The organism is Sphingomonas sp. Leaf412 (assembly GCF_001425405.1).
Lineage (GTDB): Bacteria > Pseudomonadota > Alphaproteobacteria > Sphingomonadales > Sphingomonadaceae > Sphingomonas.
Map to the genome: position 1 here is coordinate 1,202,642 of NZ_LMQP01000003.1, position 55,719 is coordinate 1,258,360.

Genomic DNA, 55,719 nt, shown 5'->3' on the forward strand with positions numbered 1-55,719 from the left:
CTCCCCGTTCCGGGGAGGAATTATCGGCAACCGCGCCACGCGGTCGGCTTCTTCCAGCGTCTCGGGCGCGAAGCGGTCGGGGATGCCGAACTGGTGGATCGCGATCAGCGAGAAGCTCTTCGGCGCGAACGGATCGCCCAGCCGCTGCACCACGCGCGCGGTGATCCGCGGCGGGCGGCCGGTTTTCTCGGCCATGACCAGCTCGCCGGCCATCGCCTCGCCCGCGTCGGACACGGCATATTCGCGCCGCTCCTTCTTCTCCACGCTCTGGAGCCAGAGGCGATCCCCCTCCCCGCGCAGGACGCCGATCATCTGCTCGCTCGTCGCGCGCAGCACCTTCATCGGGTGCGCGATCCAGCCGTTCCCGGCTTCCTCGGTCCGCGCGAGCACGCGTTCCCCGATGCCCAGCGCGCCGCGCTTGCGCTCCCGCACGCGCAGGCGCGGGACCGGCGCCTCGCTCTCCCAGCGTTCGGGCACGGCCCACACGTTGCCGCCCTCGTCGACATCGACGATGCGCAGGACCGTCACCTTCGGCACGCCCCCCATCTGGTGGAAGGCGCGGCCGGGGGCGGAGTCGATCAGCCCCTCGTCCGCCATGTCCTTCAACAGCGCCTTCAGCGCGATCTTCTCCTGCGCCGTCAGGCCGAAGGCGCGCGCGATCTCGCGCTTTCCCGCGGGAGCGTCGCTGGTCCGGATGAAGTCCATGATCTGCTCGCGCGTGGGCAAGCCGCTTTTGGGTCTTTTGGGCACAGGGGGCAGATAGGGTGTCGCGGGCGCCGCGTCATCCACTCAACTGGGATGCGCCGCCGCCTCTTCCTCCGCGATGCGGACCGACCGGTCGGCGCGGGCGGTATCGATACGGGCCAGGACCAGTCCCGCGATCCGTTCCGCCAGCCATCCGGTCGCCGCGCCGGCGGCGACATCGGTCAGGTAATGCGCCCCGCGCGGCACCTGCAACGCGCCTGCCACGCCCGCCAGGGTCCGCGCCGCGCCGCTTGTGCCGGGCAGTTCGTGCGCGACCGCCTGCGCCACCGCGACCGCACCGGCGGTGTGTCCGCTGGGAAAGGCGTTCTTGCTCCCGTCCTTCGTGCCACTGCCCTTGGACAGCTTCGCGCTGCCGCCCGCCGCGGCGGGCCGCGTGCGGTCGACCGCGCCCTTCATGACCGTCTTCAGCCCCGTCGCGACGATATGGCTCGCCACCATCCGCGCGCCCGTCCGCACGATCGCGGGGCGGCGCAGCACCGCGCCGATCGCCAGCGTGGCGAGCGACAGCGCCAGCAGCGGCGGTTCATCCGCCGCCTTCGCGGTCGGCTCCACCAGCTTCACCGCCGGATGGTCGCGCAGCGCGACCACGGGGGCCAGCGCGCGATGCTCCTTGCGCGCGGCCTTCTTCGTCTTCGCGCCCGTCATCCCTCGTCCCCCGGTTCGCCCTGCACCTGTCCATGGGCGAGCAAGGTGAAGAGCCCCGCACCGCCGATAAGGTTCCCCGCCACCGCGGGCATAATCTCCGCGAACAGCGCGTCCGTCCACGGCAACATCCCCTCCCACGCCAGCACCCACGCCTTCGCCGATCCGACGACCGAATGCGCGAACCCCGCCGCACCGACCAGCCAGGTGATCGCCACGATGACCAGAAACGCCTGTTCGCGCCCGTTGGGCAGGACCCACGCGACGCTGGCGATCAGGAAACCCGCGGGGATCGCGATCAGGAAGGTGTGCATCGCATCCTTCGCCAGCATCGATTCGGCCAGCGCGGGCAACGCCTCGCGCACCTCCGGCGCCACCAGCCCCAGGTGCAGGAGCGCACCGGTGGTCAGCAATGTACCGAGGAGGTTGGCGACCAGCACCAGCCCCCACAGGCGCATCGTCCGCCGCGCCCCCTGCCACGACGGCCGGTGCGCCAGCGGCAGCATCGCGGTGACGGTGCTTTCCGTGAAGAACTGCATCCGCCCCAGCACGACGATCAGGAAGCCGATCGGATAGCCGAGCGCGACGATCAGCGGTCGGACGGGCGTGTCGGGCAGCGCGGCATGCAGGATCGCCATCGCCACCAGCGACGCGTTGATCGCGATCCCCGCCGCGAAGCCCGACCACAGCAGCGACGCCGCGGATCGCGCCAGTTCCTTCTCGCCCTCCTCGCGCACCGCGCGATGCACGTCCTTCGCGTCCGCGGCCTTCAGATCGTCGATGTCGTCGGGGGAGGTTCGTTCCATCGACGTGCAACGGGCGGCGCGTCGTTTCGCTCCCGTGACGGCCGCGATCCTATGGCGCGATCGCCGCGGTATAGGCGCCGAACGGCTCGGTCTGGATCAGGCGGCCCGATTGCCACACCTGCACGCCGCCGCCGCCCTTCGCGACGTCGACCGACGCGAACACGCGATAGACGAACCCGCCGTTGCGGAATTCGTACACCCGTCGCCCGCCGCGCTGGTCGACCAGCCGCCCGTTGTCCATCGTCAGCGACGCGCGCGTGTCGCGACCGCCGAAATCCTGCGCGATCCGCGGCAGGTTGGTGTCGTAATCGTAGCTGCGATAGCGATAGCCGGTACGCGGCGTCGCCGTCACCTGCACCGATCGCTTCAGGGTGGCGCCCAGCACGCGCGTCTGCGGCGCGAAGCGGCAGTTCATCGTGTCGTCGCGATACGTGACCGACGTGACCGTCGGCGTCGTCGCGCCCGGATTCACCACGCCCGGGCTGACCGTGTGGATATTCCCGACCGCGCGACCGTCCGCGGCCAGCAACGGGAAATACACCTGGCTCATCCCCGCATCGCCCTCCCCGATCCGCACCGGCGCCGACGCGGTGGCGAGCCCCGGTTTCGCCAGCGCGGTCAGCATGGCGCGACGCCGGGCGTCGGGCGCGCTGACGACCAGCACCCGGTCGCGATCGATCCCGTCGCACACGAACAGCGCGGGCTGCCACGTCCCGCCGCCGCGCAGCATGGATATCGAGCCCGGCTGGTCCAGCTGTGCCGCCGCCGGACCCGCCAGTCCCGCCAGCCCCGCCACCGTCACCCCTGCCAGCCACCGCATGCGTCGATCCTCCGTTCCGTTTCGCGTGGCGAGCGGTTAATCGGCGCGACATGAACGATCCCACAACGATCCGCCGCCTGTACGGCCGGCGGCAAGGTCACGCGTTGCGCGCCGGGCAGGCCGCTTTGGTGGAGGAGCTGCTGCCGCGCCTGTCGCTCCCCGTAGACGGCCCGCTGGACGCCGCGACCCTGTTCGGCGACGACCGCCCGCTCCACCTGGAAATCGGCTTCGGCGCGGGCGAGCATCTCGCCGCGCAGGCCGCGGCGCATCCCCACGCGGGGTTCATCGGATGCGAGCCGTTCCTGAACGGCGTCGTCGGCGCGCTGGGGCATGTCCGCGACGGCGGACTGTCGAACGTCCGCCTGCACATGGGCGACGCGCTGGAGGTGGTGGAGCGATTGCCCGACGAATCGCTGGAACGGGTGTACCTCCTCCATCCTGATCCCTGGCCCAAGGCGCGCCATGCCAAGCGACGGATGATGAACCACGGCCCGCTGGACCTGATCGCGCGGAAGCTGAAGCCGGGCGGGGAATTCCGCCTCGGGACCGACGACCCCACCTATTGCCGCTGGTCGATGATGGTGATGAACCAGCGCCGCGACTTCGCCTGGCAGGCCGCGACCCCGGCGGATTTCCTGACCCGTCCCGCCGACTGGCCGGAAACGCGTTACGAACGCAAGGCGCGGCGGCAGGGACATGAAGTCTGGTATTTCAGGTACGTGCAACGACCGTCGTAAAGCGCGCGCGCGATCGCCCCGAAATTATCCACAGCGGATATTTACACTTCGACGATCGTCGCATGACGACGCCGCGGCACGACGGCATGAAGCGCGCCATGATGGAGCGGAACACCGGAGATTCGGCGGCGGCGGCGTTGGTCGCGGCACATGGGACGATGGCGCGGCAGAAGGTCGTCGACCACATCATGGCCGCGATCCGCGCGCACGACCTGACCGCGGCGAAGCGCTGGGACGAGATCGGCCGGATGGTGGACCAGCGGCTGGCGGCCTAGCCACGATCAGGAACAGTCGCGGGCGCCGGTCGTTCTCGAGGTCGGACCGAAATGAAAAACCGGAAGGCTTTCCATGCCCTACGTCAAGACCCGCGACGGCACCGACATCTACGTCAAGGACTGGGGCTCCGGCCGCCCCGTCGTCCTGATCCACGGATGGCCGCTGTCGTCGGACAGCTGGGATCCGCAGGCGATGGCACTGGCCGACGCGGGCTTCCGCGCCATCGCCTACGACCGCCGCGGCTTCGGCCGGTCGGGGCAGCCGTGGTCGGGCTATGACTACGACACCCTCACCGACGATCTGGCCGACGTCATGGAAGCCACGGGCGCGAACGACGCGACGCTCGTCGGCTTCTCGATGGGCGGCGGAGAGGTCGCGCGCTACATGAGCCGTCATGGCGGCAGGGGTGTCGTGTCTGCCGCGCTAATCGGCTCGGTCGTGCCGTACATGCTGAAGACGGACGACAATCCCGACGGTGTGCCCGAGGAAACCTTGGGCGAGATCGCGGACGGTATCCGCAAGGACCGGCCGAAATTCTTCGCCGATTTCTTCAAGGACTTCTTCGGCGTCGGCTACGTCACCAGCCCGGTCAGCCAGGAGACGCTCGACTGGGCATGGCGCCTGGCGATGCAGGCGGGCCTGAGGCCCACGCTCGCCTGTGCCGACAGCTTCGGCCACACCGATTTCCGCCCCGACCTTCCCGCCTTCCGCGTGCCGACGCTGGTACTCCACGGGACGGGCGACAAGACCGTGCCGATCGACCCCACCGGGCGCGCCGCCGCGGCGGGCATCGCGCAGTCGCAGCTGGTGGAATATGACGGCGCGCCGCACGGCCTGTTCGCGACCGAAAGCGACCGCCTGACCGACGACCTGCTGGCGTTCCTGGGAAAATAGGTCGGCGGCTACGGGCGCCCGTCACCCCGGACCTGTTCCGGGGTGACGGTACCGCTCGCCCCTGACGGACGGCGACCGCCGTCACCTGAGCGGCACGATCACCTCATCGGGATGCGTGACGTTCAGTTCCTTGCGCACCAGTTCGTCCACCATGTCCGGGTTCGCATGACGCGGGTCGAGCAACGCGACGCGGTTCTTCAACGTCTCGCGCTTGGCCGACAGGACGTTCAGCTGCCGGTCGCGTTGCGCGATCTGCCGCTTATAGTCGCCCAGCGCGAAGATGCCGTTCGGCCCCATCACGGCATAGGCGCCGAAGAACAGCATCACCCCCACCGCCGCCGCGGGCACGAGCGCGCGGCGGAGCTGGGACTGGATGCGTTGCGGATGGCGGCGCTTGGTCACGCGATCATGTTCGCGCGCGGGCCGAAGAAACGCAAGTGCGATCAACGACTACGAAGCACGTCGCGCCCGGCGTAGCGCGCCACGTCGCCCAGTTCCTCCTCGATCCGGATCAGCTGGTTGTACTTCGCCAGCCGGTCCGACCGCGCCAGGCTGCCCGTCTTGATCTGGCCGCAATTCGTCGCGACCGCCAGGTCGGCGATCGTCGCATCCTCGGTCTCGCCAGAACGGTGCGACATCACCGCGGTATAGCCCGCGCGCTCGGCGATGCGGATCGCGTCCAGCGTTTCGGACAGCGTGCCGATCTGATTCACCTTCACCAGCAGCGAATTGGCCAGCCCGCGCCCGATGCCGTCGCGCAACCGCTTCGGGTTGGTCACGAACAGGTCGTCGCCGACCAGCTGCACCTTGTGCCCGACCGCATCGGTCAGCGCCTTCCACCCGTCGAAATCGTCCTCCGCCATCCCGTCCTCGATCGACAGGATCGGATAGCGCGCGACGAGATCGGCCAGATATTGCGCCATCGCCTGCGGCTCCAGCGTCAGGTTCTCGCCCGAGATGACGTATTTGCCGTCCTTGAAGAATTCCGTCGCGGCGCAGTCCAGCGCCAGCATGACGTCGTCGCCCGGGGAATAGCCTGCCTTCTCGACCGCGCGCATGATGAAATCCAGCGCGTCGGTCGTGCTGGCCAGGTTCGGCGCGAACCCGCCCTCGTCCCCGACCGCGGTCGCCAGCCCCTGATCGTGCAGCGCCTTCTTCAGCGTGTGGAAGATTTCCGAACCGCAGCGCACCGCCTCCGCCAGCGTCGGCGCGCCGACGGGCATGACCATGAATTCCTGGAAATCGATGGGGTTGTCCGCATGTTCTCCGCCGTTGATGATGTTCATCATCGGCACCGGCAGGACATGCGCGCCCACGCCGCCGACATAGCGGTACAGCGGCAGGCCGCGCGCATCCGCCGCCGCCTTCGCCACCGCGAGGCTGACGCCCAAAATCGCATTCGCGCCCAGCCGCCCCTTGTTCTCGCTGCCGTCCAGCGCGATCATCGCGTGATCGATCTCGATCTGGTCCTCCGCGTCCATGCCGACGATCGCATCCGCGATCTCGTCGTTGACCGCATCGACCGCCGTATCGACGCCCTTCCCGCCCCATTTCGCCTTGTCGCCGTCGCGCTTTTCGACCGCCTCGTGCGCCCCGGTCGACGCGCCAGAGGGGACCGCCGCGCGCCCGAAGCTGCCGTCCTCCAGCAGCACGTCGACCTCGACGGTGGGGTTGCCGCGGCTGTCGATGATGCGCCGGCCGTGCAGGTCGATGATTGCGGTCACGTAACGGTCCCCTTATCTGGGCTGGATGTCGGATCGCCCGCGGCCTTAACGCGGGCCGGCCGATGCTGCAACGCGATGGAACCGGCGCGTGTCGCCCGCGGTTCTTCGCCCGATCAAGGAGCACGACATGGCCGACCAGCATGACAGTTTCAAACCGATGACCGACGCGGACATCGTCCCCGCCAGCCCGTCCGCGCATACCGACGGCCCCACGGCCGCGTCCGCGAAGCAGACCGTGCTGGATCGCACCGGCGACGTACGCGCGCAGGCGACGGACAAGGCGCGCGTCTATGCCGAGGACGGCAAGGCGAAGGCGACCAGCGCGCTGGGACAGCTGTCGCAGATGCTGACCGACGCCGCGGCGCAGGTGGACGAGAAACTGGGCGAGCAATACGGCCAGTACGCCCGTGCCGCGGCGGACAAGGTGCAGGGCTATTCCACCGCTTTGGACGGAAAGAGCGTCGACGAACTGGTGGAGGATGCCCGCGCACTGGTGAAGAAGAGCCCGGCGGTCGCGGTCGGCGCGGCGGCGGCGATCGGCTTCGTCGTGGCGCGGTTGCTGACCGCCGGCGTCGACCAGCGCGACGCCTGATCCGCATGGACCTGCGCGATCCCGTGCTGAAGGACGACAGCCTGCCCGCGCTCGTCGCGCGGCTGACGGGCGACGCGCGCGAGATGGCGGCGGCCGAACTCGCGTTGGCGAAGGCGCGGGTGGCCAACGTCACCACGCGGTACAAGGCCGCGGTCGCCTTCTTCGCCGTGGCGGGCGTGCTGGCGCTGGCGGCGCTGATCGCGCTGCTCGTCGGCCTGATCCTGTCGCTGGCGACGGTGATCGGGCCGGGGCTCGCCACGCTCGTCGTGGTGGGCGTGGTGCTGATCCTCGCGACCGTCCTGGGCCTGATCGGCAAGGCCCGGCTGACCCGAAAGGACGCCGCATGACCGACCTCGAATCCGCCGAGGCGCGCGCCGCGCTGGCGCGCGAACGGCTGGGCAGCACGGTCGAGACGCTTCAGGCGCAACTCGACCCGCAGGTGCTGATCCGCAAGGCGAAGAGCGGCGTGGTCGAGGGCGGCGAGCGTGCCGTCACCGCCTCCGTCGCCGCGGCGAAGCGCAATCCCGCCGCGCTGGCGGGCGGCGTCGCGCTCATCGCCGCCTTCTTCGGCCGCCATCGCATCGCCGCCACCGCACGGCGCCTGACGAACGACAAATCGACTCCCGGAAGGAAACCCCGATGACCGCGACCAAGGAACAGACGAAGAGCAAGACCCGCACCGCCGCACGCCAGGCGAGCGACGCGATCGAGTCCAACCCGCTGGGCGTGCTCGTCGGCGGGCTGGCGGTCGGCGCGCTGGTCGGCGCCGCACTGCCGCGCAGCCGGCGCGAGAAGGAACTGCTGGCTCCCGTCGGCAAGCGCATCGGCGCGACCGCGGTGGCGGCGCTCGCCGCGGCGAAGGAAACCGGCCGGGTCGAACTCGGCAACATCGGCCTGACGAAGGGCGCGGCGAAGGATCAGGCCAAGGGCCTGCTCGCAAACGTCGCGAAGGCGGCGGGCGCGGCGGGCAAGGCCGCGATCGACGCGGGCCGCGAAAAGGCGAAGCGCAAGTGAGGTGCACGCGGGCGGTTCAAACCGCCCGCGTCCTCGGCTAAGGGCGGGCGCATGAGCAAGCTTCACCTCGTCTTCGGCGGCCGCGTCAGCGACCCGCGCACCCTCGACTTCGCCGACCTCAAGTCGATCGACATCGTCGGCGTCTTCCCCGATTACGCCAGCGCCGAAAAGGCGTGGCGCGCCGCGGCGCAGCGGACGGTGGACGATGCCGAGATGAAATATGTGGTGGTGCACATGCACCGCCTGCTCGAACCCGACCTGCTGGCGCGCAAGCCGGACTGACGATCAGAACAATTCGTCGAGCGCGCGATGGAGATCGCGCCTCGGCTCGGCCAGCCGGTCGATCCCCAGCGCGGCAAGGAACGCGTCCTGCGCGTCGGACCCGAAGCCGCCGATGTCGCGCCAGCCGATGAAGATATCGCGATACGGATCGCCGACCCCCAGCAGACCGACATCGATGCAACCGGCGATGTCGCCGTCATCGCCGACGATGACGTTGCCGAGGGAGAAGTCGCCGTGGACGACCACCCGACCTTCGGCATGGCACGCCAGCTCCTCGACCCTGGCCAGAACGCGCGCAGCGCTCCAGTCCGCATGCTCATCGTCGAAATCCCCGGTATCGACCAATCCGTCCGCCACCCGTCGCCGAACGACCGGAAGCCATGACGCGACGCTCGAATCGAACGGGCAGTCCCGGACCGGAAGGGCGTGAAGGCGCGTGAGGAACGCGGCGAGCGATCCCGGCACCGCGGTCGCGCGCGCGCGATCGGCCTTGATATGATCCCCGGCCGACATGCCCCGCAGCGCGCTCGTCAGCAGCCACGCCCGGTCGCCCTCCCCGACCGCGGCGATCACGCGCGGCACGGGGATGCGGCCGTCCGACCAGCGAAGCCGCGCAGCCTCGTCCGCGACGAGGCCGGCGACCCTTCCCCTGCCCGTCTTCAGGAAAAGATCCTCGCCCGCGCGGAAAACCGTCGCGCCGGACTGTCCGTCGGTCACTGCCACGAGCCGCCGATCGCCGATCGCATCGGCGATCGCGGCCGGTGGCCGCATCGTCAGATGAACTCGATCTTCGACACCACGTAATAGCGGTCGCCCGCGGGCACCGACACCTCGACCTCGTCGTCGACGCTGCGGCCGATCAACGCGCGACCGATGGGGGAATTGTACGAGATCCGTCCCGTCTTCGCATCCGCCTCGGTCTGGCCGACGATCTGGTAGCGGACCGGCTTATCGTCCTCGTCCAGCAACGTCACCGTCGCGCCGAACACCACCTTGTCGCCCGACATGTCCAGCGGGTCGATGATCTGCGCCCGGGACAATTTGTCCTCGATATCCGCGATCGACGCCTCGACCTGCCCCTGCCGCTCCTTGGCGGCGTGATATTCCGCGTTTTCCGACAGGTCGCCATGCGCGCGCGCTTCCTCGATCGCGTCCACGATCGTCGGGCGTTCGATCTTCAGCCGTTTCAGGTCCGCGGTCAGCCGGTCATAGCCTTCCTGGAGCATCGGCATCTTCTCGACGGTCGCCATGGCGCCACTTCCTTCAATAAATACCCCATCGTCGAGCGACCCTCCCTGCCGGGTCGCCCGCACACACCTCGTGACTGTCGGGGATCAGTTGTGCGGCTGCGAATAATAGGACTGGAGCGGTCGCACTTCAAGGTTGTGCAGCGCGGACGCCCGGATCGCCTTCGCCGCCTCGATGCTGGCCGAGGCGGTCGTGAAATACGGGATGCGCCCGTTCACCGCCGAGGCGCGGATCGGCTGCGAATCCTTCAGGCTCTGCCAGCCTTCGGTGGTGTTGAAGATCAGGTCGATGCCGCCGTCCTTGATCCGGTCGACGATATGCGGCCGCCCCTGCGCCACCTTGTTGACCTTCTCCACCGGCAGGCCCGCGCGCTCCAGGTGATCCGCCGTCCCGCCCGTGGCGACGATCGTGAAACCGGCCTCGACCAGGTCGCGCGCCGCGCCGACGATCAGCGCCTTGTCCCCGTCCTTGACGCTGACGAACACCGCACCCTCACTCGGCAGGACGGTGCCCGCGCCGAGCTGCGCCTTGGCGAAGGCGGTGGTGAAATCGGGATCGATTCCCATGACTTCGCCGGTGGACTTCATCTCGGGAGACAGGACCGGATCGATGCCGGGGAAGCGATTGAAGGGGAATACCGCCTCCTTCACCGCGAAATAGTCGATCGCGCGGTCGATCGCGGGCAGGTCGCGCAGCTTCTCCCCCGCCATCACGCGCGCCGCGATCTTCGCGATCGGCGCGCCGATGGCCTTGGCGACGAAGGGCACGGTGCGGCTGGCGCGCGGATTGACCTCGATCAGGTAGACCAGCCCGTCCTTCACCGCGAACTGGATGTTCATCAGGCCCTTCACCGACAGGCCATGCGCCAAGACCGTCGTCTGCCGCTCGATCTCCGCGATGATGTCGGCGGACAGCGAATAGGGCGGGATCGAACAGGCGCTGTCGCCCGAATGGACCCCCGCTTCCTCGATATGCTGGAGCACGCCCGCGACCACCACATCGTCGCCGTCGCAGATCGCGTCGACGTCGACCTCGATCGCGTCGCGCAGATATTGGTCGATCAGGACGGGGGAATCGCCCGATACCTGCACCGCGGTCTGGATATAATCCTCCAGCTGCTGGTCGCTGTCGACGATCTCCATCGCGCGGCCGCCCAGCACGTAACTGGGGCGCATCAGCACGGGATAGCCGATGCGATTGGCGACGTTCAGCGCTTCCTCGCGGCTGCGCGCGATGCCGTTCGACGGCTGGAGCAGCTTCAGCTTGTTGACCAGCGCGGCGAAGCGCTCGCGATCCTCCGCCAGGTCGATCGCATCCGGGCTGGTGCCCAGGATCGGGATCCCCGCCGCCTCCAGCGCGCGCGCCAGGTTCAGCGGCGTCTGTCCGCCGAACTGCACGATCACGCCGACCAGCTCGCCTTTCGACGCCTCGACATGCAGGATCTCCAGCACGTCCTCCGCGGTCAGCGGTTCGAAATACAGGCGGTCGCTGGTGTCGTAATCGGTCGAGACGGTTTCGGGATTGCAATTGACCATGATCGTCTCGAACCCCGCGTCCGCCAGCGCGAAGCACGCGTGGCAGCAGCAATAATCGAACTCGATCCCCTGCCCGATCCGGTTCGGCCCGCCGCCCAGGATCACGACCTTGCGCCGGTCCGACGGCTGGCTCTCGCACTCGGGCTCGCCGAAGCTGGGCGCCTCGTAGGTGGAATACATGTACGGCGTCTTCGCATCGAATTCCGCGGCGCAGGTGTCGATGCGCTTGAAGACCGGACGCACGCCCAGTTTCAGGCGGTGCTCGCGCACCTCCTCCTCGGTCACGCCGCCGGTCATCGCCTTCACCGCCTCGTGGATCAGCCCGCTCCCACGCGCGATGCCGCGGCTCATGCCGCGCAGGTTCGCGGACTGGAGCGCAAGCCACGCGAGGCGCTTGTCGCTGAACCCCATCGCCTTCAACCGGCGCATCCCCGCCGCCTCGATCGGCAGGCCGTCCTTCATCACCTCGGCCTCCGCCGCGACGATCTCGGCGATCCGTTCGAGGAACCACGGATCGTATTTCGCGATCGCATTCACTTCCGCGACGGTAAAGCCCTCCCGCAACGCCTGCGCCGCGACGAGCAGCCGGTCGGGCGTCGGCGCAGCGAGCGCCGCCTCGATCTCCGCGCGCGGCGCGCCGATCAGGCGGTCGACATGGTTGAAGCCGCTCAGCCCGGTTTCCAGCCCGCGCAGGGCCTTCTGCATCGATTCGTGGATGTTGCGGCCGATCGCCATGACCTCGCCGACGCTCTTCATCGCGGTGCCCAGCAGCGCCTCCGCACCCTTGAACTTCTCGAACGCGAAGCGCGGGATCTTCGTCACGACATAGTCGATCGTCGGCTCGAACGACGCCGGGGTCGCGCCGGTGATGTCGTTGACGATCTCGTCCAGCGTATACCCGACCGCCAGCTTCGCCGCGACCTTCGCGATCGGGAAGCCCGTCGCCTTCGACGCTAGCGCCGAGGACCGCGACACGCGCGGGTTCATCTCGATCACGATCAGCCGGCCGTCCTTCGGATTCACCGCGAACTGTACGTTCGAACCGCCGGTTTCAACGCCGATTTCCCGCAACACCGCGATCGATGCGTTACGCATGATCTGATATTCCTTGTCGGTCAGCGTCAGCGCGGGCGCGACGGTGATCGAATCGCCGGTGTGGACGCCCATCGGGTCGATATTCTCGATCGAGCAGATGATGATGGCATTGTCCGCACGGTCGCGGACCACCTCCATCTCATATTCCTTCCACCCGAGCAGCGATTCCTCGATCAGCACCTCCGTCGTCGGCGACAGGTCCAGCCCCTTGCGGACGATCTCCAGGAATTCCTCGCGGTTATAGGCGATACCTCCGCCCGATCCGCCCATCGTGAAGCTGGGCCGGATGATCGCGGGCAGGCCGACCTTGGCCAGCCCCTCCAGCGCCTCCGCTTCCGTATGCGCGATCGCGGAGCGCGCGCTTTCCAGCCCGATCCGGTCCATCGCGTCGCGAAACTTCAGCCGGTCCTCCGCCATGTCGATCGCGTCGGCATCCGCACCGATCATCTGCACGCCGAACTTCTCCATCGTGCCGTCGCGGAACAGCGCGAGCGCGGTGTTCAGCGCGGTCTGCCCGCCCATCGTCGGCAGGACCGCGTCGGGGCGCTCCTTCTCGATGATCTTCGCCACCACTTCCGGCGTGATCGGCTCGACATAGGTCGCGTCGGCGAGCTCGGGATCGGTCATGATCGTCGCGGGATTGCTGTTGACGAGGACGATGCGATAGCCCTCCTCGCGCAACGCCTTGATCGCCTGCGTGCCCGAATAATCGAATTCGCACGCCTGACCGATGACGATCGGGCCGGCGCCGATGACGAGGATGGAGGAGATGTCGGTGCGTTTGGGCATTGTTTCCTACGCAATCAGTGCATACGATGATTGCATTGCAATCACCGGAGGATGGGCGATGGCGAGCGTGACGATCCGTAACCTGCCCGACGACGTGAAACAGGACCTGCGCGAGCGCGCGGCGCGCAACGGGCGGTCGCTGGAGGACGAGGCCCGCCGCGCGTTGATCGCGCTGGTGCGGCCGGACGCGGAAGTGCCGCGCAAGAGCATGTTCGAGATGCTGTACGAAATGAGCCGGCCCGGGATCGACCTGCCCATCCCCCCGCGCAGCCGGGCGCGCATCCCGACGTTCGACGACGAATGATCCTCGTCGATACGAACGTCTGGAGCGAGGCCTTCCGTCCGCGGCCGGACGAGGGCGTTCGCGCCTGGGCGGCGGCGAATGCCGACGGGATGTGGCTCTCCACGATCGTGATCGGCGAGCTGCTTTCCGGCGTTGCACTGATGCCTCACGGAAAGAGGCGCGAGGCGATCACGGCCGGTTACGACGAGTTGATCGCGAGTTACGGGACACGCATCGCGGCGTTCGATCTCGACGCCGCGCGGCGTTACGGGGAGGTGCTTGCTTTTCTTGAAGCGGCCGGACGCAATCCCGGCACCGCCGATGCGCAAATCGCGGCGACCGCGCTTGCCCGAGGGATGGCGTTGGCGACACGAAACATACGGGATTTCAAGGGACTGGGCCTGACGTTGATCGATCCCTGGCAGGGTTGACCGCGCCTTCACCGCGTCATCCCGACAAACCGCTCGAACAGGTAGAAACTGTCCTGCGGTCCCGGCGACGCCTCCGGATGGTACTGCACCGAGAACGCCCGCCCGCCGTCGACCTCAAGCCCCGCGTTCGAGCCGTCGAACAGCGACACGTGCGTCTCCGTCACCCCCGCGGGCAGCGTCTCGCGCTCGACCGCGAAGCCGTGGTTCATGCTCGTGATCTCGACCGCGCCATCGGACAATCTCTTGACCGGGTGGTTGGCGCCGCGGTGGCCCTGGAACATCTTCGTCGTCTTCGCGCCGACCGCCAGCGCGAGCAACTGGTGGCCGAGGCAGATGCCGAACAGCGGCAGCTTCGTGTCGAGCAACTGCCGGATCACCGGCACCGCATACTCGCCGGTCGCGGCGGGGTCGCCGGGGCCGTTGGACAGGAAGATGCCGTCGGGGAACAGCGCCATCACCTCGTCGAAGGTCGCGGTCGCGGGGACGACCGACACCTTTGCACCGGCCTGAACGAGGTTGCGGAAGATGTTGAACTTGCTGCCATAATCGATCGCTACGATATGGGGGCGTTGCGCTTGCCCCTCGACTTCGCTCAGGGCGAACGGCGGTTGGCCGTCCTCTGCCGTCTTACCGCTCGTGCTGAGCGAGGTCGAAGCACCCTCGCCGCGATATCCGAACCCGAGCCGCCACACGCCGCCGTCCCAGCTGCCGTGCGTCTCGCGCGTCACCGACTTGGCGAGGTCCATGCCCTCCAGCCCCGGCCAGCCCTTCGCCATCGCCAGCAGGACGTCGAGATCGAACTCCCCCGTCGGCGAATGCGCCACCACGCCGGTGGGCGCGCCACCCACCCGGATACGCCGCGTCAGCGCTCGCGTGTCGATGCCCGCCAGCCCGATGCGCGCATGCCGGCGCATCCAGCCGTCGAGGTTCTCCACCGCGCGGAAGCTGCTGGGCGCGGTGGGGTCCTCGCGCACGATCATGCCCAGCGCGTGGGGGGCGTCGGCCTCCACGTCGTCGGGGTTCGCGCCGACGTTGCCGATATGCGGGAAGGTGAAGGTCACGATCTGCCCCGCGAAGGACGGGTCGGTCATGATCTCCTGATAGCCGGTCATGGCGGTGTGGAAGCACACCTCGCCCACCGCCTGGCCCTCCGCGCCGAATCCGCGCCCCCACGCCACATCCCCGTTGGCCAGGACGAGGACGCCGGTGGCACCTTCCGGTTTGGACGCAGGCGTGGTGACAGGCTCGGCCATGACGGGCAGGCGCTCCTTGAGGTTATCGGCGATGTCGCTAAGCCCCGCCCGCTAGAGAGGCACGTGCCTCGCGTCAACCGAATGAGGGACGAAACGATGATCCGGGACGATATCAAGGCCGCGCAGATCGCCGCCATGAAGGCGGGCGACAAGGAAACGCGCAACGCGGTTTCGCTGATCCAGGCCGCGATCAAGAACCGCGATATCGAGGCGCGCACCGGCGCGGCGCCCGCGCCCGGAACCCCTGGCGACGATTCGCTGGTGGTGGAGGTGTTGCAGAAGATGGTGAAGCAGCGCCGCGAGTCGATCGACATGTACCGCAAGGGCGGGCGCGAGGAACTGGCCGCTGCGGAGGAGGCGGAGGTCGCGACGATCGAACGCTTCCTGCCCGCGCAACTGGACGAGGCCGCGACGACGGCGGCGATCCAGGCGATCAAGGCCGAACTGGGTGCGACGGGCATGAAGGACATGGGCCGCGTGATGGCGGAACTGAAGGCGCGGCACGGCAGCCAGCTGGACATGAGCAAGGCGAGCGACTGGGTGAAGGCGGCGCTGGCCTGACAAAACTCCCCTCCCGCGAGCGGGGGGGGAGTTAGAACAACATTGCCCCCGCCGTACCCGTCGGGCAGAAGGCGTGTTATACTCCGGCCGTGAGTCTCACCCCCGCCTTCCTCGACGAGCTTCGCGCGCGCACCTCGCTGTCCGCGCTGGTGGGCAAGAGCGTGAAGCTGACCAAGGCGGGGCGCGAGCACAAGGGGTGCTGCCCGTTCCATGACGAGAAGACGCCAAGCTTCTACGTCAACGACGACAAGGGCTTCTATCACTGCTTCGGCTGCTCGGCACACGGCGACGCGATCCGCTGGATGACCGAGCAGCGCGGCCTGCCCTTCATCGATGCGGTGAAGGAGCTGGCCGCCGCCGCCGGGATGGACATGCCCGCGCTGGACCGCCGCGCCGCGGAGAAGGCGGAAAAGGCGAATGGCCTGCACGAGGCGATGGCGGAGGCGGCGACGTGGTTCGCCGCGCAGATGCAGGGCCTGTCGGGTGCGGAGGCGCGCGCGCTGGCGGAGCGGCGCGGGCTGACCGCGGCGACGATCCGCGATTTCGGCATCGGCTTCGCGCCCGACGCGCGCAACCGGCTGAAGACCGCGCTGCCCGACTACACGCCCGCGCAGCTGATCGAGGCGGGGCTGCTCATCCAGGTCGAGGGCAAGGAGCCGTACGACCGCTTCCGCGGCCGGTTGATGATCCCGATCCGCGACGTGCGCGGGCGGACCATCGCGTTCGGCGGGCGCGTGATCGGCGACGGCGAGCCGAAATACCTGAACTCCCCCGACACGCCGTTGTTCGACAAGGGCCGGACGCTCTACAATCTCGACCGCGCCGCCGCCCCGGCGCGAAAGGCCGATCGCGTGCTGGTGGTCGAGGGCTATATGGACGTCATCGCGCTGGCGCAGGCGGGCATCGCGGAGGTCGTCGCCCCGCTCGGCACCGCGCTGACCGAGCATCAGCTGGAACGACTGTGGCGGATGGTGGACGTGCCGACGCTGTGCTTCGACGGCGACGCCGCGGGGCAGAAGGCCGCGTTGCGCGCCGCCCACCGCGCGCTGCCGCTGCTGACGCCGGGCAAGAGCCTGTCGTTCGTGACGATGCCCGAGGGGCAGGACCCCGACGACGTCGTGCGCCGCGGCGGCGCGGGTGCGTTCGAGGCGCTGGCGCGTGCGCCGGAGGCATTGGTCGACCGGTTGTGGAAGGCCGAGCTGGCAGCCGAACCGCTGGTGACGCCGGAGCAGCGCGCCGGCCTGCGCGCGCGGCTGCGCGAGCTGGCCAATACCATCAAGGACAATGAAGTCCGGCTGGAATATGTCGCCGCCTTCAACACGCGCCTGTGGGACTTCTCCCACCCCGAACGCCCGAGCCAGTCGTTCCGTACCTTCAACAAGGGTGGCAAGGGATACGTCCCCTATCAGCCGCCGTCGGAACGCGTGCTGGCGATCTCGAAGGCCGGGATCGACCAGGTCACGATCATCCCCGCGCTCATCCGCGGGCTGATCCGCTATCCCGACCTCCTGCGCCCGCTGGCCGAGACGCTGGTCCGCATCCCGATCGCCTCGATCCGGCTGCGGCAGGTACGCGAGGTGCTGCTCGACGCCGCGCTCCACCACGACGCCCTTGAAACGGCGCACGTGCTGACCATCTTGCGACAGGACGCACTCGAACCCGTCGTGGCCAAGCTGGAGGAGGTGACGCTTGCCTTTTCCTTCCTCGCCCATAAAGCCGAGCCGGAACAGGCCCGTCGCGATCTGGCATTGGTGGCGGAGAAGCTGGACGTCGGTCCTGCGATCGACGTCGAGATCGAAGAGGCGCGGGAACGATATTCGGCTGACTGGAACCAGCCCGATTTCGACGAATATGTCCGCTTGCTGAAGGCGAAGCAGCGGATGGACGAGGTTTTCATGGACGCGCTGCTGCCGGAAGAAGAGCCGGCGGCGTGAGCGATTGAAGGACGATTATGGCGAAGACGAACGGTGGCGGGATGGAAGACGGCGCGGACACGGCCGATGCCCCGCTGATCGACCTCAATGACGCGAACGTCAAGAAGCTGATCGCCCGTGCGAAGAAGCGCGGCTACATCACCTACGACCAGCTGAACGAGGCGCTGCCGCAGGACCAGATGACGTCCGACCAGCTCGAGGACGTGATGTCCGCGCTGAACGAGATGGGCGTTAACATCGTCGAGAACGAGGAAGCGGGCGAGGACGGCGAGCCGGAGGAGCGCGCCGACGACGACGAGGCGGAGGCCGTCGACGGCGAGGCCGAGGGCGCCGCGCCGGTCGTCGAGAAGAAGAAGGAAACGATCGACCGCACCGACGACCCGGTGCGCATGTACCTGCGCGAGATGGGCGCGGTGGAGCTTCTCAGCCGCGAGGGCGAGATCGCCATCGCCAAGCGGATCGAGGCGGGTCGCGACACGATGATCCTGGGCCTGTGCGAGAGCCCGATCACCTTCAACGCCATCATCGATTGGTCCACCGCGCTCAACGAGGGCACGATGCAGCTGCGCGAGATCGTCGATCTCGACGCGATGCTGAACAAGGGCCCGTCGGCGGAGCAGGTCGAGGGCGCCGAGGCGGACGACAGCGGCGAGATCAGCGAGAAGACCGCGGGCGCCAGCCTGAAGGAGGAGGAGGAGCCGGAGGAGGCCCCCGTCGACGAGGACGACGAGCTGACCGAGCGTCGCGCGCCGCGTCCCAGCGACGACGAGGAGGAGGACAACACCCTCAGCCTGGCGCAGATGGAGGAGACGCTCAAGCCCGTCGCGCTGGAGAAGTTCGCCAACATCACCGCGATCTATCGCAAGTTCAGCAAGATGCAGGAAAACCGCCTGGGCTCGATGGCCACGGGCGGAGAGTTGTCCACAGGTGACGAGCGTAAGTATCAGAAACTGCGCGAGGAACTGACCGCAGAGGTGGAAAGCGTCCAGTTCCACCAGGCGAAGATCGAATATCTCGTCGACCAGCTATACAGCTACAACCGCCGCCTGACCGCGCTGGGCGGGCAGATGCTGCGGCTGGCGGAGCGGCACAAGGTCAACCGCAAGGATTTCCTTGACCGCTACATGGGGCATGAACTGGACGAGAGCTTCATCGCAACCGTCACCGGCCTCGACAAGAAATGGACCGCCTTCGCCACCAACGAAGTCGACGCGGTTGACCGCATCCGTACCGAAATCAGCGAGATCAGCCAGCAGACCGGCATGGCGCTGGCCGAGTTCCGCCGCATCGTGAACATGGTGCAGAAGGGCGAGCGCGAGGCGCGGATCGCGAAGAAGGAGATGGTGGAGGCGAACCTGCGCCTCGTCATCTCGATCGCGAAGAAATACACGAACCGCGGGTTGCAGTTCCTCGATCTGATCCAGGAGGGCAACATCGGCCTGATGAAGGCGGTCGACAAGTTCGAGTATCGCCGCGGCTACAAGTTCAGCACCTACGCCACGTGGTGGATCCGGCAGGCGATCACGCGCAGCATCGCGGACCAGGCGCGCACGATCCGCATCCCGGTCCACATGATCGAGACGATCAACAAGCTGGTCCGCACCAGCCGCCAGTTCCTGCACGAGCAGGGCCGCGAACCGACCCCGGAGGAGATGGCCGAACGGCTGTCGATGCCGCTGGAGAAGGTGCGCAAGGTGATGAAGATCGCCAAGGAGCCGATCAGCCTCGAAACGCCGATCGGCGACGAGGAGGATTCGCACCTGGGCGATTTCATCGAGGACAAGAATGCGGTCATTCCGGTCGATGCCGCGATCCAGGCGAACCTGAAGGAGACGGTCACGCGCGTCCTGGCGTCGCTGACCCCGCGCGAAGAGCGCGTTCTGCGGATGCGGTTCGGGATCGGCATGAACACCGATCACACGCTGGAGGAAGTCGGCCAGCAGTTCAGCGTAACCCGCGAACGCATCCGCCAGATCGAGGCGAAGGCGCTGCGCAAGCTGAAGCACCCGTCGCGCAGCCGGAAGATGCGGTCCTTCCTCGACCAATAAGGGCCCCGTGCTCCCGCGAAAGCGGTAGCCCGGAGCCACCAGCGACAACGTCCGTCGTCCAGCCTGGCCCCGGGTTCCCGTCTTCGCGGGACGACACGTTATTTGTGGTTGCTGTACGGCGGCACGCTCGGCGCCAACGGATCGGCCCGCACCCACAGCGCCACCCCCGCCCCCAGCACCAGCAACACCGCCGCGACCGCCAGCGCCCGCCGCCGCGCGATGCGCCCGGCCAATGGCGCCAGCACCAGCGCGACCGGCAGCAGCGGAAGCACCGCGGCGATCGGCGTCTTCGGCCCCACCGCCTGCATCAGGAAGAAGCCGAAGCCGAGCAGATATCCGGTGACCAGCGCCGCCGCGACGATCGCCGCTGCCCGCCACCGCACCCCCGCGGCGACACCGCCCAGCAGCAACGGCACGACCAGAACATAGGATGCCGTCGGCGCGACCGCCTGCACCACGACCGCCAGCACCGCGACCGGCGCCGCCATCCCCGCCACGAACCCCGCCGACACGCCGCGGCGCAGGAACAGGCCCGCGGTCGCGCCCAGCGCCGCGCCGCACGCCAGCAGCGCCTGAGCCTGCAACCGCGGGATCGCGGCCAGCCGGTCGTAGTAATTGACCCGCCCGTCCGCCCCGGACAGCAGGTTCAGCGCGAACAGCAGGATCGCGGCGACCACGGCCAGCGCCACGATCGCCCCCGCCCCGCGCGCGACGGCGCCCGGATCGCGCCGCGCCGCTGCGGCGTACCCCGCCACGCCCAGCAGCAGCAGCACCCATCCGACCGCGGGCGGATACTGCACCAGCCACAGGCCGTAGGCGTCGAAGAACGTCCGATCGCCTGCCGACCGGCGCGGCAACGACGGCGCCGCCAGCAGCGCGCGGGTCAGGTCCAGCGCCTGCCCGCCCATGTCCTGCACCGCCCCGGTATCGACGATATCGGGCGTCGACAGCGGCGAGTGATAATAGGCCGCCCGCCCGATGAAGGCGAAATTGTAGCCCGGCCACCCGCCCTGCCGTGCGGGGGTGAAATCGGTGCTGTTGGGCAGGCTCTGATACACCAGCGCAGACAGCGACGTCGCCACCGGCCCGCCGACCGCCCGCCCGAACGATCGCATCGCCGCGTCGTTGCCGCGCCCGGTCTCGAACATCGCGGCGCGCCCGCCCCCGCCCCGCGCTTCGAGGTTGATGACCACGCCCACCCGCGCCCGCGCCGGATGGCCGCCAAAGAACGCGCGCGCGCCCTCCAGTCCCGGTTCCTCTCCATCGGTCAGCAACAGCATCAGGTCGCGTCCCGGCACGCCCGCCGCGCGGACGGCGCGCGCGACCTCGATCGCCGCCGCGACCCCGCCGGCGTCGTCCGCCGCGCCGGGGGATCCCCACACGGTGTCGAAATGCGCCATCAGCAGCACCGCGGGCGCCGTCCGGTCGCGCCCGGGCAGCGTCGCCAGGATGCTCGTCACCGTCGGCGCGGGCGCGGGCGTGCCCCGCCAGCGGTCCAGCACCGCCTTCCCCTTGGCGCTCAACCGCGACGGCAGCGGTACCGTCTCCAGGCCGATCGCCCGCAATCGCGCGATCAGGTAGCCGCGCACCCGTTCGTTCTCCGCGCTGCCGGTCGGATGCGGGGCGCGGGCGATCGCGCGCACGTCGCGCATCGCGCGCATCGCCGAAAACGCGCCGGCGGGGGCGTCGGCCGGGGCCGGTGCGGGCGGGGTCGTCGCGACGATCGCCAGGACGACCGCCACCGCCAGCGCGACCAGCATCGCCCACCACCCGCGCATCGGCCGTCTCCTCGGCGAAAGGGTGGAAGCGCACCGCAACCCGGTCAAGCCCGCGGTAACCCCGCCTTTACGCGGCACCCGCTATTCGCCGCGCTCTCGCGGCGGAACGTGGCGTACAGGCGATGGAGAACGACATGGAAGCGGCAACGATCACGGTCGCGCGATCCGCGCCCGCGATGCACGCGCTGGTGGCGGCGGACGGCACCGCGGCGTCGCAGCATGCGCGCGCGCTTCTCGACCCCGCCGCCCCCTTGCGCGACGTGGCGGATGCGGTCCACGCCCTGTGCATCCTCCACGGCGCCTTTCCCGGACTGGTCGAACATGCGCGCGATGCGTGCGACGCGGCGGATCACCGCGCCTGGCTGGACCATGCGGTCGACGCGATGGCGATCGAACGCGCGCTGCTCGCCCGGCTCGCCGCCGCGATCGGGCCGCAGCCGTCAACGCCCGGACAGGCGGCGTCGGAGGCCGCGATCATCGGGCAGCGCCACGCGCTCGACATGCTGGCCCGCTCGGATCGTCGCGGCTGCGCGTTGGGCACCGCGCTCGCGTTCGTGCTCGACTGGTCGGCGGTCCGGCGCGTGATCGACAACGGCGCGGCGCGGACCGGCCTGCCCGCCACCACGCGCTTCGCCGCCACGATCGCCGCGACGCACGCCTTCCTCGACGATCTCGCCCCCGCTTTGCCCGTGCAGCGCGCGATGACGTTCGGCGCGCAGCAGACGCTCGCACAGCATCGTGGCCTGTGGCACCTGCTGGAGGCGCGGGCGTCCGCCCGGTCGACGCGCTGACGGCCCGCTTGCGCGCCCGACGCGAATGACGCTATCGCCCTACCCGGTTTTCTTTTCGAACGGGATCGGCACATGCAGCGCTTCGAGGGTACGCAAAGCTACGTCGCGACCGACGACCTGAAGGTCGCGGTCAACGCCGCGGTCACGCTGCGTCGTCCGCTGCTGGTGAAGGGTGAACCGGGCACCGGAAAGACCGTGCTGGCGTACGAGATCGCGAAGGCCACCGGCGCGCCGCTGATCGAATGGAACGTGAAGTCCACGACGAAGGCGCAGCAGGGCCTGTACGAATATGACGCCGTCGCCCGGCTGCGCGACGGACAATTGGGCGACGAACGCGTCCACGACATCTCCAACTACATCCGTCGCGGCAAATTGTGGGAAGCGTTCACCGCGCCGGAGGTGCCGGTCCTGCTGATCGACGAGATCGACAAGGCGGATATCGAATTCCCCAACGATCTGTTGCAGGAACTCGATGGCATGGAATTCCATGTGTACGAGACGAAGGAGACGGTTCGCGCGGCGGAGCGGCCGATCGTCGTCATCACGTCGAACAACGAGAAGGAACTGCCCGACGCGTTCCTTCGCCGGTGCTTCTTCCACTACATCAAGTTCCCGGACCGCGACACGATGCAGGCGATCGTCGACGTCCACTTCCCCGGTATCCAGAAGATCCTGGTGAACAAGGCGATGGACATCTTCTACGACGTCCGCGACGTGCCCGGCCTGAAGAAGAAGCCGTCGACCAGCGAATTGCTCGACTGGCTGAAGCTGCTGCTGCACGAGGACATGCCGCTCGAGGTGTTGCAGAACCGCGATCCGACGAAGGCGATCCCGCCGCTCCACGGCGCATTGTTGAAGAACGAGCAGGACGTGATGCTGTTCGAACGCCTGGCCTTCATGGCGAAGCGGCAGGCGCACAAGGGCTGATATTGGGCTTCAGTCGTACCCCGCTCGCTGCTACAGCCTGAAAATAAAGCTTTACGGGGCGGATAATGATCGAAAGCGGGTCGCGCACGCCGGGCGTGTCGGCGGAGGATTTCAATCTTCCGCCCGGCACGGCGTTGCGCATCGAAGTGCCCGCGCCGGCGCTGCGCCCCTTCCTGACGCATTATTTCGTGCTCGATTCGGAACGCGCCCTCCACGACGGCGTGGTCAACTGGGCGCTGCCGACGTGGCCGACGATCCGCCTCATCATGACCGACGCGCCGATGACGCTGCGGCTGGGCAGCCGGACCTACGATCCCATCCCCTCCGTCGCATTGTACGGCTTCACCAGCCGGGCGCGGCAGGTCACGACGCATGGCGGGGTCACGATCGGCGTCGGCATCTCCCCGCTGGGCTGGGCCCGGATGCTCGATGTCCCGGCGGAACGCCTGCGCGATCAGGTCGTGCCGCTGTCCGACCTGATGCCGCAACTGCGGGTCGAGGCGCTTCGCCGCGCGCTGAAGGCCAGCGACCAGGCGGCGGACGTCGCGCCCATCCTCGACGCCTTCTTCCACCCCTTCCTCACGAATCCCTTGCCCGCGGAGCCCGCGATCGCGGCGCTGATGCGGCTCATCACGGACGAGGAGGTCCACGACATCCGCACCGCCAGCCAGAGGACGGGGATGAGCCCGGCCAGCCTGCGACGGCTAGCGGTGCGGTATTTCGGGTTTCCGCCCAAGACGTTGCTGGTGCAGGAACGCTTCATCCGCTCGCTGCGCCGCATGTTGCTGGCGGACGAGAAGCCCGATTATTCCGTCATCGCGCAGACCTATTTCGACAAGTCGCATTTCCTCCGCGACGCCGATCGCTTCCTCGGCATGACGCCACGCCGCTTCATGATGCGCGACAATCGCTACATGCTGGCGGTGATGCGCGCGCATGCCATCGTCGCCCGCGCGGCGCGGGAGGACGCCGCGACGCGCGCGCCGCCCGACAACCATCCGTTCACGCTGGCGGTGTAGGACGCGCCGATGACCCGCATCGCCGCCTTCCTGTCGCTCGCGCTCGTCGGCGCCCCGGCTTTTGGCGCCTCGCTGCTCGATTACGTGGGGCAATGCGTCCCCTTCGCGCGCGCGGCATCGGGGATCGCGATCTACGGCGATGCCTGGACATGGTGGGGCCAGGCCGAGGGGCGATACCGCCGCGGCGACGTGCCCAGGGTCGGCGCGGTCATCGTCTTCGCGCGCTCCCCGCAGCTGCGCCTCGGCCATGTCGCGGTCGTCAGCCGCGTCGTCGAGTCGCGGACGGTCATGCTGACCCACGCCAACTGGTCGCGGCGCAACGGCGCGCGGGGCCATGCGGAACAGGACGTGACGCTGCACGATGTGTCCCCCGGCAACGACTGGAGCCGGGTGAAGGTATGGTATCGCGACAGCAACGGGCTGGGCGGCTCGATCTATCCCGTCGAAGGTTTCATCTATGCCGACGGCAAGCCGGCCGCCGGACTGTCCGGGCGCGATCCCGACGATGTCGGCGCGCTGATCGACGCCTACGTACCCGGGGCCGCCGCGGTCCGCTGACCATACTCGATCCTCGACTCGGGGCCTTCGGCGCGGCAAGATGCGCGCATGTTCCTTCATTTCCTCGACGAGCTTCGCGTCGCCGGCATCCCCGCCAGCCTCAAGGAGCATCTCATCCTGCTGGAGGCCCTTCAGGCCGACGTCATCGACCGCTCGCCGGAGGAATTCTATTTCCTCAGCCGCGCGGTGTTCGTGAAGGACGAGGGCCTGCTCGACCGCTTCGACCAGGTGTTCGCCAAGGTGTTCAAGGGGCTGGAGACCAGCTTCGCGCAGGAGGGCGCGGAGATCCCCGCCGACTGGCTGAAGGCGGTGGCGGAGAAGTTCCTGAGCCCCGAGGAGATGGAGGCGATCAAGTCCCTGGGGTCGTGGGACGAAATCATGGACACGCTGAAGAAGCGGCTGGAGGAGCAGCAGAAGCGGCACCAGGGCGGCAACAAATGGGTCGGCACCGGCGGCACCAGTCCGTTCGGCAATTCCGGCTACAATCCCGAAGGCGTGCGGATCGGCGGCGAATCGAAGGAGAAGCGCGCAATCAAGGTGTGGGACCAGCGCGAGTTCCGGAACCTCGACAACACGAAGGAGCTTGGCACCCGCAACATCAAGATCGCGCTGCGCCGCCTGCGCAAGTTCGCGCGTGAGGGCGCGCAGGACGAGCTGGATATCGACGCCACGATCGACGGGACCGCGCGGCAGGGCTGGCTCGACGTCCACATGCGCGCGGAACGGCGCAATGCGGTGAAGCTGCTGCTGTTCCTCGACGTCGGCGGGTCGATGGATCCGTTCGTGAAGCTGTGCGAGGAATTGTTCTCCGCCGCGACGACCGAGTTCAAGAACCTGGAATTCTTCTACTTCCACAATTGCCCGTACGAAGGCGTGTGGAAGGACAACAAGCGCCGGTTCCAGGAACGGACCCCGATGTGGGACGTGCTCCACAAGTTCGGGCACGACTACAAGCTGGTGTTCGTCGGCGACGCGGCGATGAGCCCGTACGAGATCACGCATCCCGGCGGGTCGGTGGAGCATTTCAACGAGGAATCGGGCGCGGTGTGGCTGCACCGGATGACGACCACCTATCCCGCCGCGGTGTGGTTGAACCCCGTGGCGGAGGCGCAATGGGGCTATTCGCAGTCGACGAAGATCATCCGCGAGCTGATGACCGACCGGATGTACCCGCTGACGCTGGCCGGGCTGGACGCGGGGATGCGGGAGCTGACGCGGAAGCGATAGGCGCGGCAGGCGGGCTCGGGGTGGGCGTCGGGACGATCACCGGGGGGTCGGTAGCCTGACCGTCTTCCAGAGCCATGGCGGCGCGACCCTTACATCTTTCGCTCCTGCGGCACGATGGATGCCGGGACGAGCCCGGCATGACGGTGGTTGGGGCGATGGCGTTGGCGTGTCGAGATGGCCGGCTCGGGTTGGTATGCGTCCGTCGCAATCCCTCACCCGTCACCCCGGGTTTGTTCCGTGGTCCATCATGCCGCGTGTCCGACGCCTCTCGCTCCTGCGGCAAGGTGGATGCCGGGACGTGCCCGGCATGACGGGGGTTTGACCCTGTCCTGATACGCGAAACGAGCCGCTCGTCACCCGTCACCCCGGGCTTGTCCCGGGGTCCACGGTTGGTCGCACATGACTATCCGTTGTCGGCGCGGCACGGTGGATGCCGGGACCGGCCCGGCATGACGGGGGGACTATTCCCCGCCCTCCCCCGCGGTCATCAGCTTCGTCAGCGGGCGGACGTTCTGTTCCACGATGGGCAGCGCCTCGATCGTCTTCGCCCCGGTGTCGACGTTCAGCGTCTCGAACCGTCGCGCGCTCGTCAGGACCTGGCTTTCGAGGCTGCCGACGAAGCTGTTGTACGCCCCCGTCGCGGTCGCCAGGTTCTTGCCCAGTTTCTGCACATGGTCGCCCATCGTCGCCAGGCGGGCGTAGAGTTCCTTGCCCAATGTCGCGATCTCCTGCGCCTGTGCCGCCAGTTTCTCCTGCCGCCAGACCGCCGACACGGTCCGCGCGATCGCGATCAGGTTCGTGGGCGTCGCCAGCAGGACGCGCCGCTCGAACGCATCCTCCCAGAGCTTGTGGTCGAATTCCAGCGCGGCGGTCAGGAAATGTTCCCCCGGCACGAACATGATGACGTAATCGGGGGCGTCGTCGAACTGCGCCCAATAGGCCTTGGCCCCCAGCGCCGAGACGTGCGCGCGCATCGATTGCGCGTGCGCGGCGAGGCCCAGTTGCCGCTCGCCCTCATCCACCGCGCCGAACGCATCCTGATAGGCGTTGAGCGACACCTTGGCGTCGATGATGAGCGACTTGCCCCCGGGCACGCGCACGATCGCATCGGGGCGCAGCCGTCCGCCGTCCTCGCCCGCGACCGATACCTCCATGCGGAAATCGGTATGTTCGGCCAGCCCGCACGTCTCCAGCACGTTGCGCAGCTGCTGCTCGCCCCAGCGCCCGCGTGCCTTGGGCGCGTTGCGCAGCGCGTTGACCAGCTTCGCCGCCTCGCCCGACACGCGTTCCTGCCCCAGCCGCATCGCGTCGATCTGTCCGTGCAACTGGCCGAAGGCATCGCGCCGCTCCGCCTCGATCTTCTGCACACCCTCTTCGTAGCGGTGGAGGCGGTCGTGGACCGGCTGGAGCAGCGCCTTCAGCCCCTGCCCCGCGCTCTCCTCGGACTGGCGGAACCGCGCCTCCGCCCGATCCAGGAACGCCTTCTGCGCCTCGCCCAGCGTCGCCTGCGCCACGTCCTTGAAACGGCGCTCCATGTCGTCAGCGGTCGCCTTCAGGTCCGCGATCCGCTGCGCCGCGGCGCGCCCCTCCGCCTCCAGCGTGGCGATGTGCCGTTGCGCGGCGGCGCGCTCGTCCCGCGCCGCGGTCAGCTCGGTGCGCAGCCCGTCCACCGCCTTCGCACGTTCCTCCGCCGCGGCCAGGTCCGCGATCGCGCGGCGGAACTGCGTAGCCTCCGCATCCCGCTCCGCCCGCGCCGCCGCGACCGCGCGCTGCGCGATCAGCCAGCCGGCGACCGCCCCGACGACGAGGGCGAGGAGGGCATAGGGAAGAGCATCGGCCATGACGCGAACATAGGCGGAACGACGCCGCCGTGGCAAGCCGTCAGCCGCGGCGCAGCTTGTCCAGCTTCTTCATCAGCATCCCGCGTTTCAGGCGCGAGATATGGTCGATGAACAGCACGCCGTTCAGGTGATCGATCTCATGCTGCATGCACGTCGCCATCAGGCCGTCCATGTCCTCCTCGTGCCGCTCGCCTGCGGTATCCAGCCACGCCACGCGGCAGCGTGCGGGCCGGGTCACCTCGGCATATTGCTCCGGGATCGACAGGCAGCCTTCGTTGTAGGTCGACGATTCCTCGCTGACCGACACGAGTTCGGGATTGATGAACGCGCGCGGATCGCGGACCGCCTCGGGCGCGGGTTCCTCCTCCTCCGTCTCGCGGTCCTGAAGGTCGATGACGACGATCCGCTGGAGGATGCCGACCTGGATCGCGGCCAGCCCGATGCCGTGCGCGTCGTACATCGTGTCGAACATGTCGGCGACGATGCCGCGCACCTCGTCGGTGATCGCGGGCACGGGCGCGCACGTCTGGCGCAGGACGGGGTCGGGAACCTCGACGATGGGAAGGATAGCCATAAAGCGCGTCCCTACGCCACGGGACGCCGCGCCCGCAAGGCTTGGGCCAGCGTCCCTTCGTCGAGATAGTCGAGCTCCCCCCCGACGGGCAGGCCGTGCGCCAGCTGCGTCAGCCGCACCGGGAATTTCTCCAGCCGCTCCGCGACGTAATGCGCGGTCGTCTGCCCCTCCAGCGTGGCGTTCATCGCCAGCACCACCTCGTCCACGCCCCCCGCCGCGATGCGCGCCACCAGCGGCTCGATCGCCAGATCCTCCGGCCGCACGCCCTCCAGCGCGGACAGCCGCCCGCCGAGCACGTGGAAGCGCCCCGGGAACAGGCGCGAGCGTTCCAGCGCCCACAGGTCGCTGACGTCCTCCACCACGCACAATGCGCGCGCGTCGCGGCGCGGATCGGCGCACACCGCGCACGGGTCGGTCGTGTCGACGTTCCCGCACACGCCGCAGGTCGTCAGCCGCTCCTCCACCGCCACCAGCGCGGCGCGCAACGGCGCCAGCGCGCCCTCCCGCTTCTTGACCAGGTGGAGCACCGCCCGCCGCGCCGACCGCGGCCCGAACCCCGGAAGCCGCGCCAGCGCGCTCGTCAGCGCCTCGATTTCCGGGGATGCCATATAGGAACATATGGCGATCCCCCGACCGTCACGCCAGCGAAAGCTGGCGTCTCCCGCACGGCGCGATACCCCGGCTTTCGCTGGGGTGGCGTAGCGGCTAGGAGCCGTGCCCATGCGGATCACCTTCATGGGAACCCCCGACTTCGCCGTGCCCACGCTCGACGCGCTGGTCGCCGCGGGGCACGACGTGGTGGCGGCCTATACCCAGCCGCCGCGACCCGGCGGGCGGCGCGGGCGCGAACTCGTGCCGTCGCCGGTGCAGCGACGCGCGGAAGAACATGGCATCCCGGTCCGGTCGCCCGCGTCGCTGAAGGAAGCGGAAGCGCAGGCCGCGTTCGCCGCGCTCGACGCCGATATCGCGGTCGTCGCCGCCTATGGCCTGATCCTGCCGCGCGCGATCCTCGACGCACCGCTCCACGGCTGCCTCAACGTCCACGGCTCGCTGCTGCCGCGCTGGCGTGGTGCGGCGCCGATCCAGCGCGCGATCCTGGCGGGTGATGCGGAAACGGGGGTCGGGATCATGCAGATGGAGGCGGGGCTGGATACCGGCCCCGTGCGGCTGGAGGGCCGTACGCCGATCGGCGACAAGACGACCGGCGACTTGACCGCCGAACTGGCGGACATGGGCGCCGCGCTGATGGTGCGGGTCCTTTCCGACATGAACGCGCATCCCTTCAGGCCGCAGCCCGACGACGGCATCACCTATGCCGCGAAGGTCGACAAGGTGGAGGCACGGATCGACTGGACCCGAAGCGCGCTCGACATCGAGCGGCTGGTCCGCGCGATGAACCCCGCCCCCGGCGCGTGGTTCGAGGTCGGTGGCGAGCGCGTGAAGCTGCTCGCGGCGGAGGTCCTCCCCTTCACCTTCCCGGGCGGCGAGGGCACGACCGTCGACGACCGGATGACGATCGCGTGCGGCGACGGTGCGATCCGCCCGATCACGCTCCAGCGAGCGGGCCGCGGCGCGATGCCGCTGGACGACTTCCTGCGCGGACAGGCGGTGGCGTCGGGCACCGACCTGTCGTGACGCGCTTCGCGCTGACGGTCGAATATGACGGCCGCCCCTTCGTCGGGTGGCAACGGCAGGCGGTGGGCGACAGCGTGCAGCAGGTGATCGAGGACGCCGCCTTCGCGGTCACGGGCGAACGGACCGCGGTCCACGCCGCGGGCCGCACCGACGCGGGCGTCCACGCGATCGCGATGCGCGCGCATCTCGACATCGCGAAGCCGATCGCGCCGTTCCGGCTGGGCGAGGCGCTGAACGCCCGCCTGCGCCCCGCACCCGTCGCGATCCTCGAGTGCGCGGCGGTGGCGGACGACTGGCACGCGCGGTTTTCCTGTATCGGTCGCGCGTACGAATATCGCATCGTCAACCGCCGCGCGCCGTTGAGCTTCGAAAAGGGGCTGGCGTGGCAGATCCCCCAGCCGCTCGACGCCGCGGCGATGCACGATGCGGCGCAGGCGCTGGTGGGGCTGCACGACTTCACGACCTTCCGCTCCGCGCATTGCCAGTCGGCCAGCCCGGTCAAGACGCTGGACCGGATCGCGGTGGAGCGCGACGGCGATCTGGTCGCGGTGACGGTCGCGGCGCGGTCGTTCCTGCATCATCAGGTCCGCTCGATGGTCGGCTGCCTCGCGCTGGTCGGCATGGGCCGCTGGACCAGGGGCGACGTCGCCGACGCGCTGGCCGCGGCGGACCGCGCGCGGCTAGGCCTGAACGCGCCGCCCGACGGACTGTTCTTCGTCGAGGCGCGCTATCCGTGATCCGTCACCCCGACGAAAGCCGGGGTCTCCCGTTACAGGATACGCCGGCGGCCCGTCATCCCGGCTGTCGCCGGGATGACGATCATCGCGAGAATCGCGCCGCCAGTTCCACATGGGTCGACCAGCGGAACTGCCCCACCGGCTGCACCCAGTCGAGCCGATAGCCCCCTTCGCACAACATCTTCGCATCGCGTGCGAAGCTGCTGGGATTGCACGAGACATAGGCGATGCGCGGCACGGCGCACGCGGCCAGCGCCTCCGCCTGCTCGCGCGCGCCCGCGCGCGGCGGGTCCAGCACGATCGCGTCGAACCGGTCCAGCTCCGCCACGGTCAGCGGCCGGCGATACAGGTCGCGGTGATCCGCGAACACCGCCCGCTGCGCCCGCCCCGCCCCGGCCTTCAGCGCGAGGATCGCGTCGCGATTGCCCTCCGCGGCATAGACCCGCCCGGGGAGCGCCAGTGCAAAGGTGCCGAGCCCCGAGAACAGGTCGGCGGCGACGCGCGTGTCGCCCACCGCCTCCCGGACCGCCGCGACCAGCGCCGCCTCCCCCTCGCGCGTCGCCTGTAGGAACGCGCCGGGCGGCAAGGGCACCGGCACCTGCCCCAGCGTCATTGTCGCCGCATCCGGCTCCCACCGCGTTTCCGCGCCATATCCCTCATCGAACGCGATCCGCGCCACGCCGTGTCCTTGCGCGAAGGCGGTAATCGCCTCGTGCGCGGCCAGCCCCTCGGGCGCGACGCCGGTCACCAGCACGTCGACTCCCTGGTCCGCGATCGTCAGTTGCAGGTCCAGCCGCCGCTTGGCGCGAAAGGACAACAGCAATCGCTTCAGCGGCCGGAGCAGCGCGAACAGCTCGGGCGCCAGCACATGGCACTCGGTCAGATCGACCAGCTGGTGGCTCTTCTCGATACTGAAGCCCAGCCGGCCCGCGGGATCGAAATGGAGCGACGCGCGCCGCCGGGTCCGCGGGGGCGACAGCGACGGCACGCGCACCTCGGTTTCCAGCCCCTGCGCGGCCAGCGCGTAGGAGATGCGATCGCCCAGGAAATCGGACCAGCTGGCATCGTCCAGATGCTGCAACTGGCACCCGCCGCATTCGGGGAAGTGGCGGCACGGCGGGGTCGCGTGATGCGGTCCCGGCGTGACGAAGCCGTCGTCGGTGACGGTGTCGCCCGGTGCGGCGAAGGCGATGTGCCGCCCGTCGTCGGTGACCCCCTCGCCCCGTCCGGCGACGCGCAGGACGATGTTCATGCCGCGTCCCCGACACCGGACAGCGCCGCGGCAAGATCGTCGGCGATGAAGGCGGCGCCCAGCCGCCGCGCCGCGGCGCCGTGCATCCATACGCCGCGCGCGGCGGCGTCCACCGGCGCGATCCCCGTGGCCAGCGCCGCCGCGATCGCGCCTGCCAGCACGTCGCCCGTTCCCGCGGTGGACAGCCACCCGCTCGCTTCGGTCGCGACCAGCACGCGCCCGTCGGCTCCCGCGACGACGGTGTCGGCGCCCTTGAACACCACGGTCGCGCCGCTGCGCGCGGCGGCGACGCGCGCCGCCTCGATCTTCGATCCCGGAAAGGCGCCGAACAACGCCGCGAACTCCCCGGCATGGGGCGTCAGGATCATCGTCCCGCCGCGCGCCTTCAATCGCTCCGGCGTCACCAGGTGCAGCGCATCACCGTCGATCACCAGCGGCCGGTCAGTCGCCAGCACGCGATCGAGCAGCACGCGCATGTCCTCGTCGCGCCCCAGCCCCGGCCCGACGACCAGCGCGCCGATCCGCGCATCGCCCAGCGCGGCGTCGTCCAGCGGTCGGCGGACCAGGGCGTGCGGCGCGCCCGGCATGCTGGCGCCCAGCAGCGTGACGTACCCCGCGCCCGCATGCATCGCCGCGGTCGCGGCCAGATGCGCCGCGCCCGCCATCCGTCCCTTCACGATCGCGACCATGCCGCGGGTGAACTTGTGCCGCTCCGGCCCGGGCGCCGCGACGCGTGACGGCCCCAGCACGGCGGTACGGGAGCGGGTCGCGATCCCGATGTCCAGCACGCGCACCGCCCCGCATCGCGCCGCGCCCGGTTGCAGCACATGCGCGGGCTTCGCCGCGCCCAGCGCCAGCGTGATGTCGAACGGCGGCGCGCCCAGGATCGCGCCGTCGTCGGTCGACAGCCCGCTCGGCAGGTCGAGCGCGATCGACAGCTGCGCCGCATCGACCAGCCGCGCCAGCGCCGCGGCGTCCCGGTCGTCCAGCGGACGCGAGACGCCGGTCCCGAACAAGGCATCGAGCAGCACCGGCGCCGCCACCGCCTCCGCCAGTTCCTCGACCGGCCCGGACCATCCCGCGCGCGCGGCCGCCGCGGCGTCGGAGCGCGGCGCGCCGTGCGCCGCCACGCGCACCGTCCGCCCCAGCGCCGCCAGCCGCGCCGCCGCGACATAGCCGTCGCCGCCGTTGTTGCCCGGCCCGCACAGCACCAGCACCTCGTGATGCGCGGCCAGCCGGTGCACCGCCGTCGCCACCGCCGCACCGGCGCGCGCCATCAGCGCCGCGTCCGTTTCCCCGCTCGCGATTTCCGCCGCGCGCATGTCCGCCGCCGTCAGGATCGGCATGCCCTCGATCCGGGTCACGTCTTGGGCCTCACCGTCGCCGGCAGGCGGTAGACGTCGTCGCCGATCGCGACCTCGATCTCGGTCGGATCCACGATCGTCACCTTCGCCGCTTCCGCCCCGTCCGCCGCGACGACGCCGCGGCCGTCCTTCGTCACCAGCAGGCGGCGGAATCCGCCGTCGGGGTGCCGCACCGTCAGCAACAGGCCGCGCGCCTCCTGCGTCCGGTCGACCGCACACACGCGCTCCAGCGTGGCCGCGCCAGCGGGCGCGCATTTTACGCGCCCGTCATCCGCCGCCGCCGCGCTCTGCTGCGCCTCGACCTTCGCCAGAACCTGCGTATCCGCAGGCCGGTCGCCGCATGCCGACAGCAGGAGGATCGGAACGACCCCTGCCAGCGTGGCCGGCATCAACCGGGGACGCCGGGCGTCAGATATCCGCATACACATGGCGCTCCGCCTTCGCGCCGGGGTGGGTGACCGCACCGGCCCAGGCAGGACCGACGTTCTGGGCGTAGCGCCACAGCGATCCCGAGCCGTAGCCGTTGTCGCGCGGGCGCCAGTCGGCGCGTCGCGCCGCCAGCACGTCGTCGGCGACCAGCAGGTCGATCGTCCCCGCCTCGGCATCGATGCGGATCGTGTCGCCGTCCGCGACCAGCGCGATCGGTCCCCCCTCGGCCGCCTCCGGTCCGACATGCCCGATGCAGAATCCCCGCGTCGCGCCCGAGAAGCGCCCGTCGGTGATGAGCGCGACCTTCTCGCCCATGCCCAGCCCGTACAGCGCCGCGGTGGTGGACAGCATCTCGCGCATCCCCGGCCCGCCCTTCGGCCCCTCGTAGCGGATCACGACGACCTCGCCCTCGCGGATGCTGCGCGCCTCGACCGCGGCGAAGGCGTCCTCCTCGCAATCGAAGCAGCGGGCCGGCCCCTCGAACTGCAACCGGTGCATTCCCGCGACCTTCACGATCGCCCCGTCGGGCGCCAGGGTGCCGCGCAGGCCGACGACGCCGCCGGTGGGCGTGATCGGCGCCTTGGCGTCGTAGATCACCTTCTGGTCCGGGTTCCACGTCACCTGGTCGATATTCTCGCCCAGCGTGCGCCCGGTGACGGTCAGGCAGTCGCCGTGGAGCAAACCCTCCGCCAGCAACGTCTTCATCAGCATGTAGACGCCCCCGGCCTCGTACATGTCCTTCGCGACGTACTTTCCGCCGGGCTTCAGGTCCGCGCAATAGGGCGTGGTCCTGAACACCTCCGCCACGTCGAACAGGTCGAAATCGATCCCGCACTCGCTCGCCATCGCGGGCAGGTGCAGCGCGCCGTTGGTCGATCCGCCGGTCGCGGCGACGATCCGCGCCGCATTCTCGAACGCCGCGCGCGTGCAGATGTCGCGCGGGCGGATATTCCTGGCGAGCAATTCCATCACCTGCGCCCCCGCCGCGACCGCGATCTGTTCGCGCGACGTGTAAGGTGCGGGCACCATGTTGCTGTTCGGCAACGACAAACCGATCGCTTCGCCGACGCACGCCATGGTGTTTGCGGTATATTGCCCGCCGCACGCGCCGTGGCCCGGGCACGCGACCTTCTCCAGCGCGTGGACCTCCGCGATCGGGCAGGCGCCCGCGGCATATTTGCCGACGACCTCGAACACGTCGACGACGGTCACGTCGCGGTCCTGGTAGCGGCCGGGCAGGATCGACCCGCCGTAGACGAAGATGCTGGGGATGTTCAGCCGCAGCATCGCCATCATCATGCCCGGCAGCGACTTGTCGCATCCCGCGAAGCCGATCAGCGCGTCGTAGCAATGGCCGCGGACCGACAGTTCGACCGAATCGGCGATCACCTCGCGGCTGACGAGGCTGGCCTTCATGCCCTGATGCCCCATCGCGATGCCGTCGGTGACGGTGATGGTGTTGAACCGCCGCGGCATCCCCCCGCCCTGCTCCACGCCGCGCCGGGCCGCGTCGGCCTGCGCGTCCAGCGTCGTGTTGCACGGCGCGCTGTCGTTACCGGCGGAGGCGAGTCCGACGAACGGCCGCGCGATCTCCTCCTCGGTCAGCCCCATCGCATAATAATAGCTGCGATGCGGCGCACGCTCGGGACCCACCGACACGTGGCGGCTGGGCAGGCGGGACTTGTCGAAAACATGGGTCATGGCGCGCACGCCTATGTCGCGGGAAAGGGGCGCGGCGCAAGGATATTAGCGCGACCTGCGCACCGCCGGTTACGCCAGCTGGTCGAGCGCGGCCTTCACCCCGTCCATCGTGAACGGCTTCGACAGGCGCGGCCGGTCGCGATGTTCCGGCGTGATCTCGTCGCCCGATCCGCCGGTCGCGAAGACGAAGGGGATGTCCTTCGCCGCCAGCGCATCCGCCACCGCGAAGCTCTTCTCCCCGCCGCGCAGGTTCACGTCCAGGATCGCGGCGTCGACGTTGCCCGCCTCCACGATCGCCACCGCCGCCGCCACGCTGTCCGCCGTACCGGCCAGTCCCTGGTCCAGCGCGTCGAGGAAATCTTCCAGCATCATCGCGATCAGCGGTTCGTCTTCGACCAGGAGTACGCGCATCGTCATGGTCTTCGCCATAACGGGTGTTTACGGCCGCGCAACTATCTCGATCAGGATCATCCGCCGATCCCGGTCAATTGCGCCGCCTCCGGGCCCTCCTCGCGCGACAGGACGTCGCGCACCGCTTCGGCCAGCTGCTGGACCGAAAACGGCTTGGGCAGGAACGACACGTTGTCGAGATCGATCGACCGGCGCAGCTGTTCCTCGGCATAGCCTGACATGAACAGGATCGGGATTCCCGGCAGCTGCCGGCGCAGGTGCGTCGCCAGCGTCGGGCCGTCCATCACCGGCATCATGACGTCGCTGACCACCATCCGTGGCCGTTCGACGCCGTCGATCAGCTCCAGCGCCGCCTCGCCGTTCTCCGCCGACAGGACCGTATAGCCCTGCCGCGACAGCGCGCGCTCCGCGACGGCGCGGACCATGTCCTCGTCCTCGACCAGCAGGATCGTGCCCGACCCCCACAATTCGGTCGTGCGCAGGCGGTTCACGCTGGCCAGCGGCGTCGCCACCGCATCGTCCCCCGTGGCGTTGTGGACGGGAAGGTAGACGGTGAACGTCGCGCCCTGCCCCGGCCGGGAATCGGCGAAGATGTAGCCGCCCGATTGCTTGACGATGCCGTACACCGTCGACAGGCCGAGGCCCGTGCCCTTCCCCACTTCCTTGGTCGTGAAGAACGGTTCGAATATCTTGTGCTGCACTTCCAGCGGGATGCCCGTGCCGGTGTCGGTCACCTCCAGCGCGGTATAATCGCCCACGGGCATGATGTCGCCGCGGCGCCGCACTTCCGCGATCGGCACGGTGCGGGTCTGGATCGTCAGGCGGTGCGCCGCGCCGCTGCTCTTGCTCAGCATCGCGTCGCGCGCATTGACCGCCAGGTTCACGACCACCTGCTCCAGCTGGCCCGGATCGGCGCGGACCGATCCCTGGTCGCGCCCGTGCTTCACCTCCAGCCGTACCGTCTCGCCCATCAGGCGGCGCAGCAGGGTCGATACCTCGCTGACCACGTCGGGCAACTGCAAGACCTGCGGGCGCAGCGTCTGCTGGCGGGAGAAGGCCAGCAACTGCCGCGTCAGCGATGCGGCGCGGTTGGAATTGGCGCGGATCTGCTGGATGTCGTCATAATCGCTGTCGCCCGGGGAATGGCGCATCAGCATCAGGTCGCAATGGCCGATGATCGCGGTCAGGATATTGTTGAAATCGTGCGCGACGCCGCCCGCCAGCTGCCCCACCGCCTGCATCTTCGTCGCCTGCGCGACCTCGCGCTTCAGGCGGTTCTCCTCGTTGTTGTCCTTCAGGCTCAGCAGCACCGCCGCATCGCCCAGCCCGCGCGCCGCCGCGATCGACAGGACGACCGGCTCGTCGGGATGGTCCTTCAGCCGGACCGCGAAATCCATCGACCGCGCGCCCCCACCCGCGAACTTGCGGATCGCATCGGCCACCACGCCCTTGTCCTCGCGCACGACCAGGTCGCCGGGGTAGAGCGGCGGACTGGTCATGTCGACGGAGGCGGCGCGGGCGAACGCCGTGTTCATCTGGACGAACCGCCCCTCGCGATCCACCAGTGCGACGCCGAACGGCATCAGCATCACCAGTGTTTCGACATCGGCCGACGCGCCCGGTGCCAGGCCCGCCTCCGCATCCACCATCGCCACCAGGATCGGCCCGTCGGCACGGTCGGTCAACGGCAGCTGGAGCAATCGCATCGGCGTCGCGCTCGGCCCCTCCGCCACGAAACGGACCAGCCGGTCGGCGTCGCCCGCCAGATATTGCGCCAGGTCCTGACCCGTCATGTCGGTGTCGACCTGCCCGGTCGCGCGCGCGCGCAGGACGGGATTGGCGGCAAGGACGTGGCCCGCGGGATCGATCACCCCCGCCATGATCCCCGCCACCCCGGCGCGGATGCCCAGCGCGCCGCCGATCGCATCGACCAGCCGGTCGGGGGCGGCGCTCGCCTCCCCCTCCACGACGCGCCATACCAGGCAATCGCCCTCCGTCCCCGCGCGCGTGATGGCGATCGACAGCGGCCGCCCGGCGGAGAACAGCCCGTCGCACGCCGCCGCCCCGTCGCGCCACGCCGCACGCCCCGCGCTCGCCAGCCGGTCGGCACCGTCGCCGTCCAGCGGCAGGGAGGGCGGCGTGGCGAACCCCGCGAACAGGCCGGAATAACGTTCGTTGGCGCAGACCAGCCGCCCGCCGCGATCCGTCACCGCCACCGCATCGCCGCTCGCTTCGGCCAGGGCGTGCGCGACGCTCCAGTCCACTTCCGACGGTGCGCCGCCCCGCGACGGCACCAGCCGCGCGATCGCGATGCCCGCCCCCGCCACCGCGATCGACGCGCCCGCGAAGCCCGCCGCGATCGCGACGCTGCCCAGCAGCCACACGATCAGCGCGCCCGCCAGCAGGCCCGCCACCACCGCGATCGCCAGCGAGACGCGCGCGCTGGCCCCGAGCCGGGCGAGCCCGCGCGGCTCGTCGACCGCCGCCAGCGCTTCTACCGCCATCCGCTCACCAGATCCGGATGCGGGCGGTCGGCGCCAGATAGGTCGCGTCGCCCGGCTTCGCGCCGAACGCGGCATACCACGGGTCCAGGTTGCGGACTGTCAGCGCGCGATAATGACCCGGCGAATGCGGGTCGCTGACCAGTTGCTGGCGCAGCGCAGGCTCACGGAACTTGGTCCGCCATACCTGCGCCCAGCCGTAATAGAAGCGCTGGTCGCCCGTCGTGCCGTCGATCACCGCCGGCTTCTTCCCCTTCAACGACGCGTGATACGCGTCGATGGCCACGGTCAGCCCGGCCAGGTCGGCGATATTCTCGCCCAGCGTCAGCCCGCCCTGGATATGCTGTCCCGGCAACGGCTCGTACGCATCGTATTGCGCGACCAGCTGCTTGGTGAACGTGTCGAACCGCGCCACGTCCTGCGGCGTCCACCAGTCGGCCAGCTTGCCGGTGGGATCGTACTTGCGCCCCTGATCGTCGAAATGATGGCTGATCTCGTGCCCGATCACCGCGCCGATGCCGCCATAATTCACCGCCGGGTCCGCCTTGGGATCGAAGAACGGCGGTTGCAGGATCGCGGCGGGGAACACGATCTCGTTCATCGTCGGGTTGGCGTAGGCGTTCACCGTCATCGGCGACATGAACCATTCGTCGCGATCGATCGGCTTGCCCAGCTTGGCGAGGTCGCGGGCATAGTCGAACTCGTTCGACCGCGCGACATTGCCGACCAGGTCGTCGCGCTTCACCGCCAGCGCGGAATAATCGCGCCACTTCGTCGGATAGCCGATCTTCGGCGTGAACGCCGCCAGCTTCACCAGCGCCTTCTGCTTCGTTTCCGGCGCCATCCACGCCAGCTTCTTCAACCGCTCGCCCATCGCGGCGGTGACGTTCTTCACCAGCAGGTCCGCCTGCGCCTTCGCCTCGGGCGGGAAGTAGCGCGCGACATACGCCTGCCCCACGTCCTCGCCCAGCGCACCGCTGACCAGGTCGACGCCGCGCTTCCACCGTGCCTGCTGCTCGGGCGTGCCCGACAGGGTGGTGCCGTAGAAGCCGAACGTGGCGCCGTCGAACGCGTCGGTCAGGTACGGGGAATAGGCGCGCAGCGTGCGCAGCATCAGCTGGTCCTTCAGGACCGGCAGCGGCGTCGCGGCATAGACCTTCGCCTCGCCCGTCAGCGCGGTCGGCTGCGCCACCAGCACCGCGGGCTGCGCGTCGATGCCCAGCGCGGCGGCATAGGGCTTCCACGGGAAGCCTGGCGCCTGCGCCTCGATCTGCGCCCAAGTCAGCTTGTTGTAGGTCTTGTCCGCGTCGCGGCTCTCGATCCGCGTCCAGTGCGCGGTCGCCAGCTGCTTCTCGAAATTCATCACCGCCGCGGCGCGCGCCTCGGCATCGGTTTCGCCCGCCATGGTCAGCAGCTTGGCCAGATACGCCTGGTACGCGGTGCGATAGCCGGCGAAGGCATCGCCGTCCTTCAGATAGTAATCGCGATCGGGCAGGCCGATGCCGCCCTGCGAGATACCCGCGATATACTGATCGGGGTTCTTGTCGTCCTGCCCGATGCCGACGCGGAACGGCCCGCCGACGCCCAGCCGTTGCAGCTTCGCCGCCTCCACCGCCAGTGCGGTGCGGTCGGGCGCCGCGGCGATCGCGGCCAGCCACGGCTTCACCGGCGCCACGCCCTTCGCATTGGCGGCCGCGACGTCCATGAAGCTGGCGTACATGTCGCCCGACTTGTTGCCGGGTTTGCGCGTCGCCTCGTCCAGGATTTCGCGCGTCCGCGTCTGCGACAGGTCGCGCAGGACGTGGAACATGCCGTAGCTGGACCGGTCCGCCGGGATCTGCGTCGTGCGGTCCCACGTGCCGTTGGCGTAATCGTAGAAATCCTTGCCCGGCGGCACATTGGTGTCGCGCCCGGCCATGTCGAACCCGAACGTCCCGATCTGCGGCGCGTCGGGATTGGCGGGCTTGACCGGACCGGCGGCGGCCTTCGCCACCTCGCGGGTCTGCTCCGCCTTCTCGGGCGCGGTCTGGGCCGATGCGATGGCGGCGGTGGAGAGCAGCAACGGGAACAGGATGACGCGACGACGCATGGAGACGACCTCGGATAGGATGGGGGTGCCGCGACGCATAGGCCGATGGGCAGCACGGTCAATAATGGTTACCGATGTTACGCTTCGTGATGCCGGTGCCGCCACTTGCGCGCGATCCACGCGCGCCAGCCGAACGCGGCGAGCGCATAGCCGAGCACCGCCCCGACCACCGCGCACACGACCATGCCCAGCGCGGTTGCGGGCCCGACGTCGCGGACCAACCAGTCCATCCACCCCGCGCCCGCCGCATCGCCCAGCGGCTGCCCCGGCACCACGCGGTCGACATGGAGCAGCCACGATCCGACGTTGTAGTACAGGATGAACAGCAACGGCGTCGTCAGCGGGTTGGTGAAGAACGTCGTCAGCGCGGCGGCGGGCACGTTCGCGCGCAGCGGCAGCGCGAGCAGCGCCGACGCGGGGATCTGCCCCATCGGGATCAGGATGCCCGTGAACATGCCCAGCGCCACGCCGCGCGGTACCGACCGGCGCGTGAAGCGCCACAATTCGGGCGCCAGCACCCGGTGCGCCACGGGGCGCAGGATGCGGCTCTTCTCCATCGATTCGCGCGTCGGCAGGTTGCGCCGGCTCCACGCCGCGAACCTGTCCCATGCCGTCATCGGTCGCGACGCCACTATCCGTGATCCCGCAGCACGCGCCCGGCCTCGCGCTTCCACTCGCGCTCCTTGATGTGCTCGCGCTTGTCGTGCGCCTTGCGGCCCTTCGCCAACGCCAGCTCCACCTTCGCCCTCCCCTGGCTGTTGAAATAGACCATCAGCGGGACCAGCGTCATCCCGTCCCGCGCCACCGCGCCGTGGAGCCTGTTTATCTCGCGCTCGTGAAGGAGCAATTTACGGGGCCGCTTGGGTTCGTGATTGTAGCGGTTGCCGTGGCTGAATTCGGGGATATTGGAATTGACCAGCCACACCTCCTCCCCCTTCACCTCGGCATAGCTTTCCGCGATCGATCCCTCGCCGAAGCGAAGGCTCTTCACCTCGGTGCCGGTCAGGACGATGCCCGCCTCGTAGGTGGTCTCGACCGCATAATCGAACCGCGCGCGGCGGTTCTCCGCGACGATCTTCTTCTTGTCGAAGGCAAGGGGCTTGGGACGCGACATACCGCGTGGATGTAGGCGCGCGCACCGGGGAGCGCAAAGACCGTTCGTTACATTTCGGCGCGTGCGGCGGACGCCCTGCCCCGCTCTCCGCGCCGGCGCGGCTAGAACGGCGTCTTCAGCCGCACCATCGCGCGATTGCTGACGACGCCGCCGACCCCGGCCTGCTCGGCCTCCGCCGCCAGCTTCGCCTTCCCGCCGAGGATCCCCGTCTCCGCCTTGGGCAACGCCGCGGGATCGGCCGCGTATCGCTCGGGCAGCGGGCGCAATCGGAAACCCTCCTGCCCTGCGCCGCACACGATCAGCGATCCGTCCGGCGCGGTCGTGCCGCAGGCGCGCGCGGGCGCACGCGGCTTGTCCAAAAGCGGCCCCGCCACCGCCGCCTGCAACAGCGCCAGGACCAGCATCTAGAAGCCCGCCCGTGCAAGCGCCGCGTCGACCGCCGCGCGCGCCGCATCCGACGGCCACGTCATCGGCAGCCGCAGGCCCTGCGGGAACCCGTCGCGCACCTTCGACACCGCATATTTCACCGGTCCGGGCGACGCATCGGTGAACATCGCCAGGTGCAGCGCGAACAGGCGGTCGTGCAGCGCCAGCGCGCCCGCATGGTCGCCGTCCGCCCAGGCGCGCTGAAAATCGGCGCACAATCGCGGCGCGACGTTGGCGGTGACGGAGATGCACCCCGTCCCGCCGTGCGCGTTGAACGCCAGGGCGGTCTCGTCATTCCCGGACAGCTGGGTGAAGCCGGCGCCGCAGCCCAGCCGCTGCTCGGTCACGCGCGCCAGCTGCCCGGTCGCATCCTTGATCCCGATGAAGATGTCCGGGAACGCGGTCACGATCCGCGCCACCGTCGCGGGCTGGATATCGGTCACCGTCCGGCCGGGCACGTTGTACAGCACGACGGGCAGCGCCGCCGCGCGCGCGATCGCTTCGAAATGGCGGAAGATGCCGTCCTGCGACGGCCGGTTGTAATAGGGCGGGACCATCAGCGCCGCGTCCGCCCCCGCATCGCGCGCGGCGGCGACATTGGCGATCGCGACCGCCGTGTCGTTCGATCCCGCGCCCGCCAGCACGGGCACGCGCCCCTTCGCCTGGTCGACGCACACGCGCACGATCGCGAAATGCTCCTCCTTCGACAGCGTCGCCGCCTCCCCCGTGGTCCCGCACGGGACGAGGCCCGCGGATCCTTCCGCGATCTGCCATTCGATCAGGTCGCGATACGCCTGCTCGACAAACCGGCCGTCGGCGTCGAAAGGAGTGACGAGGGCGGGGATGGAACCTGAGAACATTGCCGGACGCTCCGGCCGCGCGACGATCGACGCGGCATGTTCAGGTCCGATACGGGTTGCATCGCTACCCTGTCCACCAATGGCGTATCGGCAACAGTGAAGGCGGGTATCTTGATCGGATGGATGACGACGGCGGCGATGGCGATGGCGCTCGCCGGGGACGACGTGCAGCAGCAGCCGGTGCCCGCGATGCCCGCCCCCGCCCCCGCGCCGGTCGTGGCGAACCCCGCCGGCGTCGCGCAGGCGGTGGCGCAGTGGAAGGCGATCACGACGACCGACGCGCTGCCGTTCGACACCTACGCCACGTTCCTGGCGCAGCATCCCGGCTGGCCCGGTGCCGCCGCGATCCGCCGCACCGCGGAGAAGAAGGCGGCGGACGGTACCGCCTCGCCGTCCGGCATCGCGGCCTTCTGCGGCCGATATCCGCCGCTGACCGCCGCGGGGACCGTCGCCTGCGCGAAGGCGTATCGGGCGACCGGCGCGATGGCGCAGGCCGATGCCGCCGCGCGCGCCGCCTGGCGCCTGGGCAATCTGGCGCCGCAGGATGAATCCGCGATCCTGACGCAATTCCCCGGCGCCCTGACCGCCGCCGACCACGACCGGCGCATGGACATGTTGCTGTGGCAGGGGGCGACCGGCGCGGCGGCGCGCCAGATCGCGTTCGTCAGCCCCGCTGCGCGGCCGCTGCTCGAATCGCGCCTCGCCTTCCGCACCGGTGCCGCCACCGCATCGGCGCTGGCCGCCGCGAACGACGCCGTCGGCGCGCGCGACGCGGGCTATGTGGCGGACAAGGCGACGTGGCTGCGCAACGCGGGTGCCTCGCCGAGCGCGCGGACATGGCTGGCGCGTACCCGCACCGGGATGACGACGCCGGGCGATGTGGAGGAATTCTACGAAGTCCTGCTCGCCAGCGCGCGCGGCGCGGCGGCGGACGGGCAGCATCAGCAGGCGTACGACATCGCGCGCCAGATCGACGACGCCTATCCCCCCGGCACGAACGTCTCGACCAAGCCCTATGGCGAGCGCGACGATTACACGAGCCTCGCGTGGCTCGCGGGGCAGACCGCGCTGACGAAGATCGCGCGGCCCGGCGACGCCATGGTGATGTTCCGCAAATATGCCGAGGGCAGCCAGTCGCCGCAGACCCGCGCCAAGGGCTTCTACTGGTCGGCGCGCGCGGCGGAGGCGGCGGGGCGCACGGCGGAGGCCGATGCGCTGTTCCGCCGCACCGCGGATTTCCGCGACCAGTTCTACGGGCAGCTTGCGAACGAGCATCTCGGCCGCGCGCTGATGCCCCCGCCCCCCGTCGCGGCCGGTGTCGTCGATCCCGCCGCGCGCCGCGCGTTCCAGTCGCGCGAGGTCGTGCAGGCCGCGGTGTTCCTGGGGCAGGCGGGGCAATATCAGGACCAGACCGCCTTCGTCCGGCAGATCGCCGCCGACGCCACCAGCGACAGCGACCATCTGCTCGCCGACGAACTCTCGCGCACCCTGCGCCGCCCCGACCTGGGCGTGCTGGTCGGGCGCAGCGCGATGCAGAACGGCCTGACGGAATATAGCGCCACCGCCTTCCCGACCGTGGCGGTGCCGTCGGGGCACGAACCGCACTGGACCATGATCCACGCCATCTCGCGGCAGGAAAGCCAGTTCGACCGCGCCGCGCGCAGCCCGGTCGGCGCCACCGGCCTGATGCAGCTGATGCCCGGCACCGCGCGCGAGCAGGCGGGCAAGCTGGGCCTCCCCTACGATCAGGCGCGGCTGTCGACCGACACCGGCTACAATATCCAGCTGGGCTCGGGGTACTTCCAGCGGATATTCGCGAACTATGGCAGCTATCCCCTTGCGATTGCTGCCTATAATGCCGGTCCGGGCAATGTGAACAAATGGCTGCGCGCTAATGGCGACCCGCGCACCGGCGCGGTCGACATGGTCGATTGGATCGAGGCGATTCCGTTCGGGGAGACGAAGAACTACGTCCAGCGCGTGCTGGAGAATGCCGTCGTCTACGACCTGATGAACCCGCCGCGTGCGAAGAGCCGCGGACCGGCGAACCTCAGCTGGTACATGGGCCGGTCGAAGCGGGGCTGATTTACCGACACCGGCTTCGCATCCATACCTGCCCGCCCGCGCCCGGCACGACGAATGCTGTCCTACATCGGGCGATCGCGCTACGACGATGTCGGGGCGCCGCGGCGTCCGTTGCATTACCGATCTTGCCCGCCGTCCGACCCGCCCGACCTCGTGACCTTATGTGACCTTCCGCCCGCATGGACCGCCCCAATTACATCACCCCCGCCGGCTATGCCGCCCTGCGCGCGGAATATGAGCGGCTGTTCGCCACCGAACGCCCCGCCCTGGTCGACACGATCGCCTGGGCGGCGGGCAACGGCGACCGCAGGGAGAACGGCGATTACATCTACGGCCGCAAGCGGCTGCGCGAGATCGACCGGCGGCTGGGCTGGCTGTCGAAACGGATGAAGGCGGCGAAGGTGGTCGATCCCGCCGCGCACGCGGATCGCACCCGCATCTGGTTCGGCGCCACCGCCCGGATCGCGGACGTGGACGACGCGCACCGCGTCCTGACCCTCGTCGGCGACGACGAAACCGATGCGACGGCGGGAAGGATCGGCTGGAGCGCGCCGATCGCCCGCGCGCTGCGCGGCGCCGCGGTCGGGGACGTGCGCCGCGTGGTCCTGCCGGCGGGCGAGCGGGAATATGAGGTGATCGCGATCGACTATCCGCCGCCGCCGCCGGGCGGAACGGCCATGGCGACGCGCCGTTCTGCGTCCGAAGGAGAACAATCGATGGCGTCCGATCCCAACCTCACGCGGCAGGCCGACGATCCCGATGCGGTCGATCCGGCCGAGCCCGTCGACGGCGCGACCGGTGTGGAGGACAGCGCGACGGTGCAGGACACCGACGCCCACGCCGACCTGCAACAGGTCGAGGACGTCGTGGAGGAGGCACCCGCCCCCGGCCCCGACGCCATCGACGACGGCACCGGAACGCGCGATCCCGCCACGGACCGTTGACGCGCGCGGGCGGGGGGTGAAGGAAGCGGCGATGGCCGAACACACCCCCGCCCGCAACGTCGCTCTGCTGATCGACGCCGACAACGCTTCCTATCACGCGATCGACCCGGTGCTGACCGTACTGGCGGAACTGGGGACGGTGAACGTCCGCCGCGTGTACGGCAATTGGTCGAAACCCGCGCTGACCGGCTGGCGCGACATGTCGATCCGTCACGGGATCGAGCCGCAGCAGCAGTTCGACCTGACCAAGGGCAAGAACGCGACCGACATGAAGATGACGATCGACGCCATGGACCTGCTGTTCCGTGGCCGCGTCGAAGGGTTCGGCATCATGTCGTCGGACAGCGATTTCATGCCCGTCGCGATGCGCATCCGACAGGACGGCCTGCCCGTCTACGGCTTCGGCAACGCGACCACGCCGGAGGGTTTCCGGCAGGCGTGCACCCGCTTCATCGACGTCGCGGCGCTGATGAACGAGGCGACGACCGCGCCCCCGCCGCCTCCGGTCCCCGCCCCGAACGGCAAGCCGGTGAGCGAGGACGTCCCCCTCGACGCCTCGCTTCCTCCCGCGATCGGTGCGAAGCGGAAGGTCGGGGACGACCCTGCGCTGCTGAAGCTGCTGATCGACGCCTATGACGCGGTGAAACATGACGAGCGCGGCTATTCCAGCCTGTCCGCCGTGGGCCAGCTCGCCGCCAACCGCTCCAGCTTCGACGCCCGCAACTACGGGTTCAAGCGTCTGTCCGACCTGATCGAATCGCTCCCCGTCTTCCAGACCGAACGGCGCGAGGACGGGCAGATCTTCGTCAAGCGCCTGCGCTGATGCGCCTCCTCGCCGCCCTCCTGCTCGCCGCCTCGCCCCCGCAGACGGCGAACCCGCATCTGCCGCCGCCGACGTACGACCAGGTCGCGCCCGCGCTGCCCGCCGGGTTCGACGACGGGGTGCTGGTCTTTTCCAAGACCAACGGCTGGCGCCATATCGAACACATCCCGCATTCCAACGCGGTGATCGCCGACGTCGCCCGGGCGCAGGGCCGCGCTGTCTTCACGACGGAGAATGCCGCGGTGTTCGACCCCGCGCTCCTCCGCCGCGTCCGCGTGGTGGTGCTGAACAGCGCCAGCGGCGACCTGTTCACCCCGCCCCAGCGCGCCGCGTTCGAACGCTGGCTGCGCGACGGCGGCGCGGTCGTCGCGCTTCACGGCTCGGGCGGGGACCCCCGCTACGCATGGCCGTTCTGGGCCGGGGAACTGATCGGCGCGCAATTCACCGGCCATCCCGGCGAGGCCGATCATTTCCAGCGCGCGACGGTGAACGTGGTCGCGCCGAACCATCCGGTCATGCGCGGCGTGCGCGTGCCATGGACGCCGGTCGACGAATGGTATTCGTTCGCCGCCCCGCCCTCGGCGCGCAGCACGATCCTGGCGACGCTGGACGAGCGGACGTATCGCCCGAGCGCGAAGCTGGCGATGGGCGCGCTCCACCCGATCGTCTGGGCGCATCCGGTGGGCAAAGGTCGGGTCGTCTTCTCCGCGATCGGGCATACGCCGGAAAGCTACGACGATCCGAACCACCGCCGCCTGATCGCCAACGCGATCCGCTGGACCGCTTCGGACCGTCAGTCGGGCCGCCCGCGCCAGTAATCGAACGCCGCGCCCTGTCGCTCCCGCACGAAGGCGGCCGCCGCCGGACCGGTCCATTCGCCGCGATAACCGTAGCGCGCGTCGACGCCGATCCACCAGCCCTGCCCCGGCAACCGGTCCGATTCGCGCACCACCAGCACCGCCAACCCCGGCTCCCCCATCGCCGCGCCCGCCGCATCGATCGCGTCGAGCGTCCGGCACAACGCGCGCATCTTCGGCCGGGTGAAGCGGTGCCCCAGCGCCAGCAGCAGGTCGCTATAGCTCGCGTCGCGCCCATCGCGCGCCGCGTCCAGCAACAACGCGCGGACCCGGGCCACGTCCGCGATCGCCCCCGCGCCGCCGTCGTCCGGGACGAGCCCGGCCTCCGCCAGCCAGCGGGGAAGGTCGCCCTCCTCCCCCGCCGCGGCCGTCAACGCGTCAGTTTCTTGTACGCCAGCCGCGTCGGACGGTCCGCCGCATCGCCCATGCGACGGCGCTTATCCTCCTCATACGCCTGGTAATTGCCCTCGAACCATTCGACATGGCTGTCGCCCTCGAACGCGAGGATGTGGGTGCACAGGCGATCGAGGAAGAAGCGATCGTGGCTGATGACCACCGCGCAACCTGCGAAGGTCTCCAGCGCCTCCTCCAGCGCGCGCAGCGTCTCGACGTCGAGATCGTTGGTCGGCTCGTCCAGCAGCAGGACGTTGCCGCCCTCCTTCAGCATCTTGGCGATATGGACGCGATTGCGCTCGCCGCCCGAAAGCTGGCCGACCTTCTTCTGCTGGTCCTGCCCCTTGAAGTTGAACGCGCCGACATAGGCCCGCGTGCCCAGTTCCTGCTTGCCGAAGCGGAAGATGTCGAGGCCGTCGGAAACCTCCTCCCACACGTTCTTGTTCGGATCGAGCGCGTCGCGGGACTGGTCGACATAGCCCAGCTTCACGGTCTGCCCGACCTCGATCGTGCCGCTATCGGGCTGCTCCTGCCCGGTGATGAGCTTGAACAGGGTGGACTTGCCCGCGCCGTTCGGCCCGATCACGCCGACGATGCCGCCGGGGGGGAGCATGAAGTCGAGGTTCTCGAACAGCAATTTGTCGCCGTACGACTTGGTCAACCCCTCTGCTTCGATCACCTTTCCGCCCAGGCGGTCGGGGATCTGGATCAGGATCTGCGCCTTGCCGACCGCGCGATTCTCCTGGTTCTTCACCAGCTCGTCGAACGCACGGATACGCGCCTTGGACTTGGTCTGCCGCGCCTTCGGCGTCTGGCGCATCCACGCCAGTTCGTCGGCAATCGCCTTCTGCTTGCCCGCCTCCTCGCGCTCCTCCTGCTCCAGCCGCTTGGCCTTCTTTTCCAGATAGCCGGAATAGTTGGATTCGTAGGTGTAGTAACGCCCGCGATCCAGCTCCAGCACCCAGTTCACGACATTGTCGAGGAAGTAGCGGTCGTGGGTGACGAGGATGACGTTGCCGGTGTATTCCTTCAGGTAATTCTCCAGCCATGCGACGCTCTCGGCGTCGAGGTGGTTGGTCGGTTCGTCCAGCAGCAAAATCTCCGGCTTCTCCAGCAACAGCCGCACCAGCGCCACGCGGCGCTTCTCACCGCCCGAAAGGTTGGTCACCGGCGCGTCCGACGGCGGGCAGCGCAACGCCTCCATCGCCTGTTCCAGCTGCGAATCGAGGCTCCATCCGTCGGCGGCGTCGATCTTCTCCTGAAGCTCGCCCATCTCCGCCATCAGCGCGTCGAAGTCGGTATCGTCCTTCGGATCGCCCATCTCCGCCGAAATGGCGTTGAACCGCTCGACCATGCCGACCACGGGCCCGGCGCCCAGCCGCACGTTCTCGATCACCGTCTTCGTCGGATCGAGCTGCGGCTCCTGCGGCAGATAGCCGACGCGGATACCCTCCGCGGCCCAGGCCTCGCCCGTGAATTCGGTATCGATCCCGCCCATGATCTTCATCAGCGTCGACTTGCCCGAGCCGTTCGGCCCGATGATGGCGATCTTCGCGCTGGGCAGGAACTGAAGGTGGATGTCCTTCAGGACCGGCTTGTTCGCGCCGGGGAAGGTCTTGGACAGACCCTTCATGACATAGGTGTACTGGACGGCCATGTGGCGCGCGCGCTCCGTATCGACTGGGCTGGAATGTGGACGCGCATGTAAGGGCGTGGCGTGGCGTTGGCAAACGTCGAACGGCGCGATAGGCCGTCGGCCATGGCCCGCTTCCTCCTCGCCGCCTCGGCGCTCGCTTTGTCCGCCACCGCCGTGGCGCAACAACCCTCCCCGTCCGCGCAGCGCCGCGCCGCGCCGCCCGCGCCCGTGAAGGTCGACCCCCGCGTGGCCGCGCTGCGCGACGCCGCGCTGACCGACGACGTCGCCTATGACATCGTCGAGGGGCTGACGACCGAGGTCGGACCGCGGCTGGCGGGGACCGAGGCGGAGGCACGGGCGCGCGACTGGAGCCTGCGCAAGCTGAAGGCGCTGGGCTTCCGCAACGTGCGGATCGAGACGTACCGGATGCCGACCTGGGTCCGTGGCGAGGAACGCGCGGAGATCGTCGCCCCCTTTCCCCAGAAGCTGACCCTTGCCGCGCTCGGGAATTCCGCCGCGACGCCCGCGGAGGGATTGACCGCCGAACTGATCGTCTTCCCGACCTTCGGCGACCTCGCCGCCGCACCCGACGGCAGCCTGAAGGGTAAGATCGCCTATGTCGGCAACACGATGGCGCCGACGCAGGACGGGTCCAGCTACGGCCAGGCGGGCGCCGCGCGCTTCACCGGGCCGGGACTTGCGGCGCGCAAGGGCGCGGCGGCGATCGTGATCCGCTCGATCGGCACCGACACCCACCGCATGCCGCATACCGGGATCACCGAATTCCCCGCAGGCGTCACCGCCATTCCCGCCGCCGCGCTCGCCGCCCCCGACGCCGCGCTGGTCGAGGGGATGGCGAAGCGCGGCAAGCCGATTCGGATGAAGCTGCTGCTGACCCCGCGACAGATCGGGGAGCAGGAAGGCGGCAACGTCATCGCGGAGGTGCCCGGCACCGATCCCGACGCGGGCATCGTCCTGATCGGCGGCCATCTCGACAGCTGGGACCTCGGCACCGGCGCGATCGACGATGCCAGCGGCGTCGCGATCACCGCCGCGGCGGCGAAGCGGATCATGGATTCGGGCCGCCGTCCGCGCCGCACGATCCGCGTCGTGTGGTTCGGCGCGGAGGAGGTCGGCGGTTACGGCGGCGACGATTACGCGAAGCGCCATGGCGGCGAACGCCACGTCCTGGCCGCCGAAAGCGATTTCGGCGCAGACCGCGTATGGCGCCTCGAAACCACCCTCCCCGACAGCGCGAAGGCGGTGGGCGACCGGCTCGCGGTCGCGCTGGCCCCGTTGGGCATCGTGCGCGGAACGGGCAAGGCGGGCGACGGCGCGGATATCGCACCGATCGTGGCCAAGGGGGTCGCGGGCGTCGACCTGAACCAGTCCGGCCTGCGCTATTTCGATATCCACCATACCGCGGACGACACGCTGGAGCGCGTCGACCGCGAACAATTGCGCCAGAACGTCGCCGCCTGGACCGCCATGCTGGCCATCGTCGCGGACGCGCCGGAAGCCATCGGACCCGTCACCCGTCCGTAGGGCGGATGCGGCGGGTCGTTACAATTGGTTATTGACCTACGGATTCGGTAGGGTATTCGGGGCGTTCGCGACGGCGATGGGGTCGGCCGCGAGTTTTCCAATGCTTGGGAGCATTCGAATGAAGAAGATCCTGCTCGTTGCCGCCGCCGCCGGCCTGATGTCCGTCGCCGCCTGCTCGAAGACCGAGACTCCGGTCGAGAACAACGCCGAGATGGTTGCCGACAACCTCGAGGACATCGCCGACAACGTCGCCGACAACTCGGGCACCACCGCCAATCCGTTCGCCGAGGACAACGCCGAGGCGGTTGCCGAAAACCTGAACGCGGTTGCCGACAACGTCCGTGACGCTGCCGACGACGCGGCCGACAACGCCAACTGATCGTCCGGACCGACATCCGACCGGAATTGACGCGCCGTGAGAATACCTCTCGCCGCCATTGGCCTGCTGCTCGCCGCTTCGGCATGCAGCAGCGAACCGGAACAGACGTCGGTCCGCAACGACGCCGAACAGATCGCCGCCACGCTGGAAGCGAAGGCGGACAATCTCGAGGCGCTTGCCGACAGCACCGCCAACGCAGATGCGGCGGCGATGCTGGAAGGTGCGGCCGACAATGTCGAGACGCAGGCGGACAACGTCCGCGACGCGGCCGAGACACGGTAGCATCGGGATCACGGCGGTCGGAACGGGGGCGCACCTTCTTCGGAAAGGGGCGCCCCTTTTCGTTGCACCCGCCCCCGTGTCCCCCTATTCGACCTCCCGCGTCGGGGAGTGGCGCAGTCCGGTAGCGCGCCTGCTTTGGGAGCAGGATGTCGCAGGTTCGAATCCTGTCTCCCCGACCAATCTTTAATAATCGTTGTTTTACAATGACTTAACTCGAGCCGCTGTAGCAACGATGGTGACGTCTGCTGTAGCGAGTTTGAGATGCTTGGTTCGTTGAACGATTCTGATCTTGCGTGTGACTCGGCGCTTTGGCGGGAAGTGCTACCGGCTGTGCGCATTGCCATCACGCGCGGTCCCCTTCCGCACGCGGACTTCGACGGTTGGGAGCGGCATTGCCGCGAAGAAAATTGCCTTGCCGTAGAGTCGATGCGTTGGCTTGATGATGCCTCCTCGAACGCGCACGCTGAGTGGTCCACGAGTCCGTCAGAACTCTTGCGCTCCGAAGTGCACCTGATTGATCATGCACGCGCCGCGTTGCGGCGACGGGCAGCCGACAAATCGAGCGGCTAGGGTTTCTCGTGCGCCACCATATTGAACGGAACGGATAGGGAACATACTTGCACTCATCGGGATGGTGCGGCATGTATATCCGATGAAGGCACTCGATCTTTTCTCAGGACCTGGCGGCTTGTCGTTGGGCATGAAGCGGGCTGGGATCGACCCCCTCGCATGCGTCGAGAAGAGCAAGGATGCGGTGGCGACATATGACGCTCACACCCCTAACGCTGAACATCACCACTCTGACATTCGCAGCATCTCGTTTGGGCGCTATCGCGGGACTGTGGACCTGATTTTCGGCGGACCACCTTGCCAGCCGTTCTCAACGGGCGGCTTGCGTCGAGGCACGGCTGACAGCCGCAACATGTTCCCGGAATTTATTCGCGCGTTGAAGGAAGTTGGTCCTGCGGCGTTCTTAGCGGAGAATGTCCCAGGTCTGACTACCCGTAGCCGGATTCATTACCTCGCGAGCCTTGTGAGCGAGTTCGAGGCGTTAGGGTACAACGTCTCTTGGAATGTGGTGTCCGCAGCTGATTACGGCGTGCCACAAAAGCGTCGTCGTCTCATCATTGTAGGCATGAAGAACGGGACATTCTGGTTCCCGAAGCCAACACACGGGCCAGATGGCCACACACCTCACGTCGCGTCTGGCAGCGTGATCGACAAGGCGGTGCCACTCGGCGAGCCACCCGATTGCCCCGTTGTCTACGCAAAATATCCAGATCCACGCCGCAGCCCTTATGCTGGTCACGTCTACAATGGCGGCGGTCGCCCTATCGATCTGTCGGCGCCGTGCCACACGCTATTGGCCTCTGCGGGCGGCTATAAGACACATTGGATCGATACAATGGACATCGCCCCCGATTATTCCGCACATCTGATGGCGGGGGGCGCGCCTCGGGATGGGTTCGTTCCCGGTGCGCGTCGCATGTCGCTAGAAGAGTCGGTGCTAATCCAGACCTTCCCATCGGACATGTGGTTCGCAGGCTCACGGTCGTCGCAGTACACACAAGTCGGCGACGCTGTTCCGCCTATGCTAGGTCACGCACTTGGTAGCGCGCTGCGAAGCCAGCTCGAAGGAGCTGCGATCTCACCGCTGACGCACTATCAACCCGAGGCGACATTGCCTTTGTTGGTGGCCGCTTAATGCCCCGCAATCTGTTGGTCGAACGCGCCGTTGACGTTGCGCTTGATCGAATGGACGCCTTCATTGAAGGCGAAAAGCTCGCGGCCTTACCAGACGCTGCGGCACGCGCGGCGATGGACGGGCAGCTTGGCCACGGTTCTAACAGCGTGCGGTTAGCGTCGCTGTTCTTCGTCTTTTATGCGACGGTCGATACGGGCTGGGACTGTAATTCGATCCCCACGGGCATTCGGGGCACCTACGGCGACAAGCGGTTGGCGACGCAACTAGGTCTTCGTAGCATCACACTTCACAACGCCGTTACGGCTTTCGGCGAAAATCTTGGCTGGAAAGGCAACGTCACCAACTCGCGGCTTCAGAACGACGTGCGGTTCGACGGTTTCGCCCGCAGTCTTGCTGGCCTGAATGTTGCGCAGCGAACGCTATGTGCGGACTATATGGCGGCGCGGTTCGCCGAAAGCCGGAAGGTGATTGCACCATTGCCGCCGGTTTCCGACGACGTTTTAACCTACGCCCGTGCGCGGAAGCTGTTTTATTCTCTGATTGCCATTCCGTCCGAAGGTAACGTTCAGCAGTTCCTCATTGCGGCGCTACTGTTCGTCCATCGCCAGCGGTACGGTTATGACATTCGGACACACCACGTCCATGCGTCCGACCGGTTCGACGCGACTGCCGGCGACATTGAGGAATTGCTGAATGGCGATCTTGTGCGCGCCTTTGAAGTGACCGTTCGCCCGGATTGGAAGAACCGTGTAGGGGACTTCCGCAAAAAGATGGATGGTGCGAACCTCCGCAAGTATACCATCATCGCGTCTAACGTAAACAGCGACGACGATCTTGCAGAACCTGCTGACATGATACGCTTTCTTGCGCCGTATGGTCGTGATATTGCATTCGTAGACATAAGCGACTTCGTCAACGTATTTGCAATGGAACTGCATGCAGACGAACTCCGTCGAGCCGTGACGCAGACATACAGCTATCTTACCACACCCAGTTTGTGCGGCCGCGCCGATATTGTTGACAAGTTCAACGCGGTAGTCGAGGGCTGGCTGGACGAAGCTGTTTGATCTCTAGCGGACGCATCGATTGAATCGTGATGCTCTGTCATTTCTCAAACCCGAGCGCCTTATAAATCCGAAGCGAAGAGCGCGGGGACGCTGCGTCACACTGAAATGAGGTCGAAGCCCTTGACATGCGCGAGCTTCGTCACCGTATCGGGTCCGCGCTTCGCGGCACATGATTCGGACTATCATGGACATCGCTGCGAGTTCCAATGGAAACGGTGGCGGGATCAACCCCGCTTCTCTACTCGCTGGATCGCGGCGCGGCTCACACCGTATTGCCTCGCCAGTGCACCGAGTGACACGCCGCTCGACCGGCTCGCAAGCACGTCACGCTGCTGATCCCGTGTGAGAACTGTCGGGCGCCCGAGCACCTTCCCTTCCGCCCTGGCGCGCGCCAGGCCAGATTGCGTGCGTTCGATCAGTAGGTCGCGCTCAAACTCCGCAACGGCGTTGATGACGCCCATGGTCATTTTGCCCGCCGCGCTTGTGAGGTCCACCCCGCCAAGGGCTAGACAGTGGACCCGCACTCCCTGCCCTGCCAACGCCTCTACCGTAGCCCGCACGTCCATGGCGTTGCGCCCCAAGCGATCCAGCTTCGTGACGATCAGCACGTCGCCATCTTCAAGGCGATCCATAAGCTTCGCGAACCCCTTGCGATCCATGGCCGCTACCGACCCTGACACGGTTTCGGCGATCACACGCCGCGGCTCAATCGAGTAGCCGGCGCTCTCGATTTCCCGCACTTGGTTGTCGGTGTGCTGATCCCCGGTGCTGACGCGGCAATAGGCGAAGGTGCGGGCCATCGGTGCGACTCCTGTATCGAAAGCGTGCATCGTAACTACCAGCGTATCGAAATTATCGTCAACCTATATTTCGATACATCCGTCGCATCTGGCTCGTAATCGGTCGTTTCCGATACGGCGGACGAGAAGACCAGTGCGCTTATGCCATCGCACAAGGGTAGCCATCTCGCGGCGACTGATTGTTGCTCATCATTTGAGGCTGGAGGAGCGGCAATTTTCTTGGTGCGAGGTTGAATAGGG

Annotated in this window: 55 protein-coding genes, 1 tRNA gene and 2 pseudogenes; 30 read left to right on the forward strand and 28 right to left on the reverse strand. The window is 68.6% G+C overall.

Annotation, left to right across the window (positions count from 1 at the left end; genetic code table 11):
• The 4 genes and pseudogenes from ASG29_RS12935 to ASG29_RS12950 all read right to left on the reverse strand — a co-directional run.
• A pseudogene (locus tag ASG29_RS12935) lies at positions 1-705 on the reverse strand (ribonuclease R); the annotation flags it as partial.
• Between the two features lie 84 nt (positions 706-789).
• Entirely contained in the window at positions 790-1,410 is a 621-nt protein-coding gene (locus ASG29_RS12940) for a phosphatase PAP2 family protein (protein ID WP_055984580.1), read from the reverse strand.
• Positions 1,407-2,213, reverse strand: coding sequence for a formate/nitrite transporter family protein (locus ASG29_RS12945; RefSeq protein ID WP_055984583.1), 807 nt, complete (start codon positions 2,211-2,213; stop codon positions 1,407-1,409). The genes ASG29_RS12940 and ASG29_RS12945 overlap by 4 nt, the downstream gene beginning before the upstream one ends.
• Before the next feature lie 49 nt (positions 2,214-2,262).
• Positions 2,263-3,033, reverse strand: coding sequence for a hypothetical protein (locus ASG29_RS12950; protein WP_055984587.1), 771 nt, complete (start codon positions 3,031-3,033; stop codon positions 2,263-2,265).
• A gap of 50 nt (positions 3,034-3,083) precedes the next feature.
• Here ASG29_RS12950 and trmB point away from each other — a divergent pair, with 50 nt between their 5' ends.
• From trmB to ASG29_RS12965, 3 genes are all read left to right on the forward strand, one after another.
• A complete protein-coding gene (gene trmB, locus ASG29_RS12955) occupies positions 3,084-3,770 on the forward strand; it encodes a tRNA (guanosine(46)-N7)-methyltransferase TrmB (RefSeq protein ID WP_055984590.1) in 687 nt (228 codons plus the stop codon).
• A 62-nt stretch (positions 3,771-3,832) separates the two neighbouring features.
• Positions 3,833-4,045, forward strand: coding sequence for a hypothetical protein (locus tag ASG29_RS12960; RefSeq protein WP_055984592.1), 213 nt, complete (start codon positions 3,833-3,835; stop codon positions 4,043-4,045).
• Between the two features lie 73 nt (positions 4,046-4,118).
• Positions 4,119-4,940: an alpha/beta fold hydrolase gene (locus tag ASG29_RS12965; protein WP_055984595.1), complete on the forward strand. Its 822-nt coding sequence runs from the start codon at positions 4,119-4,121 to the stop codon at positions 4,938-4,940.
• Between the two features lie 81 nt (positions 4,941-5,021).
• Here ASG29_RS12965 and ASG29_RS12970 read toward each other — a convergent pair whose 3' ends face one another.
• Both ASG29_RS12970 and eno read right to left on the reverse strand, forming a co-directional pair.
• Positions 5,022-5,264: an FtsB family cell division protein gene (locus ASG29_RS12970; protein WP_055985628.1), complete on the reverse strand. Its 243-nt coding sequence runs from the start codon at positions 5,262-5,264 to the stop codon at positions 5,022-5,024.
• A 119-nt stretch (positions 5,265-5,383) separates the two neighbouring features.
• Positions 5,384-6,664 carry a phosphopyruvate hydratase gene (eno, locus tag ASG29_RS12975; protein WP_055984598.1) on the reverse strand — a complete coding sequence of 427 codons (1,281 nt, stop codon included), beginning with the start codon at positions 6,662-6,664 and terminating at the stop codon, positions 5,384-5,386.
• A gap of 127 nt (positions 6,665-6,791) precedes the next feature.
• On the opposite strand from eno, the gene ASG29_RS12980 reads away from it, so the two are divergent.
• The 5 genes from ASG29_RS12980 to ASG29_RS13000 are packed head-to-tail and all read left to right on the forward strand — an operon-like array spanning position 6,792 to position 8,552.
• The gene (locus ASG29_RS12980) at positions 6,792-7,256 is read left to right on the forward strand and encodes a hypothetical protein (RefSeq protein WP_055984600.1); all 465 of its coding nucleotides are present in this window, start codon (positions 6,792-6,794) and stop codon (positions 7,254-7,256) included.
• Between the two features lie 5 nt (positions 7,257-7,261).
• Positions 7,262-7,603 carry a phage holin family protein gene (locus ASG29_RS12985; RefSeq protein ID WP_055984602.1) on the forward strand — a complete coding sequence of 114 codons (342 nt, stop codon included), beginning with the start codon at positions 7,262-7,264 and terminating at the stop codon, positions 7,601-7,603.
• Positions 7,600-7,899: a DUF3618 domain-containing protein gene (locus ASG29_RS12990; protein ID WP_055984604.1), complete on the forward strand. Its 300-nt coding sequence runs from the start codon at positions 7,600-7,602 to the stop codon at positions 7,897-7,899. The genes ASG29_RS12985 and ASG29_RS12990 overlap by 4 nt, the downstream gene beginning before the upstream one ends.
• On the forward strand, positions 7,896-8,270 hold the full coding sequence (locus ASG29_RS12995) for a hypothetical protein (protein WP_055984606.1): 375 nt from the start codon (positions 7,896-7,898) through the stop codon (positions 8,268-8,270). Before ASG29_RS12990 ends, ASG29_RS12995 begins: the two co-directional genes overlap by 4 nt.
• A 51-nt stretch (positions 8,271-8,321) precedes the next feature.
• Complete coding sequence (locus ASG29_RS13000) at positions 8,322-8,552, forward strand: DUF4170 domain-containing protein (RefSeq protein WP_055984609.1); 231 nt, start codon at positions 8,322-8,324, stop codon at positions 8,550-8,552.
• Positions 8,553-8,555: 3 nt separating this feature from the next.
• Here the strand turns inward: ASG29_RS13000 and ASG29_RS13005 are convergent, their stop codons facing one another.
• The 3 genes from ASG29_RS13005 to carB all read right to left on the reverse strand — a co-directional run bounded on the left by ASG29_RS13005 (position 8,556) and on the right by carB (position 13,219).
• Positions 8,556-9,323, reverse strand: a complete 768-nt coding sequence (locus tag ASG29_RS13005; RefSeq protein WP_055984612.1) for an APH(3') family aminoglycoside O-phosphotransferase — start codon at positions 9,321-9,323, stop codon at positions 8,556-8,558.
• A gap of 2 nt (positions 9,324-9,325) precedes the next feature.
• Entirely contained in the window at positions 9,326-9,802 is a 477-nt protein-coding gene (gene greA, locus ASG29_RS13010) for a transcription elongation factor GreA (protein ID WP_055984614.1), read from the reverse strand.
• Between the two features lie 84 nt (positions 9,803-9,886).
• Positions 9,887-13,219 carry a carbamoyl-phosphate synthase large subunit gene (gene carB, locus ASG29_RS13015; RefSeq protein WP_055984617.1) on the reverse strand — a complete coding sequence of 1,111 codons (3,333 nt, stop codon included), beginning with the start codon at positions 13,217-13,219 and terminating at the stop codon, positions 9,887-9,889.
• 58 nt (positions 13,220-13,277) lie between these two features.
• Between carB and ASG29_RS13020 the strand changes: the two genes are divergently transcribed.
• The gene (locus ASG29_RS13020; protein WP_055984619.1) at positions 13,278-13,523 is read left to right on the forward strand and encodes a FitA-like ribbon-helix-helix domain-containing protein; all 246 of its coding nucleotides are present in this window, start codon (positions 13,278-13,280) and stop codon (positions 13,521-13,523) included.
• Positions 13,520-13,933: a type II toxin-antitoxin system VapC family toxin gene (locus tag ASG29_RS13025; protein WP_055984622.1), complete on the forward strand. Its 414-nt coding sequence runs from the start codon at positions 13,520-13,522 to the stop codon at positions 13,931-13,933. The genes ASG29_RS13020 and ASG29_RS13025 overlap by 4 nt, the downstream gene beginning before the upstream one ends.
• Before the next feature lie 8 nt (positions 13,934-13,941).
• Here the strand turns inward: ASG29_RS13025 and carA are convergent, their stop codons facing one another.
• On the reverse strand, positions 13,942-15,186 hold the full coding sequence (gene carA, locus ASG29_RS13030; RefSeq protein WP_055984625.1) for a glutamine-hydrolyzing carbamoyl-phosphate synthase small subunit: 1,245 nt from the start codon (positions 15,184-15,186) through the stop codon (positions 13,942-13,944).
• 96 nt (positions 15,187-15,282) lie between these two features.
• Between carA and ASG29_RS13035 the strand changes: the two genes are divergently transcribed.
• The 3 genes from ASG29_RS13035 to rpoD all read left to right on the forward strand — a co-directional run bounded on the left by ASG29_RS13035 (position 15,283) and on the right by rpoD (position 19,729).
• Positions 15,283-15,747 (forward strand): GatB/YqeY domain-containing protein, encoded by a 465-nt coding sequence (locus ASG29_RS13035; protein ID WP_055985630.1) that lies wholly within the window; start codon positions 15,283-15,285, stop codon positions 15,745-15,747.
• 89 nt (positions 15,748-15,836) lie between these two features.
• The gene (gene dnaG / locus ASG29_RS13040; protein WP_055984628.1) at positions 15,837-17,681 is read left to right on the forward strand and encodes a DNA primase; all 1,845 of its coding nucleotides are present in this window, start codon (positions 15,837-15,839) and stop codon (positions 17,679-17,681) included.
• A 17-nt stretch (positions 17,682-17,698) separates the two neighbouring features.
• Positions 17,699-19,729, forward strand: coding sequence for an RNA polymerase sigma factor RpoD (rpoD, locus tag ASG29_RS13045; RefSeq protein ID WP_055984631.1), 2,031 nt, complete (start codon positions 17,699-17,701; stop codon positions 19,727-19,729).
• Positions 19,730-19,827: 98 nt separating this feature from the next.
• On the opposite strand, the gene ASG29_RS13050 is transcribed toward rpoD, so the two are convergent.
• Positions 19,828-21,507 (reverse strand): M20/M25/M40 family metallo-hydrolase, encoded by a 1,680-nt coding sequence (locus tag ASG29_RS13050; protein ID WP_055984634.1) that lies wholly within the window; start codon positions 21,505-21,507, stop codon positions 19,828-19,830.
• A gap of 134 nt (positions 21,508-21,641) precedes the next feature.
• Between ASG29_RS13050 and ASG29_RS13055 the strand changes: the two genes are divergently transcribed.
• The 5 genes from ASG29_RS13055 to ASG29_RS13075 all read left to right on the forward strand — a co-directional run bounded on the left by ASG29_RS13055 (position 21,642) and on the right by ASG29_RS13075 (position 26,029).
• Complete coding sequence (locus tag ASG29_RS13055) at positions 21,642-22,298, forward strand: DUF6975 family protein (RefSeq protein WP_055985633.1); 657 nt, start codon at positions 21,642-21,644, stop codon at positions 22,296-22,298.
• Positions 22,299-22,370: 72 nt separating this feature from the next.
• A complete protein-coding gene (locus ASG29_RS13060; RefSeq protein WP_055984637.1) occupies positions 22,371-23,225 on the forward strand; it encodes an AAA family ATPase in 855 nt (284 codons plus the stop codon).
• A 65-nt stretch (positions 23,226-23,290) separates the two neighbouring features.
• A complete protein-coding gene (locus ASG29_RS13065) occupies positions 23,291-24,244 on the forward strand; it encodes an AraC family transcriptional regulator (protein WP_055984640.1) in 954 nt (317 codons plus the stop codon).
• A 9-nt stretch (positions 24,245-24,253) separates the two neighbouring features.
• Positions 24,254-24,802 (forward strand): CHAP domain-containing protein, encoded by a 549-nt coding sequence (locus ASG29_RS13070; RefSeq protein ID WP_055984643.1) that lies wholly within the window; start codon positions 24,254-24,256, stop codon positions 24,800-24,802.
• A 48-nt stretch (positions 24,803-24,850) separates the two neighbouring features.
• Complete coding sequence (locus ASG29_RS13075) at positions 24,851-26,029, forward strand: vWA domain-containing protein (protein ID WP_055984646.1); 1,179 nt, start codon at positions 24,851-24,853, stop codon at positions 26,027-26,029.
• Between the two features lie 461 nt (positions 26,030-26,490).
• Here ASG29_RS13075 and rmuC read toward each other — a convergent pair whose 3' ends face one another.
• The 3 genes from rmuC to recR are packed head-to-tail and all read right to left on the reverse strand — an operon-like array spanning position 26,491 to position 29,052.
• Positions 26,491-27,870 (reverse strand): DNA recombination protein RmuC, encoded by a 1,380-nt coding sequence (gene rmuC / locus ASG29_RS13080; RefSeq protein ID WP_055984649.1) that lies wholly within the window; start codon positions 27,868-27,870, stop codon positions 26,491-26,493.
• A gap of 40 nt (positions 27,871-27,910) precedes the next feature.
• Positions 27,911-28,444 (reverse strand): peptide deformylase, encoded by a 534-nt coding sequence (gene def / locus ASG29_RS13085; protein ID WP_055984651.1) that lies wholly within the window; start codon positions 28,442-28,444, stop codon positions 27,911-27,913.
• Positions 28,445-28,455: 11 nt separating this feature from the next.
• On the reverse strand, positions 28,456-29,052 hold the full coding sequence (gene recR, locus ASG29_RS13090) for a recombination mediator RecR (protein WP_055984654.1): 597 nt from the start codon (positions 29,050-29,052) through the stop codon (positions 28,456-28,458).
• 112 nt (positions 29,053-29,164) lie between these two features.
• Between recR and fmt the strand changes: the two genes are divergently transcribed.
• Positions 29,165-30,079, forward strand: coding sequence for a methionyl-tRNA formyltransferase (gene fmt / locus ASG29_RS13095; RefSeq protein WP_055984657.1), 915 nt, complete (start codon positions 29,165-29,167; stop codon positions 30,077-30,079).
• Entirely contained in the window at positions 30,076-30,816 is a 741-nt protein-coding gene (gene truA, locus ASG29_RS13100) for a tRNA pseudouridine(38-40) synthase TruA (protein WP_055984660.1), read from the forward strand. Before fmt ends, truA begins: the two co-directional genes overlap by 4 nt.
• Positions 30,817-30,898: 82 nt before the next feature.
• Here truA and ASG29_RS13105 read toward each other — a convergent pair whose 3' ends face one another.
• The 11 genes from ASG29_RS13105 to dapA all read right to left on the reverse strand — a co-directional run bounded on the left by ASG29_RS13105 (position 30,899) and on the right by dapA (position 42,963).
• On the reverse strand, positions 30,899-32,068 hold the full coding sequence (locus tag ASG29_RS13105; protein WP_055984663.1) for a class I SAM-dependent RNA methyltransferase: 1,170 nt from the start codon (positions 32,066-32,068) through the stop codon (positions 30,899-30,901).
• The gene (locus ASG29_RS13110; protein WP_156458005.1) at positions 32,065-33,432 is read right to left on the reverse strand and encodes an NAD(P)H-hydrate dehydratase; all 1,368 of its coding nucleotides are present in this window, start codon (positions 33,430-33,432) and stop codon (positions 32,065-32,067) included. Before ASG29_RS13110 ends, ASG29_RS13105 begins: the two co-directional genes overlap by 4 nt.
• Positions 33,429-33,821, reverse strand: coding sequence for a hypothetical protein (locus ASG29_RS13115; protein WP_055984669.1), 393 nt, complete (start codon positions 33,819-33,821; stop codon positions 33,429-33,431). The genes ASG29_RS13110 and ASG29_RS13115 overlap by 4 nt, the downstream gene beginning before the upstream one ends.
• Positions 33,822-33,840: 19 nt before the next feature.
• Entirely contained in the window at positions 33,841-35,562 is a 1,722-nt protein-coding gene (gene ilvD / locus ASG29_RS13120) for a dihydroxy-acid dehydratase (RefSeq protein ID WP_055984672.1), read from the reverse strand.
• A gap of 69 nt (positions 35,563-35,631) precedes the next feature.
• Complete coding sequence (locus tag ASG29_RS13125) at positions 35,632-35,991, reverse strand: response regulator (RefSeq protein WP_235532907.1); 360 nt, start codon at positions 35,989-35,991, stop codon at positions 35,632-35,634.
• Positions 35,992-36,029: 38 nt separating this feature from the next.
• Entirely contained in the window at positions 36,030-38,477 is a 2,448-nt protein-coding gene (locus ASG29_RS13130; RefSeq protein WP_055984674.1) for a response regulator, read from the reverse strand.
• A 4-nt stretch (positions 38,478-38,481) separates the two neighbouring features.
• The gene (locus ASG29_RS13135) at positions 38,482-40,563 is read right to left on the reverse strand and encodes a M13 family metallopeptidase (protein ID WP_055984677.1); all 2,082 of its coding nucleotides are present in this window, start codon (positions 40,561-40,563) and stop codon (positions 38,482-38,484) included.
• Positions 40,564-40,640: 77 nt separating this feature from the next.
• Positions 40,641-41,180 carry a DUF2062 domain-containing protein gene (locus ASG29_RS13140; protein WP_055984680.1) on the reverse strand — a complete coding sequence of 180 codons (540 nt, stop codon included), beginning with the start codon at positions 41,178-41,180 and terminating at the stop codon, positions 40,641-40,643.
• A 14-nt stretch (positions 41,181-41,194) separates the two neighbouring features.
• Positions 41,195-41,677, reverse strand: coding sequence for an SsrA-binding protein SmpB (gene smpB, locus ASG29_RS13145; protein ID WP_055984681.1), 483 nt, complete (start codon positions 41,675-41,677; stop codon positions 41,195-41,197).
• Between the two features lie 101 nt (positions 41,678-41,778).
• The gene (locus ASG29_RS13150) at positions 41,779-42,081 is read right to left on the reverse strand and encodes a hypothetical protein (protein ID WP_055984683.1); all 303 of its coding nucleotides are present in this window, start codon (positions 42,079-42,081) and stop codon (positions 41,779-41,781) included.
• On the reverse strand, positions 42,082-42,963 hold the full coding sequence (dapA, locus tag ASG29_RS13155) for a 4-hydroxy-tetrahydrodipicolinate synthase (RefSeq protein ID WP_055984685.1): 882 nt from the start codon (positions 42,961-42,963) through the stop codon (positions 42,082-42,084).
• Positions 42,964-43,086: 123 nt separating this feature from the next.
• Between dapA and ASG29_RS13160 the strand changes: the two genes are divergently transcribed.
• The 4 genes and pseudogenes from ASG29_RS13160 (at position 43,087) to ASG29_RS13175 (ending at position 47,633) form a co-directional block, all read left to right on the forward strand.
• Positions 43,087-45,048, forward strand: a complete 1,962-nt coding sequence (locus tag ASG29_RS13160; RefSeq protein ID WP_082516106.1) for a lytic transglycosylase domain-containing protein — start codon at positions 43,087-43,089, stop codon at positions 45,046-45,048.
• A gap of 179 nt (positions 45,049-45,227) precedes the next feature.
• Positions 45,228-45,701 (forward strand): annotated as a pseudogene (locus tag ASG29_RS13165) (GreA/GreB family elongation factor); the annotation flags it as partial.
• Positions 45,702-46,023: 322 nt separating this feature from the next.
• Positions 46,024-46,815 carry an NYN domain-containing protein gene (locus ASG29_RS13170; RefSeq protein ID WP_055985637.1) on the forward strand — a complete coding sequence of 264 codons (792 nt, stop codon included), beginning with the start codon at positions 46,024-46,026 and terminating at the stop codon, positions 46,813-46,815.
• Positions 46,815-47,633, forward strand: a complete 819-nt coding sequence (locus ASG29_RS13175; RefSeq protein ID WP_055984690.1) for a ThuA domain-containing protein — start codon at positions 46,815-46,817, stop codon at positions 47,631-47,633. The genes ASG29_RS13170 and ASG29_RS13175 overlap by 1 nt, the downstream gene beginning before the upstream one ends.
• Here the strand turns inward: ASG29_RS13175 and ASG29_RS13180 are convergent.
• Entirely contained in the window at positions 47,609-48,046 is a 438-nt protein-coding gene (locus ASG29_RS13180) for a hypothetical protein (RefSeq protein WP_055984692.1), read from the reverse strand. The genes ASG29_RS13175 and ASG29_RS13180 overlap by 25 nt on opposite strands.
• Positions 48,043-49,722: an energy-dependent translational throttle protein EttA gene (ettA, locus tag ASG29_RS13185; RefSeq protein ID WP_055984695.1), complete on the reverse strand. Its 1,680-nt coding sequence runs from the start codon at positions 49,720-49,722 to the stop codon at positions 48,043-48,045. Before ettA ends, ASG29_RS13180 begins: the two co-directional genes overlap by 4 nt.
• A gap of 102 nt (positions 49,723-49,824) precedes the next feature.
• Between ettA and ASG29_RS13190 the strand changes: the two genes are divergently transcribed.
• The 6 genes from ASG29_RS13190 (at position 49,825) to ASG29_RS13210 (ending at position 54,679) form a co-directional block, all read left to right on the forward strand.
• The gene (locus ASG29_RS13190) at positions 49,825-51,246 is read left to right on the forward strand and encodes a M20/M25/M40 family metallo-hydrolase (RefSeq protein ID WP_055984698.1); all 1,422 of its coding nucleotides are present in this window, start codon (positions 49,825-49,827) and stop codon (positions 51,244-51,246) included.
• 118 nt (positions 51,247-51,364) lie between these two features.
• Positions 51,365-51,625: a hypothetical protein gene (locus ASG29_RS13195; RefSeq protein ID WP_055984701.1), complete on the forward strand. Its 261-nt coding sequence runs from the start codon at positions 51,365-51,367 to the stop codon at positions 51,623-51,625.
• A 36-nt stretch (positions 51,626-51,661) separates the two neighbouring features.
• The gene (locus ASG29_RS13200; protein ID WP_055984705.1) at positions 51,662-51,907 is read left to right on the forward strand and encodes a hypothetical protein; all 246 of its coding nucleotides are present in this window, start codon (positions 51,662-51,664) and stop codon (positions 51,905-51,907) included.
• Positions 51,908-52,009: 102 nt separating this feature from the next.
• Positions 52,010-52,086, forward strand: a tRNA-Pro gene (locus tag ASG29_RS13205).
• A gap of 473 nt (positions 52,087-52,559) precedes the next feature.
• Positions 52,560-53,612: a DNA cytosine methyltransferase gene (locus ASG29_RS16475; protein ID WP_082515991.1), complete on the forward strand. Its 1,053-nt coding sequence runs from the start codon at positions 52,560-52,562 to the stop codon at positions 53,610-53,612.
• A complete protein-coding gene (locus ASG29_RS13210; RefSeq protein ID WP_055984707.1) occupies positions 53,612-54,679 on the forward strand; it encodes a hypothetical protein in 1,068 nt (355 codons plus the stop codon). Before ASG29_RS16475 ends, ASG29_RS13210 begins: the two co-directional genes overlap by 1 nt.
• A 224-nt stretch (positions 54,680-54,903) precedes the next feature.
• Here the strand turns inward: ASG29_RS13210 and ASG29_RS13215 are convergent, their stop codons facing one another.
• The gene (locus tag ASG29_RS13215) at positions 54,904-55,479 is read right to left on the reverse strand and encodes a recombinase family protein (protein ID WP_055984709.1); all 576 of its coding nucleotides are present in this window, start codon (positions 55,477-55,479) and stop codon (positions 54,904-54,906) included.
• Positions 55,480-55,719 lie beyond the last annotated feature (240 nt).

Excerpts from the sequence above, each read along its gene's own strand:
- ASG29_RS12940 (WP_055984580.1), bottom strand. The coding sequence starts at position 1,410 with ATGACGGGCGCGAAGACGAAGAAGGCCGCGCGCAAGGAGCATCGCGCG.
- ASG29_RS12945 (WP_055984583.1), bottom strand. The coding sequence starts at position 2,213 with ATGGAACGAACCTCCCCCGACGACATCGACGATCTGAAGGCCGCGGAC.
- ASG29_RS12950 (WP_055984587.1), bottom strand. The coding sequence starts at position 3,033 with ATGCGGTGGCTGGCAGGGGTGACGGTGGCGGGGCTGGCGGGACTGGCG.
- trmB (WP_055984590.1), top strand. The coding sequence starts at position 3,084 with ATGAACGATCCCACAACGATCCGCCGCCTGTACGGCCGGCGGCAAGGT.
- ASG29_RS12960 (WP_055984592.1), top strand. The coding sequence starts at position 3,833 with ATGACGACGCCGCGGCACGACGGCATGAAGCGCGCCATGATGGAGCGG.
- ASG29_RS12965 (WP_055984595.1), top strand. The coding sequence starts at position 4,119 with ATGCCCTACGTCAAGACCCGCGACGGCACCGACATCTACGTCAAGGAC.
- ASG29_RS12970 (WP_055985628.1), bottom strand. The coding sequence starts at position 5,264 with ATGCTGTTCTTCGGCGCCTATGCCGTGATGGGGCCGAACGGCATCTTC.
- ASG29_RS12980 (WP_055984600.1), top strand. The coding sequence starts at position 6,792 with ATGGCCGACCAGCATGACAGTTTCAAACCGATGACCGACGCGGACATC.
- ASG29_RS12985 (WP_055984602.1), top strand. The coding sequence starts at position 7,262 with ATGGACCTGCGCGATCCCGTGCTGAAGGACGACAGCCTGCCCGCGCTC.
- ASG29_RS12990 (WP_055984604.1), top strand. The coding sequence starts at position 7,600 with ATGACCGACCTCGAATCCGCCGAGGCGCGCGCCGCGCTGGCGCGCGAA.
- ASG29_RS12995 (WP_055984606.1), top strand. The coding sequence starts at position 7,896 with ATGACCGCGACCAAGGAACAGACGAAGAGCAAGACCCGCACCGCCGCA.
- ASG29_RS13000 (WP_055984609.1), top strand. The coding sequence starts at position 8,322 with ATGAGCAAGCTTCACCTCGTCTTCGGCGGCCGCGTCAGCGACCCGCGC.
- ASG29_RS13005 (WP_055984612.1), bottom strand. The coding sequence starts at position 9,323 with ATGCGGCCACCGGCCGCGATCGCCGATGCGATCGGCGATCGGCGGCTC.
- greA (WP_055984614.1), bottom strand. The coding sequence starts at position 9,802 with ATGGCGACCGTCGAGAAGATGCCGATGCTCCAGGAAGGCTATGACCGG.
- carB (WP_055984617.1), bottom strand. The coding sequence starts at position 13,219 with ATGCCCAAACGCACCGACATCTCCTCCATCCTCGTCATCGGCGCCGGC.
- ASG29_RS13020 (WP_055984619.1), top strand. The coding sequence starts at position 13,278 with ATGGCGAGCGTGACGATCCGTAACCTGCCCGACGACGTGAAACAGGAC.
- ASG29_RS13025 (WP_055984622.1), top strand. The coding sequence starts at position 13,520 with ATGATCCTCGTCGATACGAACGTCTGGAGCGAGGCCTTCCGTCCGCGG.
- carA (WP_055984625.1), bottom strand. The coding sequence starts at position 15,186 with ATGGCCGAGCCTGTCACCACGCCTGCGTCCAAACCGGAAGGTGCCACC.
- ASG29_RS13035 (WP_055985630.1), top strand. The coding sequence starts at position 15,283 with ATGATCCGGGACGATATCAAGGCCGCGCAGATCGCCGCCATGAAGGCG.
- rpoD (WP_055984631.1), top strand. The coding sequence starts at position 17,699 with ATGGCGAAGACGAACGGTGGCGGGATGGAAGACGGCGCGGACACGGCC.
- ASG29_RS13050 (WP_055984634.1), bottom strand. The coding sequence starts at position 21,507 with ATGCGCGGGTGGTGGGCGATGCTGGTCGCGCTGGCGGTGGCGGTCGTC.
- ASG29_RS13055 (WP_055985633.1), top strand. The coding sequence starts at position 21,642 with ATGGAAGCGGCAACGATCACGGTCGCGCGATCCGCGCCCGCGATGCAC.
- ASG29_RS13060 (WP_055984637.1), top strand. The coding sequence starts at position 22,371 with ATGCAGCGCTTCGAGGGTACGCAAAGCTACGTCGCGACCGACGACCTG.
- ASG29_RS13065 (WP_055984640.1), top strand. The coding sequence starts at position 23,291 with ATGATCGAAAGCGGGTCGCGCACGCCGGGCGTGTCGGCGGAGGATTTC.
- ASG29_RS13070 (WP_055984643.1), top strand. The coding sequence starts at position 24,254 with ATGACCCGCATCGCCGCCTTCCTGTCGCTCGCGCTCGTCGGCGCCCCG.
- ASG29_RS13075 (WP_055984646.1), top strand. The coding sequence starts at position 24,851 with ATGTTCCTTCATTTCCTCGACGAGCTTCGCGTCGCCGGCATCCCCGCC.
- rmuC (WP_055984649.1), bottom strand. The coding sequence starts at position 27,870 with ATGGCCGATGCTCTTCCCTATGCCCTCCTCGCCCTCGTCGTCGGGGCG.
- def (WP_055984651.1), bottom strand. The coding sequence starts at position 28,444 with ATGGCTATCCTTCCCATCGTCGAGGTTCCCGACCCCGTCCTGCGCCAG.
- recR (WP_055984654.1), bottom strand. The coding sequence starts at position 29,052 with ATGGCATCCCCGGAAATCGAGGCGCTGACGAGCGCGCTGGCGCGGCTT.
- fmt (WP_055984657.1), top strand. The coding sequence starts at position 29,165 with ATGCGGATCACCTTCATGGGAACCCCCGACTTCGCCGTGCCCACGCTC.
- ASG29_RS13105 (WP_055984663.1), bottom strand. The coding sequence starts at position 32,068 with ATGAACATCGTCCTGCGCGTCGCCGGACGGGGCGAGGGGGTCACCGAC.
- ASG29_RS13115 (WP_055984669.1), bottom strand. The coding sequence starts at position 33,821 with ATGCCGGCCACGCTGGCAGGGGTCGTTCCGATCCTCCTGCTGTCGGCA.
- ilvD (WP_055984672.1), bottom strand. The coding sequence starts at position 35,562 with ATGACCCATGTTTTCGACAAGTCCCGCCTGCCCAGCCGCCACGTGTCG.
- ASG29_RS13125 (WP_235532907.1), bottom strand. The coding sequence starts at position 35,991 with ATGGCGAAGACCATGACGATGCGCGTACTCCTGGTCGAAGACGAACCG.
- ASG29_RS13130 (WP_055984674.1), bottom strand. The coding sequence starts at position 38,477 with ATGGCGGTAGAAGCGCTGGCGGCGGTCGACGAGCCGCGCGGGCTCGCC.
- ASG29_RS13135 (WP_055984677.1), bottom strand. The coding sequence starts at position 40,563 with ATGCGTCGTCGCGTCATCCTGTTCCCGTTGCTGCTCTCCACCGCCGCC.
- ASG29_RS13140 (WP_055984680.1), bottom strand. The coding sequence starts at position 41,180 with ATGACGGCATGGGACAGGTTCGCGGCGTGGAGCCGGCGCAACCTGCCG.
- smpB (WP_055984681.1), bottom strand. The coding sequence starts at position 41,677 with ATGTCGCGTCCCAAGCCCCTTGCCTTCGACAAGAAGAAGATCGTCGCG.
- ASG29_RS13150 (WP_055984683.1), bottom strand. The coding sequence starts at position 42,081 with ATGCTGGTCCTGGCGCTGTTGCAGGCGGCGGTGGCGGGGCCGCTTTTG.
- dapA (WP_055984685.1), bottom strand. The coding sequence starts at position 42,963 with ATGTTCTCAGGTTCCATCCCCGCCCTCGTCACTCCTTTCGACGCCGAC.
- ASG29_RS13160 (WP_082516106.1), top strand. The coding sequence starts at position 43,087 with ATGACGACGGCGGCGATGGCGATGGCGCTCGCCGGGGACGACGTGCAG.
- ASG29_RS13170 (WP_055985637.1), top strand. The coding sequence starts at position 46,024 with ATGGCCGAACACACCCCCGCCCGCAACGTCGCTCTGCTGATCGACGCC.
- ASG29_RS13175 (WP_055984690.1), top strand. The coding sequence starts at position 46,815 with ATGCGCCTCCTCGCCGCCCTCCTGCTCGCCGCCTCGCCCCCGCAGACG.
- ettA (WP_055984695.1), bottom strand. The coding sequence starts at position 49,722 with ATGGCCGTCCAGTACACCTATGTCATGAAGGGTCTGTCCAAGACCTTC.
- ASG29_RS13190 (WP_055984698.1), top strand. The coding sequence starts at position 49,825 with ATGGCCCGCTTCCTCCTCGCCGCCTCGGCGCTCGCTTTGTCCGCCACC.
- ASG29_RS13195 (WP_055984701.1), top strand. The coding sequence starts at position 51,365 with ATGAAGAAGATCCTGCTCGTTGCCGCCGCCGCCGGCCTGATGTCCGTC.
- ASG29_RS16475 (WP_082515991.1), top strand. The coding sequence starts at position 52,560 with ATGAAGGCACTCGATCTTTTCTCAGGACCTGGCGGCTTGTCGTTGGGC.
- ASG29_RS13210 (WP_055984707.1), top strand. The coding sequence starts at position 53,612 with ATGCCCCGCAATCTGTTGGTCGAACGCGCCGTTGACGTTGCGCTTGAT.
- ASG29_RS13215 (WP_055984709.1), bottom strand. The coding sequence starts at position 55,479 with ATGGCCCGCACCTTCGCCTATTGCCGCGTCAGCACCGGGGATCAGCAC.